The organism is Fodinibius halophilus (assembly GCF_011059105.1).
Classification (GTDB): Bacteria; Bacteroidota; Rhodothermia; order Balneolales; family Balneolaceae; genus Fodinibius; species Fodinibius halophilus.
In genome coordinates this window covers 173,014-228,648 of sequence record NZ_JAALLS010000003.1, presented here as the reverse complement: position 1 = coordinate 228,648, position 55,635 = coordinate 173,014, and the positions used below count along the sequence as shown (strand labels likewise).

Here is a 55,635-nt window from a genome sequence, read left to right as displayed (position 1 = left end):
GGCCAGCGCGTAGCGATCGATGGGACGAAGCTTAAAGCATATACGGGCTGGGATACCCCGGATGAGGAATCCCTGGATAAACGACTAGATCGCCGGCGGGAGCAATTACGGGAGTGGATGGACAAACTGGATCGTAATGACGCCCTTGAGGATGCCCGGCAGCTGTTAGAGGGGCAGTCCGAGGCAATGGGAGAACCGGAAATCATGGAAAAGATCGCCGGGTTACATGAGCAGATCGAAACCCTGGAAGCCGCCAAAGCGCGCCTGAAGGCAAGCAAGGCCAAGCGCCTGTCACTGTCCGATCCCGGGGCTCGCTTGATGCGTGCCCCCCGTAGCGGAAAGCAGCCATCCTATAACCTGCAAGCGGCCGTAGACAACAAATACAAGATGATTGTCGCCGCCCGGATGACCAACGATCCGACGGATTTCGAGCAGCTTATTCCCATGCACAAGGCCATCCGGGGCCAATTGGGCCACGTCCCGGATGAGTTGTTGGCTGACACCGGTTACGCCGACTTAGGCGACGTAAAACTGATTCAAACCGAAACCTCCACGCGTTGCTACATCCCCGAAAATGATGCGCCCGTAACGAACCGCTCGGTCCAGTTTACCTACCACCCCGAGGAGGATCGCTACCGCTGCTCGGCCGGCCGCTGGCTGGAGGCTAAAAGCAAAGGGCGCTATCGCAAAAGCAAAGACGCCTACGTGGATACCTACCGCGGGACGAGTTGCCGGGAATGTCCGATGCAATCGGAGTGCACCAGCGCGGCCGATGGGGTGCGCAATCTGACCGTGTTCCATGGGGCCCGGTGGCGGGCTGGCTATGCCCGGCAAATAGGCAGTCGGTACGGGCAGGCGCGCATTAAAGAGCGAAAGAGCATTGTCGAGCATGTCTTTGGCACCTTAAAACACTGGATGGGGAAGATTCCGCTGAAGTTGCGAGGCCTCAGGAAGGTACAAACCGAAATTAACCTGTATGCTGCCGCCTATAATATGAAACGATATGCAAGCCTGGGGCCCATCGGAGAAGGTATCGAAGAGGTTGCCAGTTGGAATCCGAGGAGAACAGCAACAACCGCCTAAAGCGAACGCAGATAACGATAGATTTTGCTCATTGATGAAATCCCTGTTGAAACGATATTTTCTCACAGCCTCTCCAAAGGGGGTTAGGGGGATTTGCCAGAATGTTGCTATAACCTCCCCAATTTTCCGGGCTGACGCCGGACTTAATCTGTAACCACGACTCGTACAGCGTTCAGTTGATACAGTCGGGAGCTATTGTGCAGCAGTAATCCATTTTAACCCTATTGTGTCATCCCATTTTTCACCGGTGTAATAATGGTTTTGGGAAAAGTTGATATCGTTTTATCAGTTTCATCAACCGGTACGGGCAACGAAATTGAAAACTGTGTCCCTTTTTCCCGGTCGACCGTTACCGAGGTGGTTCCACCTGCTTGGGTGGTCATCTGTTTGACATATTTAAGACCTACACCAAAGCTCCGCTCGCCATTGGTTCCGGCCGATCTTGGAACAGGTCTATCATTGTTAAAAGCATCGACCTGCTCAGTCGTCATATTGCACCCACTATCGGTAACAGTGATGTTAAGGTTACTGTTGTTCATATCGGTTTCTTGGGTTATTGTAACAGCAACAGTTCCGTTCTCCGGAGTAAACTTAATAGCATTCGATACAAGGTTACTGGTAGCACGCATCAATTTAATAGAAAAAGAATGGGATATCTTAAGGCTGGTATCCACCTTGTTAGTAAAGGTAAAGGTGAGTCCCTTTACTTTCGCCGGTGGGATATATAGACGCTGTAACTGTTTAATAATGTTGGTGAAGCAATTTTTCTCTCTCTCTTCTTGCCCGTTGCTGTTGGTGTTTAGGTTTTCCAGGACATCATCAATTATTTCGAGGATCGTTTCAGCCGATTCTTTGATCAATGTGAGCTCTTGAATAGGTTCCTTAAAGGATTCCTTTTCTTGATTTAAAAGGTCGGCAAGGCCTACAATTCCGGTTATAGGAGTGCGCACATCGTGATTGAGTTTATGGAAGCTGTCATCCCAAGAATCTAATTTATTAATAGCGTTGTTGTACCTGTATTCAGATTCAATGGTATTCATAACCAAAAGGGCAAGCTGTCTGAGTTGTTCCTTCTGTTCGTCTGTTGCCCGTTTTTCATCGGGATCCAGCACACAGATTGAACCGATATCCGCACCGTCAGAAGTGGTTAGCTTGGTTCCGCAGTAATATTCGAAATGTGGAGGGTCCTTCACATATGAATGATCCTTATAACGGCTATTATTACTTAGGTTTTCTACCTCGTATATCCCGTTTTGCCTGATTGTATCGAAGCAGAGGTTGTCTTTATAAGCAGTTTCATCTACCGTGCACGCTACGGCATGTTGATAATAAGAGTCAATGATATTGATTTTGCAAGCAGCTGAATCCATTGCGTGTTTAGCCAATGCAATACAGGGATGCAGGCTCAGATATTGTTTACCTACTTCGATAACGAGAGAACTCGGGTGCGGAAGTTGATTCAGCTCTTTATTCATCTTGTTAAGAAGTTTATACAGCAATTATAATGGACAGCAGTCCAATTAACACATTAGTTCATATCGTATCTCAGAAATGAGAGCGTAAATGAACCGCTCTTCGTTTTAAAAGTTGAACTTTTTAATAATCAGATATTCAATTAAAAAACAGGATACGTAGGGTTAGGCTTCCAACTTTAGTTGGTCTTTTGGCTCTTCATTTTTCGTACCCTTGCTGCTGAACCCTTTGGATGATGAGTATTTCTTCTTTTACTATCTCTGTTATTATGATCCATTTTAGCTCTATTTGTTCAGCTGACTCAACTTAAAGATACCATTTAGACCATTGTTTTTATTACATAAATCCGGTAAAAAGTTACAGATATCTCATATCTGTGTTTCAGAATAGGTGAATTCCGGGTCTCCGAATTTTTTGAGGGTGCGATAATGAGAAGCTACGGCCTCAAAGAAAGTATCGTGTTGATTATAGGGGATGCCATACTCTTTGGCCGTTTTCTCAACAATAGGGCTAATGGCCGGATAGTGAACACTGCATACCCTGGGGAAAAGGTGATGTTCAATCTGGAAATTTAGTCCGCCCAGGAACCAGCATAACGCCTTATTGTCGCGGGCAAAATTATTGGTGGTTACCATTTCGTGAATCATCCAGTGTTCATCAATCATATTTTCTTCGTCGGGCACGGGGTGGTCAGTTCCCTCAACCACGTGGGCCAGCTGAAAAACAATGCCCAGTATCAGTCCTGCTGTCAGGTGAAGCGTTGCGAATCCAATTAGCAGCTGTACCCAGGTAATATCGAGCAGAAGCATCGGCAGCACCAGCATATACGTATAATAGATGCTCTTGCTTACAAATAGGATGATCCATTCTTTTGTGGGATGACTTTTGTTTTCGTACGGGCCGATGTTTGTTTTAAGGAAATTCTTGTAATCTTTGACGAACACCCAGAAAAACATCGCCAGGCTGTAGGCAAAAAAAGCCAGAATATGTTGTATGCGATGGATCGGCTTATGTTCTGAATGTGGGGAGAGCCGGATAAATTCGGCAACTTCCAGGTCTTCGTCGTGCCCGTGAATATTGGTATAGGTGTGGTGAATAATGTTATGGGTTATTTTCCAGATATAACCGTTTGCCCCCAGTAGGTCAAAGGTAAAGCCCAGGGCACGATTGATATGCTTATTGGAGGAGTAAGCGCCATGCAGGGCATCGTGCGATATCGAGAAGCCGACACCGGCCATCCCAATACCCATCAAAAAGGTTAAAAACCACATTGTCATAAGGGAAAACTGTCCCGATATAATCAATGCATAACTGCCCAGGTAAAAGGTGAGCAGTACCACAGTTTTAACCACCATCTGCAGGTTGGCATGTTTTGAGAGATCGTGCTCTTCAAAATATTGGTCAACCCGTTTCTTTACAGTTTTGCTAAATCCACGGCTGGTACTATTATTAAAGGTTACTTTATCGACTGCAGACATATCAATGTTGGTTTTATTGCAAGCTTCTTATTAAAGATGACAAAACTTTGCCAAGAGTGTTTTGTAGATGTTTTAGGTTTTGTTACACATTTTTCAGACTTAGGGCTATCGGATCTATAAAGATTCATCCCGGCTGAAACTATTTATAGAGTGGTTTCGCAATACCCTTGTTGCAAGTTAGCATGATCCCGCCCGTTGTCGGCAGACTATCGCTGTAGATGTACATACCATTATGATTGTAGATGAGCAGTGTAAGCAACGTCTGTTGTAAGCCCCTTTCCTGTGATTTTTTAGCATGGTTAGTGCTTAAATAGGTCACACCCTGAAACCCGTAATTTATGCAACGTTTTCTTGCTAAGTGTGTAACGTTCTTTCCCCAAAGTTTACTGATATTCGTTATACAAGATTAACAGATGAGAAGAGCACATTGTAAAGAATAAGTATGCAACAACAAAAAAATCTTTAATTCTTGGCAATCAGTTAAAACCCCTCTAAGAAAATGGAATATTCAGAGCTCGAAAAATCAAAAGCAATGATTGTCGTCGAAATTATCGAATATGTCCCCGATTCGGTGGTGATTAAAACGATTATAAAGAAATCGACCGGGAATATTAATGCAGTTTCTTTTGATACCGGAGAGAAGCTGGCAGAAAAGTCCTCCCCCTTCGATACTTTTATACAGATTATAGACGGAAAAGCGGAAGTCATTATTGATGGAGACTCCAAACTTCTTGAAACCGGCCAGTCTATTATTATACCGGCCCATGCACGCAATTCATTCAAAGCGAACAACCGGTTTAAAATGATATCTACGGTAATTAAAAGTGGCTATAAGGAGATGGGCTTATGAATTACGGTAAGATTATTGATAAGCTTCAACGCAATGGTTTTGGAAAAGTAATGGCCGGCAGCTAAGCATTGCCTTTGCCCACGGACTCGGAAAGGATAGTACAACGTTAGCTCTCAAAATAAGGATGTAAGTATAAAGAGAGAAGGCAGTGTTGTACGACCTGCCTGGGATAGCGTAATGGGGAGACAGGATTGCGAGAGCCTGTCTCCCCTTTTTTATTTAAGAAGTATGGCAATCTCTAGAGCAGAAATAACATCCATTTACGGGAGAGTATCCATTGTTTCCAGCTTCCTCAACAGCATTTTCACAATTATTATAATAGCCTAAATAATCACGATGAGTTGGTTTAGGTAAAAAATCACATTCATCCGTATGAATTTCATGATCCCCATCATCATCCGTATATATGTGAACATAATAATGATCCATAACTGATATAGTTTAAAAATTAATATTCAGTTATTGGTAAGACTGTTGAGTAGTACAATCCTTACAAAAGAGATAGTCCAATAAAATAAATTACTGAAAGACTATGTTTTCTCGCTTAATAATATCGATAAATCTGATCCATGGAATTTCTTCCTCAAGGCATACATCAGGTATCTTAGGGCCATTTAAATCTCCGGATCTTCTTTCATTAGTAACTACGATACAATTATGAGCTTTTGCAACGGCAACAACGAAAGGGTCTGCTTCATTTTTGCCAGTAATTATACCAAAATTGTTGTAGGTATTGACAAGATATGAGACTTCTGAATTAATAGTATCAGAGGTAGGAATAACTAAATCAGTTTCTCGAGTTTTAGCCCAATCATAAAGTTCATCTCCTCCCCTTTGAAGTTCAGCAAGGATAAGTTCAGACATGCCAAGAGTATTATTGGCTCCCAGTTCCCCTAGTTTTTCCCAAACAGGAGGAAAGTTTTCAATGGGGTAATCTCTCCAAGCCTGTATTAACACGTCTGAGTCAAGTGAATAGGTCAAATGTATTTACCCTCCTCTGGCCAATCAAATGTTTTAGCTGCCAACTCATTTAAGTTTGGTACTTTCCAGGAGGTAATTTCAGTTAATTCAGGTAATGAAATGTTATCATTGAAATAAGCGTCAAACGCTGTTCTGACCAGTAGTTTGCCTTTGCGTGCTATTTGATTGTAATACGCATTTCCACCTGAACTACCTGATCTACTGGTATCACTAAAGCTAACTTCAGGTTTAATTCGATTAAATTCCTGAGTAGAAATTAGTGACAAATTTTTGAGTCTAATCAGTATTACATAACTAGATACTTTAAACTTACTTCTTAATCTATTTACCTCTCTGAGTTCATTATTTTGACTATTAAATAGTTCTTGTATGATTTCCGAGGGAACTAATATCTCAGCTGTTAATTTGTTGGAGAGCCTTTCCATCTCCTGATTGCCGGAACTGAAATAATTTTGAAGATCATCATTTACAAGTACTGAATCTTTTAATAGTATATGGCATAGTTCATGTATTAGTGTGAAAATCCTACCATTGTAAGAGTCTTGAGAATTTATACCAATTATCGGAATCTCAGATTCTGCTAATGCAAAGCCTCGGGCCTCATCGATATCGACCCGTGGATATTGAATAACATAAATATCCTTATTCTCGAGAATATTTTTCCATTCTGTAAGTGCATTGGATGATCCTCGCCAACTATTTTGTTTCTCAAAAGTTACTCCAAGCCAATTTCTTACCTCTTTTGCTACTCTTTCAATGCGATTCGAGATATTTGTGTATGAGGGAATACTTTCTGGCTCTTCATTTTGGAGTTGATATAATTCAAGTAAGGTTTTTCTATTCCTTTTTGCCTCTCTAATAGCTTGAATCAGTTTTGGAGAAGCATTTTCTAAAGGAATGTTATTTATAGTCCTGAATTCTGAAAGTGCTGGTTCCTCCTCTGGGGGGTTATTCAAATAGAAAAAAGCGGGAGACCTGTCTAATTTTGAGGCAATTTTTATTAGTTGTTTTGCGGTAGGTTTGATTTCCCCTTCTTCCCATTTTAGCCATCTCTCCTCATTTACCTGCAACTTTTTAGCTATCTCAGGTATAACATACCCAGAACGTTCCCTAGCGAATGATAATACTTCTGGATTTATATTTACCCTCGACGATGGCATATCCTATTATTATAAATTATATCTGTAATAGAAAATTTATTTTAATCTTCCATTAAGTAAAACCGATTTACAATTAGTCGGCGTTCACTATACACTATTTTAGATATATATAAACAATTTATTTAGCCTTTAATCTTATACTTCGTTACCCTGAGAAGAATTATAATCACTATATGAAAGGTATCTAATAAAATATAATTAGCCCATGACTCTTTACGAGTCATGGGCTAATAAGAGTGTACGCCCGAAAGGATTCGAACCCTTAGCCTTCTGATCCGAAGTCAGACGCTCTATCCAGTTGAGCTACGGGCGCATGTCAGTTGCATTTCAAAAGGAGCCATTTACTGTACCAAGGACAGTGCAGATCTATTTTTGTATACACTGCAGGCCCCATTTGAAAGGACTCTAAATATCTAGCTTCACAGGCTAAATAACAACCCGTTTTTTTAGGCTTCTTTCAGTATCCACATGAGGTTGTCGGATGTTTTTAGACCGTCTCAGCCGGTTCGGCGCCCTGTTCTTCCAGGTTATCCACTTCATCCACCCCTTCCAGTTTGAGGTAGTCGGTGAGTTCTTCGCGCATATCTTCGCGAATACGGTCGGGATGGGTAATCTTGGTATAAAAGACGGTAAAATAGGTTACTTTGACCCCGGTCACCGTTCGTTCGAAGAGGTTATTGAAGAGCTTTCCGAGCCAGAGCGCAAGAATAATGGGCAGCCAGCTGAAGGTAACCGGCTGTCCGTCTACGTCGATGGTCGAGGTGGGCAGAAAGTCGGTGCCAAAGTAGCCGGCGGCAGCAGAAAGGATGAAAAGTACAACATAGGTGGGGATGGTAACCTGACGGACCACCTTGCCCAGGAAGTCAATGCCAAAGACACCCACCAGCGATTCGGGAATGCGGTCTTTAAGTTTCTTCATCTCTTTAAAAGCCGGGGTGAGCTCCATCTTGTCCACGGCCACCGACGGTATCAGGTAGTGGTTGGCCAGGTCCCAGACTTCTTCTAGTCCCGACACAAAGAGACGCATCAACATTTTGACAATGCCGCCGCCTGCGAATTTACCTCTGTTCACAAAGGCCATCGCAATATCGATCCATGCAATTTTGCGCCTTTGTGATTTTAGTTCCTTATCTGCGGTAACGGCGCCCTTATACGATGGATCGTTGCCGATGAGTGTTTCATAGACGATCCAGCTCATCCGCATCTCCTGCTTGTTGTTGTAGAAGTGTTTGTATAGGAAGAGAAAGAACCCTAAGCAAAAGGATAAGATCCCATATCCATATTGTTCAAATTGCCAGCAAAGCAGTCCGCCAAAGAAAAAGCTGACCATAAAGGTGTGATAGATCGCCATCCGTATCCACGGCTTAATGATGTCAGCGTCTTTGCCTACAATTGATAGTGTGCTCTTTACGAGCTCCAGTACCGATTTAATGCGTTCCCGGTAAGGTAGTGAGTCAAACGATTGTGATGCTTTCTTGAAGTCCAAGTCCATGCTGATCCCCTTTTATTACTATTAATTTTACTAGCCTATGCGTAATGTACTTACCAAAAAGCCCAAATTGGTCGTTCGGAAAAGCTTTAGGCTTTGGTTTTAGGTCGCTCTCTATGAAAAATTTTATAAATAAATACACATTAATTTACTGTCTTGTGACAAAATATCAAGTGACATTAACTGCAGGCAATATATAGTTCCGGTCAACAATAAAAAGTCTCTTTTGAGGATGTGGTTGATTACTGCGGTAAGAGGGTTTGCTAAGTTCAATGAACTCGTCAACAGGTGGGGCAGCTGGAGGGAGGTTGCCACTGTTTATACCTTGTTCATACTGACTTGTGAGCCAATGCTAAAGATTATAAGTTCCTTTTCAGGTAGCGTTTCTTATAATAGAGATATGTTGTATTTAACAGTTGCGTATTATTTGGTCAACCATAATTAGGAATTCATTGTTATGTCACGATTAGTAATCCTCTTCTTGTCCTTCTTTGCCTTTGTATCATTTTCTTGTACGGCACAAAGTTCAGATCCGCCGACCTATACCGTTCAAACAGTGACTACAGAGATATCGGTGCCTTGGGGTATGGCGTGGCTGCCCGATGGAGATATGCTGATTACCGAGCGCGATGGAGCAATTTGGCGCTATAGTGACGGACAGCTGCTTAACGAACCACTTGATGGAGTGCCCGAGGTGTGGGCCCGCAGCCAGGGCGGCCTGCTCGATATTGCAGTTCATCCCAACTACAGCCAAAATGGTTGGGTCTATATTACCTATTCCAGTCCTAAAGGGGGCGGGGGCGCTAATACGGCCCTGATGCGTGCGAAGCTAAATGAGGATCGAACAAAACTTATTGATAAGGAACTGCTATACAAGGCAGAGCCCAATACGCAGCGCGGACAACATTTTGGGAGCCGTATCGAATTTGATGGTGAGGGCTATGTCTACTTTGGGATCGGGGATCGTGGTAACCGCGATGTAAATCCCCAGGATATAACGCGAGATGCCGGTAAAATATATCGCCTGTATGATGATGGGGGTATTCCCGAAGATAATCCATTTGTTGATATGGAAGAGGCTAAGAAAGCAATTTTTGCCTATGGCATTCGAAATCCGCAGGGCATGGATATGCACCCGCAAACAGGAGAGCTCTGGGAGCATGAACACGGTCCGCGCGGGGGCGATGAGGTTAATATTATTCGGGCGGGTAATAATTATGGCTGGCCGATTATCAGTTATGGAATCAATTACAGCGGTACAGAGTTTGCAGAAGATACAGCGCGGGCCGGTATGGAGCAGCCCGAGTGGTATTGGGATCCGTCTATCGCCCCGTCAGGGATGACCTTTGTTACCAGTGAGAAGTACCCCGATTGGCAGGGCGATCTTTTGGTGGGTTCGCTTAAGTTCGGTTATATCGTGCGCTGTATTGTGGAAAATAATACTATTACAAGAGAGGAGATCTTGTTTCGGGATATCGGACGTACCCGAAATATTAAACAGGGGCCGGATGGCTATATCTATATAGCAACGGAGGGTGATAATGGTATTGTTCGATTGGTACCTAAAGAATAATACAATGTTAACTAAATCCGGAAATCATGAAAAATATAGGATTGATCGTAATTGCGATGAGTTTGGCAGTTGTTATGGCGGCCTGTGGCTCATCAGAGGAAGAGGGTAGTTATGTAGATAGAATGTTAATAGAACATGAGGAGGATAAACCTGTAGAGAATGCATCTACAGAGTTAAAGCAAGCCTCTGGTGTACAGGGAGAAGAGGTGGTCTATGCTACCGTCAATGGCAAAGAAATAACGGGATATCTTGCCCGGCCCGAGGGTGCGAATGCCGATGCACCCGGACTTATTGTGATTCACGAGTGGTGGGGACTTAATGATAATATTCGCATGATGACCCAAAAGCTGGCGGGTGAAGGCTATACTGCTCTTGCAGTGGATCTGTATAAAGGGAAAGTAACGGAAAAACCTGACAGTGCCGGTACCTATGCTCGATCGGTAAATGAAAATGAGGCTATTGATAATTTGACCCAGGCATATAATTACCTGAAAGATCAGCATGAGGCTACGGCAATCGGAACCATAGGCTGGTGTTTTGGGGGCGGATGGTCGTTGCGTACGGCATTGACACACCCTAAAAAGATAGATGCTACGGTTATTTATTATGGTCGTTTGGTGACGGATACAGCGCAGCTTTCAAAACTCCAGATGCCCATTCTCGGAATTTTTGGCAGCGAAGATCAGGGGATCCCACCTAAAAAAGTAAAGGAGTTTGAGTCGGCCCTAAACGAAGTAGGAGTAGATAATTCCATTCATATTTATGAGGGAGCCCGACATGCTTTTGCCAGTCCCTCGGGGGGACGTTACCAAAAGAAGGCTGCTGAGGATGCCTGGAAAAAGACAATAACATTTCTTGCAAAACATTTGAAGTAAAGTAAGTATCTCACTGGTTGAGCCGGCATTATTTGTGGCCGGCTTTACTTTTGATTCTCCCTTTAAAGGAATTCAATTATTGATTGACAGTAGAGGTAATATGTGATATCCCGTCCTTTTTGGGCATGATATTCCTACTCCAATAATTGTTTTAATACTCTTGTTATATAAGGAAAAGTTATTATTTTATCGAAACGTCGATATCAAATTAAAGCATTAGTTTGCGCTATGCCTACTATCATTTCAAGAGTTACATACATTACTTTTATCGCTGCCTCTATAATTGTTTTGGGGTGTTCGCAAGAAAAAGAGTCGCATCAAAATGAAGTTTCGGAAAAGAAGATTGCTTTTGAGGAGCTAGAGCCTTTTTTAACGTTTGAAGAGGACAGTTTGGCCCAGCCTATAGATATTGACATACTAGATGATAATAAGATTGCAGTGTTAGATAATAAGCTGGCCTCAGTCTTTTTTTATGATAAACAGGGAGAACCCATTACAAAAGTGGGCCAAAAGGGAAAGGGGCCCGGTGAGTTTGGGCGACCTTTGGGATTGCAGGTGGCAAACAACAAGGTGTATGTACTGGATTTTGCGACTGTTACTATTAGTATAATCAGTAAAGAGGGAGAGTTCCTCGAAAGGTATCCATACAAAGGAGAGATGATGAGCTTTGCCCAACTTGCAGTAGAGGGAAAGGATAAATATTTAGTTCCTGCAAATGGAACCGAAGGGGCATTAATCCGTTATCAGCACTCGGCGGACAGTAGTTTGTACTTTGGAGATGCGCCGGGAGAAAAGGGTGAGACCTTTAACTTGCAAGAGATTAAAAAGACGATCAAAAACCGCGAGGTGCCGGATGTGTTTAAGAATACGGCACTTACAGCGTATGATGATGAAAGCTTTTATGCCTTTTTACAATCGTATGGAAAGGTACAGCGGTACAGCCGAGAAGGGGCACTATTGTGGGAAACTACTATCGATCTGCCCGTTAAAGAAGATATTTTTGATTACTATATCGAACGTAATAAAAATCAGCCTAATAATGCTGTTTATCCTTTGGCCTATGCGACAGATATGAAGGTGACCCCTCAAGGGATATTTATCTTGATGAATGTTCCCAACGGAAAAGAACAGGTTCTGCTTAAAATGGATGAGAAGGGACAGTTACAGACCATTTATCGCGTTGGCAGCGGCGATGGAGGGTTTAATGCTTTCTCCCTGATGCCTTCATCAGCTAAGCTTTTCTTGATGGACGCAAGTATGGGTAGTGTCTATGAAGTGACAATTTAACTCTGTGTTCTGTGTGCTAAAGTTTCTTAGGACTTGGCTGTGGAAATCGCATCCCGAAAGCCTTCGAGACCAGTCTCTCATTTTTAGAATCCACAAAAAGCAACGTCATCCCGAGCCCGGCGAGGGATCTCCCGGGATAGGTCCGGGTAGAATCTAAAGAGCAATAAAGAGTCCTTTTTTGGCACTATAGTTGAAAAGGTTGTCAGTGTAAACTGAAGGAGGTGCAGCTATGCGCCTCGAAGTTTTAACGTAGTGGCAGAGGATGGTTACTTCCTATTTTTACATATAAGCGTCCCGCTCGTGCTATGTTGATACCGCCAGGCCTTGCTCAACGTCATACGGTCAGGGATGACCGTGCTACAGTCGGCATCGTTTCTTTTGTGATATATGCTACGGCATCACCTAATGAAAAACATAAAAAGAGAATCTCCTTAAGAGGTTCGCGAAGTAGCACTAATACTCGAACTACTAATTGTGTATTGGGGGAGCGAGCAATAAATAAGCCATAAGTCATTTCTTACCACCGATAGGTGGTGAGAAATATCATCTGTTTACAGGAGAAGCGGATGTATTACCGAGCAATCCAGGCTTATCTTGTTTCGGTACCTTATTCACCGAAGTAATTGGTGTAGCAGAGCTACCTCGGTGTTGGGATGAACTTGCTATTGAGTGTATGTTCATTTTTTCAGTGACGATCCGCCGGTAGGCGGACCAGCAGAACTGGAAAGAACCAAAAAATTGACCGGCTGAGAATTCTGAAATTGGTTCTGAGCATTCAATTGGAGTGTTTATTACGGGTATTCATCTCCCTTTGAAGGGAGCGCCGCGAAGCGGGAGGGATGTTTACGGCTTATTTTGTTACTTCAAGTTGAATATGGAATAGAGTTACTATGTTTTGGGGGGGTTATCGGTTTCTGAGAAAGTAAGATGTTATCACCCTTTGTAAGCCTTACTCAATGGGTATAGGGTCAGGGATGACCGTGATACAGTTGGTATTGCTTTTTTTATATATGCCAGAAATCATATGTTGAGAAAAATATAAAAAGCAATTTCCGTGAATAGGTTCGCGAAATAGCACTAATACTCGAACCACTAATTTCGTATTGGAGAGCGAGCAATAAATATGCCATAAGTCATTTCGAACTGCCGAGAGGTGGTAAGAAATCTCATCTGCCTGCCTGAAACTCTCTCAACCCTAATGCAGAGATTAGTTTCAAAAGATTATTAAAAGCAACGTCATCCCGAGCCCGGCGAGGGATCTCCCGGGATAGGTCCGCGTAGGATCTAATGGGCTATAAAGAGTCCTCCTTTTGGAACTATAGTTGAAAGGGTTGTCAGTGTAAACCGAAGGAGGTGCAGCTATGCATCTCGAAGTTTTAACGTAGTGGCAGAGGATAATCAGCAATAACTCTATAATTCTTCTGTTCCTTTTTTACCCCCAAAATACCCTACTGTGCTAAAGCTTCGCAGACCAATAAAATATTGGCAGAATTTACCTTAGGTGCGTAGCAACTAAAGAGGTAACCTATAATAAAAAAGGAGTTGCCCGGAGATTAATCCGTCGGGCAGCTCCTTAATATGTAGGTCAGGTTTGCATTAACTTGTATAAAGAGTAACCGTTTCCGCAAGTGGTTTTCGTTTGTTGGGGGCTTGCTCCTGTTCTTGGAGATCATCATCAAGTTGCTCCGGTTCTCCACTGTAGCCTATGGCAAACATCGTCATGGGTTCAACATCTTCCGGGATATCATAAAGTTCACGCGCTTTGTCCGGATGAATTCCGGCCATCTGGTGCACGTAGAGATCATGGCGGGTTGCCTCAAAGGTGAGATGTGCAATGGCTTGTCCGAGGTCGTGCCCGGCATGGGGATTGGGGTTGCCATTCATGGCAAAGGTGTTTTGGGTGAGCCCCAACACCAGTACCGGGGCTTTCGATGCCCAGTTGCGGTTAAAGTCATTCATCACCTGCGATAGCTTTTCAAAAGCTTCTTCATCCTCTTTGCGAGCGGCAATGAAGTGCCAGGGTTGCTCATTATAGGAAGATGGGGCCCAGCGTGCCGCCTCAAAAAGTTGTTTGAGCAGTTCGGGTTTTACTGAGTCATTGGAAAATGCACGCGGACTCCACCGCTGTTGCAGTAAATTGTGAATGGGGTAATTCGTATCGTTTGTAATCTTTAATTTTTCTTGGGGTGCTGGCATAAAAGTAAAGTTGGTCTGGTGTTTTATTTAATTCAATGTTAAACTATTCAATATTTATTAAAAATCCAATATCGTTGACTATTATTGTTATGGAACAAATATTCGGGGTCACACATTTAAACACTGTTTTAATTGATTAATGGCTATATAAACGATATCCTTCGATGCGTTGTTCAATACGTGAAGTAATACTAAAACAAATAAAGATTTGATATGAAGTTAGTTGATCCTAATGGCAATGAAGTGACAAGCAAAGAAAATACTGATGCCAAGGAGCTCGAAAAGCAGATGTCTAAGAAGATTGAAAAACTGCTTGAGCCGGTTATGAATAAAGTGAAGCTTTCCGGCGCGCAGATTCCACAAGAGCAGTTAATGCAGCTAAGTTCTGCGGCTCAACAGATGCTGTTCAACCGCATGATCTATAACCTGTTGAAAAAGATTGGTATTGAAGATATTGATGAAGTGCTTGATGAAGATGATATAGAAGAGTTGTCAACATCGCTCAAGAATCAGATTAAGATGGTAGACGGTAGCCAGATGCAACAGCAAATGAAGCAACAGCAGAAAGATAACCCTGATAAGTAAAGTTATTTGGTAGCTGGTTATTGGGTGTATAGGGGGATAGTCCCCTTCCCAATAACTAGGTTCTAAAGAATCAGCATGGCATCGCCAAAGGAGTAGAATCGGTATTCTTTATCTATGGCATGCTGATATATTTTCTGCATCTCTTCGTACCCGGTAAACGCAGCAACCAACATCAGTAGCGTGCTTTTGGGCAGGTGAAAGTTGGTGATGAGTGCATCGGTGGCCTGGAATTCAAATCCGGGACGAATAAAAATATCTGTATCCATTTCTATGGCACAGAACTGCTCATTTTCTCTGAGGCACGATTCCAATACACGTACACTGGTTGTTCCTACGGCAGTGATATGATTGGCTTTGTTTAGCTGGTGTGCGGTGTCTTTAGTGATTTCAAACCATTCCGAATGCATGGTATGCTCTTCAATGGTCTCCGTTTTTACGGGGGCAAAAGTACCTAGGCCCACATGCAGGGTTACCTCTGCCTCTGTTATCCCCTTCTTTTCTATTTTTTCCAGTAGTTCATCGGTGAAATGAAGTCCCGCTGTTGGGGCTGCTTTACTGCCAAGATCTTGTGCATAAACAGTCTGATATTCTTCTGAAAGGGACTCATTTTGTTCAATATAGGGCGGAAAGGGTGTATGTTTGTGCTTATTGTAAACGGAATCGCCAAGAGCAGGACTGAGCTTTAATGTTCGTAATCCCTCATCATCAATATCCATAACTTCCGCTGATATATCCTTCGTAAGTTCAACAGAACGTCCCTTCTTGAATTTTTTTCCGGGACGAACCATGGCGCGTACCGTAGTATCATTAATGGCATCAAGCACAAAAATTTCTTTTTTCCCGTTATCGAAAAGTAGCCGACATTTTTCAACTTTGCTGTTATTGAGCACGAGAGTAGTATCATCGGGAAGGTATTGCGGCAGATTATAGAAACGATCATCAGTAATGCTATCTGTACTCCGGTCGTAAACCAGCAGCTTTGCATGGTCGCGAGGCTGTGCCGGTTCCTGGGCGATCATTTCATCGGGCAGTTCAAAGTCGAAATCTGAAAGTTGGTAACTCATGTAGAAAAAAGATGTCGGTTGTAAAAAGCGGTGGAAGTTAAGCACACAGATCTACAGAGGAAACTATTGATTAAAAAAAATTAGCCTGTTTTTGTACGCGAAGTTTCGTGAAATGGAATCTCCAGCTGCCTAAAACGCCCCTTTTCACTGAGGTTTAGGTTGGATAGGGTAATGCCCAGTAGCCGTACTTTTCGGTCACCAACTTCTGTTTCCTCAAGTAGTGAGATAGCAGTATTCGCTATATCGTCGGTTGTATTGATATAATGACTGTAAGAGTTGCTTCGGGTGATTGTTTCGAAATCATCATACCGTACCTTCAGGGTCACTGTTTTTCCGGCCGTTCGCTTCTCTTTCATGCGTTTGGATATTTTTGAAGATAGTTCGCGCAGAAAGTTCTTTATCCATCCCATATCTTCAATATCTTCCGAAAAAGTGCGCTCTTTACCAATAGACTTTCGAATACGGTCGGTTTTAACCTCTCTGGAGTCTATACCACGAACAATGCGATAATAGTAGCGCCCGGTTTTACCGAAGGTGTTGACCAGCTCGATTTCGGACCATTCTTTCAGGTCGCTTCCGTTGTAGATGCCCAACGATTTCATTTTTGATTCAGTAGCATCCCCTATTCCATGGAATTCTCCTATTTCTAACTTTTCTAAAAAGTCTTCGGCATCTTGCGGTAAGATCACGGCAAGGCCGTCCGGTTTTTCAAGATCTGATGCTATTTTTGCCAAAAACTTATTGGGGGCTACGCCTGCCGAGGCTGTGAGTCTGGTTTTTTCTTTGATCTGTTTGCGGATCCTTTTTGCTATAAGAGTAGCTGAAGGAAGGTTAATGTGATTCTCAGTGACATCAAGGTAAGCTTCATCCAGTGAGAGCGGTTCTACAAGGTCGGTATACTCAAAGAAAATCTCTCTAATTTTCTGTGATACTTTTCGATATACTTCGAATCTCGGCTTTACAAATATCGCCTGTGGGCACAGTCGTACGGCCTTGGCGGCCGGCATGGCAGAATGAACACCAAACTTACGAACCTCATAACTCGCTGCCGCAACAACCCCACGCCCTTCTGGTGAGCCCCCCACAATAACAGGTTTGCCACGATATTCAGGGAAATCACGCTGTTCAACAGATGCATAGAACGCATCCATATCGATATGTATGATTTTCCGGATATCCGCTTGTTCCATCAGTACTTTTTGTGAGTTAACTTCATATTAAAATACAGAAGATTTCCTTTTTATGAGAGAAGGAGAATTTCAATTCCAAAATCAGCTAAAAAAAGTTATTTTTGGGTCAATCAATTTTAAAATCCAAACAATATTTGACGAATGGAAGTTTTAGACGGTACTACAATTTTTTGGCTTATTGCGCTGGGTATGGTCGTAGGAGCTTTAGCGAAGCTTGCTATGTGGGACACTACCATTGATATGGTGCCTAATCTCGCAGCAGGTGTGGCAGGTTCGTTAGTAATGGGGGGTGTTACGGTATCGCTGCAACTACCGGGTGGCTTCTTATTTGCGATGCTGGGCAGTTTGTCAATTCTATTTATTCTTAATGTTTTTCACCAGCAGAGCGAAGAGGTCCATTAAGGCGAAAGGTTAATTTCTTTTGTGGATAAAAGACCTACTCTGCAACCTGTTAAGGGGTTTTAAATCTATTAAGATTTTTTATTGGGGATCAATATGAAAAGTTGGTTCCTTTTAATTACATTTCACTAGGGATTGTGATGAGATGTATGGGGTTCCGGTTTCTGCCGGGATCCCATTCTTATTTTGTAACTATACTGTTGTTTCATCGTGAAAAAGAACAGACATTCTTTTTTTGAAGCAACAACGTATTATGGCAGCAACAGATCCAAAGAAAAAATTATCCTCCCGGGAACTAAGCAATCTCAATAAAAAGCTTGATCAGCAGCTCGCAGATCTTAACGAAGGTGAAGAGAGTAGTTCGGCCGAGTCATCGGTATCCTCCTCTTCGAACATTTTTGCGAAAGCGCTCTTCTACATTGTGCTTTTAATATCCGGTTTAATTGCCCCTTTCTTTTTATTGGTGCGGACCTCTGTCTATATCTACAGTGAATATGATTTACACGGATGGCTGGCGTTGGGGGCCGGGGTATTGGCAACCATACTATTACTGTTGTGTTATGCTCTTTTTGTAAGAATTCGTTTTAGTAAAAGTTGGTTTTTAAACAGATATGTCCGTAGTGGTATTGCGGTACTGGTTGCTGCTTATACTCTTTATGGAGCATTTTACTTCTCAGAACTAAATGCCAAATCGGAAGAGATAAGCAGTTATTACCGGTCATTGCATCCCATTATGCGAGTGGCTCTTTCAACGGCGACATTGGCCGACAGCGATATCATAGTAACGGATATCCGGCGAAGTCCAGAAGACTATGAAAAGATGGGGTTGGCACAAAAGCAGCACTCCCTGCATTTTGTACAAGAGGATGGTTATGTGCATGCGGTAGACCTTCGTACAAAAGGGCGGGCAGAATGGAAAAATTGGTTGTTGGCTATAACTTTTGAAGGAGTGGGACTAGAAACAATCCGCCATGTGGGAACGGCTGACCATCTACATTTGTATCTGTCATTGAATGATTAATAAAACTCTCTTAGCTTCTCCATAGAGAGCAGTATATTCATTTTAATGAAATGGAGCGTATGATGACAGATTCAGCAAAATACTCATTATGGTTTGAGCCCACAGGAGATACCGCTTATAAGTTACAAGAACGCATAAAGAAGCTGAGTAAAAAACATGATACGCCTGTCTTTTCTCCCCATGTGACATTGCTTGGCAGTATTAAGTTGTCAGAGACAGAGTCGATAACTTTAACGAATACGTTAGCATCTTCGGTGCATCCCTTTGAATTAGAGCTTACAAGAGCCGGTTATCAAAATAAATTTTATCAATCGTTATTTGTGCATGTAAAGAAAACAGAACAGCTGGTTGATGCACGAAAAAAAGCACAGCGCCTGTTTAACATGAACAGTGAGGATTATATGCCTCATCTGAGTTTGTTATATGGTGATCTCACAAAAGAGGAAAAAGAGCGTCTATTAAACCTGGTGGGAAGAACATTTTACATACAGTTTTCCGTTAAAAGTATTGTGCTGATGCAAACCGATGGACTGCCAAAAGATTGGAAGCGTATTCATTCATCTGTTTTGAAGTAGTTGATTTGTACTAAATCTATTTGATACTCTGCAAGAATATTACGATTGTCTTTCATTCTAAATTCATTAAATAAGCGACAGTGAATAGCATATTCATTGTCCAACGAGGAACTTCACATATGTCTGATTATAAGTTTTTTGCCCAAGTCAACCGAGCCTTCGATATCGCAGCACAGTATTCAGATTATAAACAGGGCCTGTTGGACCAAATAAAAATCTGCAATAATATATATCACATTACTTTTCCTTTAGAACGTGATGACGGTTCTATTGAAGTAATTCATGGTTGGCGGGTTGAGCACAGCCACCATAAACTGCCGACCAAGGGCGGAATCCGGTTTAGTATGACTGTAAATGAAGATGAAACAATGGCCCTTGCTGCGCTGATGACCTATAAGTGTGCGGTTGTAGATGTTCCTTTCGGGGGTGCCAAGGGTGGAATAAAGATTGACAAGTCGCGTTTTTCTGATGAAGAAATTGAGCGCATCACCCGCCGATACACATACGAGCTTATTAAAAAGGATTTTCTTGGCCCCGGCACTGATGTTCCTGCGCCCGATTATGGAACAGGGGCTCGTGAGATGGGGTGGGTGCTGGATACCTATCGCCAACTCAAATCAGATATTAATGCTGAGGCTTGTGTGACGGGTAAGCCGATACCACAGGGAGGCGTTCGGGGTCGTACAGAAGCAACGGGTCGTGGGGTCTATTTCGGTGTTCGCGAGGCCTGCCGAAACGAGGAGGATATGAAAGAGCTTGGTCTTGAGACCGGTCTCGAAGATAAAACGTTTGTTGTCCAGGGGCTTGGCAATGTAGGGTACTATGCTGCCAAGTATATGATTGAAGGCGGTGCTAAGATGGTAGGCGTAGCAGAGATCGAAGGTTCCATTTATGACGAGAACGGGATAGACCTGGAAGAGTTGATGGCATTTCGTGAAGATACCGGTTCTATTATTGGGTTTGCGAATACAACAGAGCTGGAGAATAACACTTCGGTACTTAAGGCTAAGTGTGATATTCTTATACCAGCAGCACTGGAAAATCAACTTAATGAAGAGAATGCCTCAAAGATACAGGCTAAGATTATTGCCGAAGCTGCCAACGGTCCCACAACGGCTGAGGCCCACCAAACGCTAAAAGAGAAAGGAGCACTTATTATCCCCGATAACTATTTAAACGCAGGAGGTGTTACAGTCTCATACTTTGAATGGCTTAAAAACTTATCCCACGTTCGGTTTGGTCGTATGGAGAAACGTTTTGAGGAGAGTAGTTTTCGCAAGATTTTAAATGAGATTGAAAATATCTCAGACCGGACTTTTACTGAAGCTGAAATGGGGCAACTTGCTCGAGGGGCTGATGAATATGACCTGGTAGATTCCGGACTTGAGGAAACAATGATCAATGCGTATATAGAACTGAACGAGCTAAGAAAAGAGCATGATATCGATCTGCGTACAGCGGCCTTTTTGAGCGCTATCAATAAGGTAGGCATTATGTATGAGCAGATGGGTATTTTCCCATAGCGAAAAAAAGCCCCGATGGGTGTCGGGGCCTCACTTTAGGATATTTAGCTACAGGAATGTAAGTGTAGCTGTTGAGCCAGGTATCGCAGGAATAATCGTCTTTTGTGAGCCCTTTGATACCTGACCAGAAAAAGAATACGCTTCTAATTAAGTAAATGTTACATGTTTGGATTTTACTTGATGATGTTTGGTGTTCCTGTTACAATCCTCGCCCTGGTGATTGTGCTTTCCTATCGAATAAAGTTCAGGGATAATGGATGAGACCCAGGTTATCTCCATTGCTGCTAATGAGTATGCCATCGGAGCTTTTATCGGATATCTGGTACTGCTTCTTGGTATCGGGATATACTCCTCACGCTTTTCTTCTGAGGGTATTAGCGAATTCTTTATCGGTGGACGAAAAATAAATCGCTTTGTTATTGCCCTTTCTGCGGTGGTATCGGGGCGCAGTGCATGGCTGCTGGTGGGCGTTACAGGGATGGCTTATTCGCAGGGGGCTTCCGCAGTTTGGGCCGTAATTGGGTATGTAACTGTTGAGTTATTTCTTTTCTTGTACTATGCGCGGAGGTTACGCAACTATTCAGAAACGTATAATTGTATTACAGTCCCTGACTTTTTTGCTGAGCGATTTAATGATAAAAATGGAACGCTGCGTATCGCTTTGGTTGCCGTATTCTTGATTTTTATGGTCAGTTATGTATCGGCACAGTTCGTGGCCGGCGGCAAGGCTTTTGCTTCTAGTTTTGGCATTACGCAGACTTCGGGGATTTATATCTCGGCAGCAATAATAATGCTTTATACCGTATTGGGCGGCTTTCTTGCTGTAAGTTTAACGGATATGTTTCAGGCTATTTTTATGATCTTTGCTTTGGTGGTTCTGCCGTTTATTGCGGTATGGGAAGCCGGGGGATTGCCGAGGGTGTTATCAGAGCTTACAACAATTGAGAAGGGCCTGGCCGACCCTTTTGCCATTACTATAGGCGGTTTGTTTGGCTTTCTTGGGATAGGCTTGGGGTCGCCCGGAAATCCGCATATACTGTCGCGCTATATGGCTATTGACGACGCAAAACAGCTGCGGTGGTCGGCTATCGTGGGTACTGGTTGGAATGTGGTAATGGGATGGGGGGCATTGTTTATCGGTTTGGCGGGGCGTGTTTACTTTCCGGAAGTTGAGGTATTACCTGCAGCTGATACCGAAAATTTATATCCGGCATTAGCACAAGAACACCTCTCACCGGTAATTTTCGGGGTTGTCATAGCTTCTATTTTTGCCGCTATTATGTCTACAGCAGATTCTCAGTTGCTGGTGGCTGCTTCTGCGATTGTACGGGATATCTATGATCGCATTATCAAAAAGGGCAAGGAGATCCCACAAAAAAAGTTAGTTCTGTATAGTCGTATTATTGTTGTTCTGTTGGTAGGGGTTGCCCTTGGGTTTAGCCTGCTGGCTAAAGAACTGGTTTTCTGGCTTGTACTGTTTGCCTGGGCAGGATTGGGTGCAGCAATAGGACCTACTTCTATTTTAGCCCTTTATTGGAAAGGTACGACCAGAGCCGGGGTGCTCGCAGGCCTGTTTACCGGAACGTTGGTTACAGTAGTATGGTATTATATTCCTGTCTTAAAAAATAATCTTTATGAGTTGATACCTGCATTTTTCCTGAGCTTGCTGGCGACCTGGGCGGTAAGTCGGATTACCGAAAAGCCAAACAATATTGACGAGGCATTTATCGAATTTGAGAAATAATATCTGTTAGAAATTAAATATCTCTGCCGGTGGAGTATTACGATATTTAGACATAATCATCCCAGCATCAGCATTGATATAGGTGGGATCGGTGACGTAGTACTCCTTTCCTTCATAGCTAATTGGAGCATCCACTTTAGGGCCTTTGGGCTGAGTAGTGGGGAAGTGCACGGCTGGAGTCAGATGCCCCGGATACCGAATAACGATATAATCCAGATCGGTCAGATGTTCTATTAAATAAGAAAATAGGATGGTTCGGTCATCACAGTCACTGGCGGGATAATAAAGCGTTTCTGCGGGAAACATTTTTTTCTCAGTATTGAATTGCTGCTGATCGGTTTGGTATTTAAAGGCTTTTTGAACGAAGCTGAGTAGCAGGTTCGCTTTTTCAACAGCGTTTTTGTCTTCCAGTAATGGCCGAAGGGCATTGAGTAGGTTTTTATGAGTTGGGCCATCCATACGACTCTTAAAATAGAGGTCGAGTTTAGCCTTGGGGTAGTTTTTGAAGTAATTAACTACTTGTTTATCAACAGGGAGCTCAAAAGTATAGCTGGTATCTTGGTAGGTAAAACTGAAAGATCGTTGTTCTTGTTGCTCTGGTAATAACGGGCGTTTAGTAAAGAACAGGCTTAGTTCTTTTTCTTTGGACTTTGGATAACTGCCTTCATAGGTATATAGGTTAGATGGTAGATTAGATTGTGAGCCGTTAAGGTTAAGTCCATAATATTTGGAGCCGTCAATCGGAAAATAGGTCGTTTTAAAAACCTCAGGAGTTACCTTTATAAGCAGGTATACCTGTTGTTTGTTGTAGGCGATGCGCGTGCCAAAGCCCGATTGTGTGAGCATAAACCAGCTAAAGAGGGTCGACTCGGGCGTGTTATTACCATAAATCTGATTCCCGATGTTATGAAGAAGCTGGGCATACCCATAGTCATTAAGGGATATACCGGATCGGATCTCTTGCATTTGCTTCAAAAAAGAAGGGTAATCTTTTGTGCTCAAGTGTTTCCAGAAGTCGGAGATCGCTTTTTTGCCTATAGGTCCGTCTATGCGTTTTTTATAAGCTGCATAGTAACTGTACTGAATTGGGATATCAAAAAAGGTGAGTTTGCTTTTTTGTACTTTGGCTTTTTTGACGTTTGGCTCAAAGGAGGGGGTAATGCCCGACTTTGAGACAGCACTGTTTGTAATATTTTGTTCCTTCTGTTTCGAAGATGGTTTCTGCGGATATTCTTCCTCGGGAGCAGGTTTTTCGCTGGTTCTTGAGTTTGCAGGCTCGATTTTTTCCAGGTCAATTGTTGCCTTAGAAGGCTTTGGACTTTCTTCTTCAACGGTGGGAATAATATCGGGTTTGGGCGTTTCGTAGAAATCGGGGCTGTGCTCGGCAGAAAACTCTTTCCATTCCTGCTGTAGCATTTTGTGGAATTGTTTGTCGTATTTGTTTTGAAACTCTTTAAATTCTTCCAGATAGTTTTGTTTCCACTCCTCAAAGGTTTCTTGTGCCCTTGCATTATTCGTCAGTATTGATGAGAAGAGCAGGATGAAGAATAGAAGTCCTAAAAAACTATTATTGCTTGTCAATCTTCTCATGAAAGTAACCCCTGTATTATTTGGTGATTATTTTACTCCCTGGATGCTGCACCTATCATTAAATACGAGATAAGATGTATTCAGTTAACCACTGAAAAGTTCTATAAAGTGGAGATATTATTCAAATGAAAGTTTTAAAGCATAGGGTGATCTGTTTTGATCGTTGTAAATGATTTGTATTATTATTTGAAAAAAAGGTAGTTCTTGTGTTATTTTCTGAACGGGGTGAACATAAAATCTTAAATTCAAGAGTGTTTTATGAAAAATATAAAAATAGTAGCAATTCTGGCTTTTACTTTATTTGCCGTTAGTTGTAGTACTTCTAACAAGGTAACGAGGGTTGAAACCGATACCCAAACAGACCTTTCCGGGAAATGGAACGACACCGATGCCCGTCGGGTTGCAGATAAAATGACTAGCAATATCCTTTCTGCAGGTTGGCTGCAAAATGCAGGTGAGCAGCCGGTTCTTATCGTTGGAAATATCAGCAATAATACCATGGAGCATATCCAAACCGGTCTTTTTATCAAAGAAATTGAAAAGGTTATTGTTAACAGCCCCAAGGTTGGAATGGTTGCTGATGCTGAACAGCGAAAACAGATTCGGAATGAGCGTATGGATCAGCAAAAGCATGCTTCTTTTGAGTCAGCGGCTTCTTTAGCCAAAGAATTGGGGGCTGACTATATGCTGGTAGGTAGTATCGATGCAAATGTTGATAAGAGCATGGATGGGACCAAAGCAGCTAAGTTTTATAGAGTTACATTAGAGCTTATTGATGTAGAGAAGAATCAAAAAGTTTGGATCGAAGACAAAGAGATTAAGAAGTTGGTCCAGAGAGATAAAGTTAACTGGTAATATAGCAGTGGTTTAGGTTGGTACTCTGGGGGTACAGCCGTTAAACGCAGTATGGCATTTTTTCGTAATGTCTTCATGTAGTATGCTGCGGATTTTTTGGGGTTTGGCATTTAATGAATGCACAACCTGCTACTCGCAATATTGTCACTGATAATTGTCAGGTTTACAAACATTTAGGTTTATGAGGGGATTAAGCTTTTTAAGGGCGCTACTACTTTTATCTTGTATTGCCATTTTAATAACGAGTTGCACTTCGCAAAAGCTGGTAAGTGGACAAAAGCAGATGCGAAGTTACTTTACTGCGGGTGATTATGAGCGCGCAGAATTTATTGCAGATTCACTGAAAAATAATGAGATCTATAAAGACAAGGATAGAGTAGTATATGCTCTTGAGGCCGGTACTATAGATTACTTTCAGGGAGAATATGAAGAGAGTATAAAATCTTTTTCAAATGCAGAAGAGTATATTGACCAATTCTTTACAAAAAGTATGAAGATGGGGCTTAAGGCCTTCTTGCTTAATGATAATGAATTGGCTTATAATGGAGAGGTTTATGAAGATGTTTACCTAAATAGTTTTAAGAGTTTGAGCTATTTGGAGATGGATGAGCATGAGAGTGCTCTTATCGAAGCACGACGCATTGTTCATAAGCTTGAGCAAGCAGAAAGTAAATATGGTAACCTTGCCAGTTCAATGAGTAAGGCTGATACGACTGATAAAGAGATTGAGTGGAAGGCCGGTACTTCGCAGATCCATGATAGTCCCTTTGGGCGTTACCTTTCAGGGGTTTTATATGCCAAGTCAGGTAAAACGGATGATGCCCGCATCGAATTGGAAAAGTTAAGAAGGACTATAAAAAATCATCAGTTACTACCTGATTCGCGGGTTCACTACGATTCGACCTTTAATAAGGTTGATAATCCTGACTCTTATAATATGTTGCTCACCGCTTTTTGTGGGAGTGGACCAGATAAGGTGGATAATAGCATAGTTATCCCGTCTGTTGGCGACAAAACCGGGTTAAAAATTGCAATTCCCAAACTGGTTATGCAGCCTTCGCAGGTTAGCAGGGTCGAAGCAGTAATTAATGATACCGCCAGTGTATTGGTCCCGATTATTGAAGAAATGGATAAGGTGGCTCGCGAGACTTTTAAAATTAAAAAACCTATTATTATTGCTCGAGCTACTGTGCGCGGAATCCTAAAATCAGTAGGTGAGGATGTAGTATCTGATAAGGCTGAAGAGGAAGGAGGAGAATTGCTGGGAGATGCCGTTGGCTTTTTGGCAGGCCAGGTGCGCGAGGCGACCGAGCAAGCTGATCTGCGAGGATGGCAAACAATGCCCGGCAGAGTACATTCTACTCTGATTAAGTTGCCGCCTGGAAAACACCAGATAGTATTTAATTATTATGGTACAAGTGGACAACTGCTTTTTTCAGAGAAGAAAACAGTTGATATGGCTGAGAGTGATCGCCTGGAGCCGCTAACATCAATTTATTCTAATTAATGTCACAGATTTATGATTAAAGCTGTTCAAATATTTAGTTCGCGATTACTACTATCATTTATTCCATTATTGGTAATGGCAATGGTCGGTAGTTCTTGTGCCACAATGGCCCAAAGTGAAAGCAGTAATGAACTGCCCAGCTGGGTTAATAATCCGGAAGAACAATTTAGTGACCAACAATATTTGATGGCGGTAGGGTCTGCCCCGTCTCGGCAGGAAGCTAAGAATCAGGCACATGCTAACCTGGCTAAAATCTTTGTCTCTAAGGTAGAAGTAGATGAGAATACGGTGCAGGAATTCGAGGAGACCAATAGCTCAGACGGAGAAACCACAATCAAAGAGCGAACGTATCTGATTACTGATTCTAATATCCAGTCTGACCAGCAGATGAAGAATGTGCAGATTGAGGAGGTATATGAGGCTGATAATGGGACATTCTATGCGTTGGCTGTGATGGATAGAATGAAAACCTCTCAAATGTATACCGAAGAGATTAACAGAAGACAAAATGCTATAAAATCATATCAGAAAAAGGCAGAACAAACAGGCAGTAAACTGGAACAGCTGATTTATATGAAGCAAGCCCTTATGCATGCCCGGATGAATAAAATGTTGGCTAACCAGCGAGCCATATTAGTAGGGACTACAACGCAGGGTATTAGTGAGGATACTTCAGTGCCGGCAATATCCCAGGCATATCGTATGGCCAAGAAAGAATGCACCATTCGTATAAAAGGGGAAGAAATTCCCCGGGAGGTCAAGTTGACATTAGCGCGAGAGTTGCAAAATGAAGGGTTTACTATTTCGCAGTCAGGAGACAATGTTGTAGTTGATATTGCACTAAACCTAACGATGAAGCCGATAGATATGGGCCGTGAAAATGCTAAATTCTTCCAGTGGGCGTTGCAGGTAGAAAGCCAAAATAAAGAGACGGGCAGTTATTTTAGTACCTATTCGGTAAGAGGCCGCGAGGGGGGTATGAATAAAGCTAATGCTAAAGAACGTACTACACAGGCAATCCAAAAAAAGATATCTTCAGAATTTTATGACTTTATTAACGAAGAATTACTTTCGATAAAATAACATTGCTATTCTTCTTATTTAGTAATGTGTTGTTTTAATATTAGATTTGTTAAAATAATTTTCAAAGATCGCTTACTTAAGAACAACCTCAATCATCAATCAAACAAGGGACCATTATTATGAAGTTAAAAATAATACTAGCAGTTTTTATGTCGGGAATGCTACTTCTAGGATGTAGCAGCTCTAAAGAAGTATCTGATGATACAGAAATGGAGAGTAACTTGCCTAACTGGTACATGAATCCACCAAGCAGTGATAATGAGTATATGTATGCTATTGGAGAAGCTACATCGTCGAGACGGCGTATCGCGCGTACCTCGGCTATGAATAACGGTGATGCTGCTATAGCACAGAAAATTCAAGCAGAAGTGAGTACCATGCAAAAGAACTTTGCTGAGGAAACAACAGCTGGGGAAAACAGTAATTACCGTCAGGTTTTTACCGATGTTTCAAAGTCTGTGGCGCAACAGAAGCTTAGCGGTGTAGAAGTGTATAAGAGTCACTTCACAAAAACGGATAGCGGAACCAAGTATGAGGTGATTCTTTTAATGCGAATGCCTATTGGAGAGGCCGCAAATGCACTTGATCAGGCTCTGAAGAATACGCTTTCCAGAGACGAAGAGCTTTATACCAAGTTCAAGGCTTCTAAAGCTTTTGAGGATATGAAGAAGTCTATTGAAGAGATGGAGCAAGGAAGTATGCCATCAGAGAATTGATCATTTTGAGATAAGTACTTTAAAGTATCTCGGCCCGGAGGTTACCTTTCCGGGTGGAGTTACTTTTTTTAGGTTTCAACAGTTATTGCAAGAGAGTTCTAAATAAGAAGGTGTGCATTTCAGGAAAATAAAAAATACCATGATACAACTAGACTATAGCTATCGTTCAATAAGATTTATTCTAATAGCCTGTATGCTTACGGTATTTGGGTCTCCTACCCTTGTTGAGGCTCAGCAGGGTTTTCATGATTGGGCTGAGAAGTATGAGGAAGGATATGCAGAATATAGAGAGAACTTTGAAAATGGTGTGGCTAATTCTGAAGAGGCCTATGAAGAATACCGAGAAGCCTATGAAGAAGAGTTCCAGAAGTTCAAAGAAGAGATGCAAAAAAAATGGGGCGACTTTAGGGAACGCACTAAAAAAAAGTGGGTAGAATATAAGGAGAATGGAAAGTTATGTGTTTCTGCAGATTTCGAGAAAGGGTCGGCAAAAGTAGAAGTATTGGCAGATAGCAAGGAAGAAGCCGAGCGGATTAAGAAAGAGATGCCAGAAAAAACAGCGGAGGCTCTTAAGTCGAAGGGGACGCGTGAAGGTTTTGAAACAAAAAAATTGCCTAATAAAGAAGTTACCGAAGAGCCGGTCTTAGACGACCAGCTACCCAAGTCGGAGGATGAAACCGTCGATGAATACGCTAAAAAGGTTGCTGAAAAGGAAACAAAAACCAAAGAAGTAAAAGGTGATGATGGTAAGACTCGCTATGTTGTGTATGTAGATTTAAAACTAGCAAATAACCATGTGCAAAAGCGGGCTCAAAAAGTGGAAGACGATGTGTATAAATTTGCTGAAGAGTATAATATAGACCCGGCATTGGTTTTTGCTATTATACATGTTGAATCATATTTCAATCCAACAGCTGCATCCCATGCCAACGCCTATGGCTTAATGCAGTTGGTGCCCAGTACGGGAGGCCGAGATGCTTACCGTAGAATATTCAAAAAAGATGGTATTCCAACAAAAGAGTTTCTTTTTAAACCCGGTAATAATATACAGATGGGGTGTACTTTTATTGATATTCTTACATCAAATTACTTTTCGCGAGCTAAGGACAGTAAAACACGGCAATATTTGATGATTAGTGCATATAATACGGGGGCTGGGAATGTAGCTGTTGCTTATACTGGAGATACAAGTTTGTCAACTGCTTTCCCAAAAATAAATAAGATGAGCCCTGAAGAGAATTATGACTTCTTGAGAAAAAACTTAGAATATGCGGAGGCCCGAAATTATCTAAAAAAGGTTACAAGCCGTCGTAAACAGTACAACGAGTGGAAGGTAAAAGCTAAGGAGTAATATTTTCAAAGCGAGGTTGTAGATTGTAACATTACCTTGTGAAAAGTATCATATTTTTATTTCATCAGCCATTTTATTTCGTGGGGATGAACAGCAACAGTTACTTTTACTGAATCTGAATTAAATGATCTGTTCAACACACGAATTCGTTGAAAGGCAAAGATGGTAGAGAAATTGAAATAACGTCGTTGGGTATCGCCCTTTGAGTATGTTTCAGTTGTTATTTTAACTGATAGCTTCCGGGCCAACCGACGCAAGGCATCTTGTTTGGCTTTGGTAATACTCATAAACCAGTTGCTGTCAATTTTGGGGGTGGACCCAGTTGTGGTAAGCCAGTGCTGGCCAGATTCCTGCGATACGGCGGTATCTTTGCGAGTTTCTTTCAGGCGGTTAAGTTTATTGTCGGTATATATTATTGAGTCAGGGACTACTTCTTTGGGTTTGATCAGTACAAAGGCATGTCCCTTCCAACGTGCCGAGTCAATAACGGTAACTTGGGTAGAGTCCAACAGGTTACGAATGGCATATTTTGATCGGGTGCGAAAAGGGCCTCTACCTATTTGTTTTCCCCAATAATAGACAAGCATCGAGAGATTTGCATTAAGATCGTTAATGCTGTTCTCCAGAGCTTTTTGCCAGGCTTTTTCAGGATTATACGAGGAGTATCGGGCAATACCAATCCCGCTAATAGTATCTATGGTATTGCCTGCAATCCACTTTTTGGGAGTAGTATCTTTCTCTGTACGAGGTGCTTGCCCCCGTCCGCAAAGAGGCAATGAAACAAATAAAAATACAGTAAAGAGATATGAAAATAGTTGATTCGTATTCATTATTATGGTGCTATAAACAGATTGCCCCCTGTTATTTTGCTCTTAATGTTGTTTTATAATGTAGGGATTTGGGATAGAATGTAAAACTATGTGTGACTGCAGGGAAAATTGTCAGAATACAACGACTTATTTCTTTAATTTAGTCAGTATGTCTTAATTTTCTGTACAATCGATTAAAACGGACGAACAAAGTATGGATGCAATATATGCCGAAATGGATAAAGAGGATTGGCAAGCCGGCCAGTTGGATACAGCATATAGGTTTTTGGGAGCTCATTTAATGGATGCCGGCACACACTTTGCCGTTTGGGCCCCGGCTGCATATAGTGTAAGTGTTGTTGGACCATTTAATGATTGGGATGGCCGCGACCATCGCATGAAAAAACATGAAGGAACCGGAATTTGGACTGTTTTTGTTCCGAAAGTTGATGAACGGACATTATATAAATATGAGTTGAAGACGGCTAAGGATGCCACTCCGTTCCTCAAAACAGATCCTTATGCCCGTGCTATGGAGTTGCGCCCCAAGACTGCTTCACTGGTATACGATTTGGATAGATATAGCTGGAGCGATGAGCAGTGGATGGCAGAAAGAGATAAACGCCAATCTTTCCGTAATCCTATATCAATATACGAAGTGCATCTTCCATCATGGAAAAGAAAGGAGGATAATGAATATCTGACATATCGTGAGTTGGCGAACGAACTCATCCCATATGTGAAAGAAATGGCTTTTACTCATATAGAGCTGATGCCGATTACTGAATATCCGCACGACCCTTCCTGGGGGTACCAGGTGATGGGGTACTTTACCCCTACCAGTCGGCTGGGAACTCCCAAAGACTTTATGTATTTCATTGATCAATGCCACAAGCATGGTATTGGGGTGATTATGGATTGGGTACCGGGCCATTTCCCCAAAGATGAACACGGGCTGCAAATGTTTGATGGTACGCCACTTTATGAGTATGCCGACCCCAAAAAACGAGAACAAAAAGAGTGGGGCACAAATATCTTTGACTATGGTAAGCCGGGGGTACAGAATTTTCTACTCTCCAATGCCCGATTTTGGTGCGAGAAATTTCATATTGATGGCTTCCGGGTAGATGCAGTAGCTTCAATGCTATATTTGGACTATTCCAAAAACGCAGGGGAGTGGTCACCCAATAAGCATGGCGGAAATGAACATTTGGAAGCAATACAGTTTTTAAAGGATTTTAATACCATCATCCATCGTGAATTTCCGGGTATTCTAACTTTTGCCGAAGAGTCGACATCTTGGCCGGGAATGACAACCCCTGTACATCACGGGGGAATAGGATTTGATTACAAGTGGAATATGGGGTGGATGAATGATACCCTCGCGTATTTTAAAAAGGGGGCGCGAGAGCGTGCCGAAGCCCCCAATAAGATTACCTTCCCAATGATGTATAACTATTCCGAAAATTTTGTGTTACCATTGTCACATGATGAGGTGGTGCACTTAAAAAAACCACTGGTTCGGAAAGGGACCGGCAGTGAAAGCCAGCAGTTTGCTAATCTGCGGCTGTTATTCACTTATATGTATGGGCATCCCGGCAAAAAATTATTGTTTATGGGCGGAGAGTTTGCTGAAACCAGTGAATGGTCTGAGGACCGAGAGTTACATTGGTCGCTGATGGACCAAGAGCGTCATCAGGGCATACAGCAGTTGGTCAAGCAATTGAATGTTTTATATCGATACGAACCGGCTATGCACCAGTTTGATCGCTCGGCCGATGGGTTTGAATGGATCGAGTTGGGAGAGAAAACGCCCTCTGTGTTTGCTTTTTTGAGGAAAGCAGAAGACCCGTCGGACCATCTGCTATTTGTGTTCAATTTTTCTGACCGTAAGATAGCTGATTATTCATTAGGCCCGTTTTTGGGGGTTCAGTATCGCACAATTTTCAATAGTGATTCTCATTTTTATGGCGGAGAGAACGGAGGAGGCCATTATGGGAATATGGAAGAGCAGTATATTTGGCTATCTTCCTTCTCTGCTCTTATATTAAAACCAGAGCGTAAAATGTCGGGTAATGAGAATTATTTATAACTCCTTTTTCTTTTATAACTATATCATTTTGAATTAAGATGCGTCTGTGCTTTATTAACAGCCTTCGTTTTAGTATCTTTGTTCGTTTAATTTGTCAAAATTATAATGCTCAATGGCTTTTAAGCTAAACCATCTCCCAAAGCGTACAGAAAAACCTCGAGAAAAAGGAATGGCGTTGGTCCTGGATAAGGGACTCAGCGTTCGAGAAGTTGAGGATTTTTGCAGATCTTGTTCCAATTATATCGATATTGTTAAGCTCGGATGGGGAACCAGCTATGTAACACAGAATTTAGAAGAAAAGCTGGCCGTCTACTCCAATGCTAATATTCCGGTATATTTTGGCGGTACACTATTTGAGGCCTATGTTTTACGAGATCAGCTCGATGCCTATATGGAGCTACTCGATAGATTTAATATTGAACATGCTGAAGTCTCAAACGGAACTATCTGGTTGTCTGATCAGCGTAAGGTTGAGATCATTCAAAAAATGAGTAAGCATTTTACGATTTTATCAGAGATCGGAAGTAAGAATCCAAATGATATTATCCCGCCCTATAAATGGGTGAAGATGATTGAGCGTGAGCTTGATGCGGGGGCTTGGAAAATTATTTGTGAAGCCCGTGAAAGTGGCACTGTAGGCGTATTTCGTCCTAATGGTGAGGTTCGCTCTGGTCTTATTGATGAGATCGCTGATCAGGTGCCGGTAGAAAATCTTATTTTTGAAGCCCCTCAAAAAGCCCAACAAGTTTGGTTTATTCGGAAATTCGGAAGCAATGTAAACTTAGGGAATGTCCAGCCTTCGGAAGTTATTCCTGTAGAAACATTGCGCCTTGGTCTTCGAAGCGATACGCTTTTCGACTTTTATTCGCTTGATGATGAAGAAATGAGCCAACTTTATGCCGACTCGGAAGACAGCGAGTCAAAAGAGTAAACAATAAAATACCAACGAATTCATTAGTACTTATCTATGAAAGTTTTATACGCTGCTGCTGAGATATCTCCTTTTGCCCGCATGACGCATACAGCCGACCTGTTGCGTTTTTTACCGGCATCCTTGCAAGATAAAGGATATGAAATCCGAATATTGCTGCCTAAGTATGGTACCATTAACGATCGCAGAAATCGTCTCCACGAAGTAATTCGCCTTTCCGGTATTGAGGTAGAAGTAGGAGAAAAGATCGAAAGTATGCGCATTAAAGTGGCTAGTATCCCGAATGCCAAGCTACAGGTATATTTTTTGGATAATGATACCTACTTTAACCGTAAGGCGATGTTTATGGACCCTGACAGTAATGAGCACTATGACGATAATGATGAGCGTATTGTCTTTTATAGCAAAGGGGTACTTGAAACAGTGGCAAAATTGGGTTGGGAACCTGACATTATTCATTGCCATGATTGGGCAGCAGGTCTGATACCATTGTTGGCTAAAGAGAAGTATAACGATCTTGATCTTTTTAAGGATACCGAAGTCATTTATAATATCCACCACCCCGAAAATAACGGAGTGTTTAATAAGAAGTTGCTCGACTTGGTTGGCTTGCCTGATTCAGTTGATCAAGACAATCTTACTGAGGGTGAAAACGTTGATCTGCGTACACTTGGATTGCAATATGCCGACCACGTGGTGACAGGCAATCATATTACAGATGAGCTCGATGACTTATTGGGAGAATTAGAAATTGAAGCCAAGAAGATTCAGGGGTCCCCTGAAGATGTCTCTGATAAGTTTGCAGCTTATTATGATGAGATCGCAGGTGTTGAAGAAGAAACTGAAGAATCATAAATAAACTTTTAGACGTATTTCGTTGCAGAACTTAATGACTAGTGCCTTTCGAAACGCAAGCAGGTATAGCCTTGTAGTTGTATTGATAATGTTCTTAGGATTGTCCGGATGTGAAAATCCGGGATCGCTGGATAGAAATATTGGTGACAACAGAGCCGAGGTTGTTGTCGATACCCTTGCTATAGGTGATGTTTCAACCCACAGTTTTAATTTCTATTCCGGTGGGTTTCAGTTTATCTCTGCCGGTGAGTTCGAGGATCCTTTGCTGGGTACATTGAAAGCTACAGGTCTGATTAAACCTGCCTTACCTTCCGGTAGTGAAGATACCCTGACTAATGATTCTGAAATGATGTTGCGGTTCAAGTTGGATGGGGGTATGGCCTATGGTGATTCGCTTGCAGAGCAAAGGTTTGATGTTTATGAAATTGATGAGGTGTGGCGTACTGAATCGATCAAATTACAAGATGATATTGTTCTTGATACTGAGGGTGGCCCGCTCACATCGTTTCCAATTGGTAGTACTGATTCGTTAGATGTTCCTTTGCCAGGTGAGTGGGTCGAAAAATACAGAGCTTTTGCCGATACTGCTGATGCAGATTCTGTATATGCCCGAAGTGCCTTTGGGTTGGCGTTGGTTCCAAGCAATAGTAAAAAGATTATAGCGCCAAATGTAGTTAATACAAAGTTTGTCATTCAAAATCCTGTTGAAGAGGATACATTTGCGGTAGGTCTGAATGAATGGGCATATTTGTTAGAAAGGAATGAAAAGAGTTTACCATCAGGGCTTGCAGCATGGCATAGTACTAAAGAGCAGATTTTGAGTTTTGATTTTGATTTTTCATCCCTAGATGTGGAAGGTACAGATATTTCAAGGGCAGAATTGGTTTTTTATCAAGATACAGAGTTAATGGACCAGTCCTTAGAATCTCAGTCGTCTGGAGTAAAGCGGCCCAAGGCAAAAGTTGCACAGCTTCACTTGGTTGACCCGGATCAACTTCCGGCTAATATTGCACCCGGTGATCCTCTCGCAAATGGTTTTTATTCAACTGATGATGATGCATTTCATTTTGAGGTTACTCCCCAGGTTCAGAGGATATTGGCCGGAGATTTGGCTGAGAATAAGAAATTTGTAATTACCTTAAATAATACCGGATTGATAAAAACCAGTATTATACACACTAGCACAGCTTCAACAGATAAGCAGCCGAAGCTTATCATAACTTCTTTAAAAAATAATAACAAGTAGTATTGAGAAAACTAGTATTAATAGCGGTTGTCTTTTGTTTCACAAGTTCTGTTTCATGGGCTCAGTCTGCCATTGGCAGTGAGGCAAGTAATGGCTCTATATATTCTAAACTGGGAGTTGGTTATCCTGTAAGCATAGCCAATACCTCTTCTAGTTCTTCAGGGCTCTTAGGCGTTTCTTTTAATGAGTCTTCAGTCGGTAATCTGGCAAATCCGGCGCATTGGGGTAGCACAGTCTATGGTTTAGGTGCAGGTGGGCTTGATATTACCTCTTATACCGCTTCATCGAATAATGCTGAAGTAACCAATGTAGAGTTTGGGGTTAAGCAATTTCAGTTGCAACTGCCCATTATTAGGGGAAAACTGGGGCTCTCCGGTTCTTTTGCTCCTCTTACAAATACCAGTTATCAAAATTTTGACTTGCGGCAGCAGATTATTGATCGCGGGGCTGCGCAGGATACCTTACAGTATGTCATCCAGAACGAAGGTACCGGAGGTGTAAATAGTGCAGAACTAGGTCTTGGGTGGAAGATAAATGAGAATATTTCTATCGGTTACGCTGCTTCTGCTGTATTTATCTCACATGAAGATGAATACACGAGTAACTTTATTAATTCCGAATACAATACTGTCAGCTATACCTATAAAACAAATGGTGTAGCTCTTGGAAACCGATTTGGTACACATATTCGATTGCCAAGTATTTTTACCAAGGATGATCAATTGGGGTTGGGACTTGCTCTGAAACTTCCTGTTTCAATTGATGCAAGTCAGGAAAAGGTATCGGAGCAATTTGTACAAACGCTGGATCCTGTGAAGCTAGGTGGCGGTACTGTTAAGATGCCTATGAAAATAAGTGGAGGGTTGAGTTATCGGCCAAATAATTTATTAATATTAGCAGCCGAGGGTCTTTATGAGGGATGGTCTGATTATGAGAATGATTTTGAGGACCTTTCTCAGACAGGTGCTGCATATACAGATCGTTATAAAATGGGTATGGGAGTGCAATATTTTCCTTATCTTTCTGGATCTGATAAATTTCTTTCAAATTTTAAGTACCGGTTAGGAGCCTCGTATGACACCGGCCATCTGGAGATTGATAGCAAAAATATTAGTACGTTAATGTTTTCGTTTGGGCTCGGAATTCGTTCTCCCAAATCAGGCTCATCTATCGATATGAGTTTTGAATACGGAATCCGGGGAACAAATTCCATGAATTTGATCAAAGAACAGATATGGGGCATTAAGCTATCAGTTAATCTGGCTGAGATCATGTTCTATCGACCCAAGTTGAAATAGTATAATAAAAGTTGCCCCAAATCAGTTTATAACCTGAACTACATGTATTAAACCCACAGTCTTATGAAGAAGTTACTACCCTTATTGGCTTTTCTTATATTTGCCAGTAGTGCAACAATGGCACAAGTTAAGCCACCTAATGGCATGAAAGAGCTCGGAGCTTATTCACTTTTCTACGAGAATTATAAAAATGAAGCTTATGAAAGGGCAGCTGAATTCGGTCGCTGGATTTGGAAAGGAATGCCTGAAAAAATTGAGGGTTATTCCCGATTTGAGCTTAAAAAGAATTTAAAACGACTTGCCAAGGTATATAGTGGCATTGCAGAAAAGAAACAAGATCCTTCTGTAAAAGAGGCATATATGGATACGGCACTGACCATCTATAACAAGATGTTTGAGAAGTATCCTGATGCCAAAGATGATCATTACAATTGGTATATCAGTCGAGGACGCTTATACCAAAAGCATGCCAGTGTTATCGAGAATGCTTCTGTTAAAGCTGCTGAAAATTATGAAAAGGCATTTGAGATGAAGCCGGAAGAGTTTACTAATTATGGAAATGGTTATTATATACGGGTAATGCTCCAGGAAATGATTGGTCAAGATAAAAAGGACCAGGCATTGGCTGTTATGAAAAAAGCCGAACCATATGCCTCTGAAAAAATTAAAAGTGCCTTCAATGATATGCGGAATCAGCTTTTTGATTCTCCCAAGGAGCGGATAACATTTTTAGAAGGGCAATTGAAAGATAATCCTGAAAATATTGAAGTCTTAAAAGCTCTACAAGATCTGTACAGCGAGCAGGAAATGGTTGATAAGGCTCGTAAAACGAGTCAAAAGTTATATGAGCTAAATCCCAATTATGAGAATACGTTAGCGCTTGCTGAATTTGCCATGAGCAATGCTAAGAATAAGATGGCAATTAAATATCTGAAAGAGGCGATGGGAAAAGCTAAAAAAGATAAACAGAAAGCAGAAATTTCTCTGGATATTTCTGGTGCATATTTGAATATGGAGAAGCTGCGTGATGCCCGTAAGTATGCGCGTTCAGCTAGTAAATATGATAATGATTGGGGCAAGCCATATATCCAGATTGCAGATGTGTATGCGCAAGCTGTTGGTAAATGTACCAGTGGCCGGGAAATGGATAGCAAAGATAAGGCAGTGTACTGGATAGTCCTTGATTATCTGAATAAAGCAAAACGGGTTGATCCTAATACTGCGAGTGAGGTTCAAAGAAAGGCAAAGTCTTACGAACCAGTTACACCAACAAATGCAGAGAAACACTTTTGGAAACCACCGCTTAAAAATGGTGAAGAATTTAAAATTGATTCATCCTTAAGAAAGTGCTATGGGTGGATTAACGAGACTACAAAAGTCCGATAAATTTTAAATATCGGCAAAGATTCTTATCTTACCTTATAGAATTCGACAGTGCAACAGATTTTTTGTTGCACTGTTTCTTTCTTCTCTTCTCAATGCAGAAAATTAACTACAACTCCTGCCTTCTGCGTGCAATGAATTTGTTATAAATTGCAACCAGAATGTGAGGTATCAAGCAAAATTTACGGATGTCATGGGACGTTCACGAAATAATAATCGGGGCCGAAAGAATAAGAAAAATGTTTTTGTCCCGAGGTTTAACGAAAATAATAATGTCGAAGTCGCCGGTCGCTATGAGGGCGTGGTTGAAATTAACGCCAAAGGGTACGGCTTTGCACGTGAAAAGGATCATGAGTTCAGTTATGAGCCTAAGGATCCTTTTTTAAAACCTGATGAGGTGAAGAAGAATAATCTCCGTCCGGGTCTTGAAATTGAAGGAGAGTACGAAGAGGATGGGCATGGTAATCGCCATATCTATTCTATTGAAAAAATTAATGGACGTGATCCGATGGAGTGGCAGCGTTCTACACGATTTGAGCTGCAAACACCCATTATGCCGGTCGATCATATTAAGCTCGGTGTTGATTCCGAGAATATTGAAATGCGGGTAATGGACCTTGTAGCTCCTGTCGGAAAGGGGCAGCGTGCGCTGATTGTAGCTCCACCTCGTACAGGTAAAACGGTATTGCTCAAGAAGATCGCAGAATCATTAACTGAAAATCATCCCGATATTAAAACGGGTGTATTGTTGGTTGATGAACGCCCTGAGGAAGTGACTGACTTTCTGCGCACTACGGATGCTGAAGTCTTCGCCTCCTCCAATGATAAGCCCACAGAAAGCCATATTCGGGTCACAGAGCTCGCACTGGGTTATGTGAAGCGTAAGGCTGAGATGGGAGATGATGCCGTACTGTTGATTGATTCTATTACCCGCCTGGGACGTGCATATAATAATGTGCAGGAAAGCAGCGGACGTACATTGTCTGGTGGTCTTGATATTCGGGCCCTGGAAATTCCCAAGAAAATTTTCGGTTCTGCACGTAAGATTGAAGGTGGCGGTTCGCTGACTATCATTTCTACTTGCCTTATTGAGACCAATTCTCGAATGGATGATCTTATCTTTGAGGAATTTAAGGGGACCGGTAATATGGAATTGGTACTCGACCGAGAGCTGGCTAATGATCGTATTTATCCCGCGATTAATATTAGTGCTTCCGGTACGCGTAATGAGGATAAATTTATTGGTGATTCCATGGAAGAGCGAAATATGGTACGTCGCTATTTATTAAAGAAATCACCTAAAGAATCGATGCAGAGTCTACTCAAAGTATTGAAGAATACGGACAGCAACGAAGAGCTGCTGAACCAGATTGCAGCAATGGTATAGAACGTGGATAGTCGATTAACGACCGAAATAGTCGCTTATAATATCGAATCAGCATTAAATGCCCAGGCTGGTGGTGCCGATCGAATTGAGCTGTGTGATAATCCTTCTGGTGGAGGAACTACGCCCTCAGTTGGAACGGTCGAGTTATTGAGAGAGAAGTTAGATATCCCGATCTTTGTGATGATTCGTCCAAGGGAGGGAGACTTTTGTTATAGTGACCTGGAGTTTGAGGCAATGAAAAGAGATATCAGCCACTGTAAAGACCGTGGTGCTGATGGCGTTGTATTCGGTATCCTCTCCCCTGATGGCAGTTTGGATTTTGATCGTTGTAAAGAGCTGATAGAGTTAGCCCGCCCCTTACAAGTAACCTGTCATCGAGCGTTTGATATGACGTCGGATCCTTTTGAAGCACTGGAAAGCTGTATTGAAGCTGGTTTCGATCGCATTCTCACTTCGGGCCAACAAACCTGTGCTCATGAAGGTATCGCTACAATAGCAGAACTGGTAGAAAGGGCCGGCAATCGTATATCAATGATGGCCGGCTGTGGAGTTAATGAAGATACCGTTCAAAAGATTATAGAGGAAACCGACGTACGAGAAATACACTTTTCAGCAAAAGATGATCGCCCGAGCAAAATGAAATATCGCAATAAGGCTATAAATGGTATGGGTGACAAATCTGGGAAAGAATATTCCATTCGTATAGCCAGCCAGAACCGAGTTGCCAGAATTTGCCAAATGGCGTTAGCGGCAGATTCATCAGTTTCTTCTTAATATACTGGCAGGCTGGTATCGATTTTTTTTGCCCATTCGTTAATGCCACCTTTGAGATTTTTGACGTTTTCGAATCCTTCTTTTTCAAGTAGTTTGCAGGCATCAGCACTGCGCCCGCCACTTCTGCACATACAGACTATTTCGCTATTTTTATGATCTTTGATTTCGTCAAGACGACCTTCGAGCTCCCCGACAGGAATAAGAGTAGAATTGTCATATGAGATTTTTGACTGGTATTGCTCAAAGGGTTCGCGAACATCCAGTAAAAAAACAGAACTGTTATCCGAATCTATCTCCTCTTTAAGCTCTTTTACGCTAATTTCTTCCATGGTTCATTAAAAAGTTTATTCTTCTTGTTCTTGTGATTTATAACGATCCAAACGGAACTGGCTGCCCAGGTACAAGCGCCGGGCTTCCTCATCGTCAGCTAACTCATCAGCGGAACCTTCTTTAAGAATATTCCCTTCAAACATCAGATAGGCCCGGTCGGTAATAGCCAATGTTTCGTGCACATTATGGTCGGTAATAAAAATACCAATATTACGATACTGCAGTTCTGATACGATTTCCTGAATATCTTCAACAGCAATGGGATCAACGCCGGCAAAGGGTTCATCCAATAAGATGAAATCCGGATCAGTAACCAGTGCCCGAGCAATTTCGGTTCTGCGGCGCTCACCACCCGACAGACTGTGCCCTTTATTATGGGCAACGCGCTCCAGCCCGAACTCCTCGATAAGCTGGTCTACACGCTGTTGTATCTCTTTGTCGGGCATGTTAAAGAACTCAAGAATAGATTCCAGGTTTTCCCGTACCGTAAGGTTTCGAAATACGCTAGCTTCTTGAGATAGGTATCCAACCCCCAGCCTGGCCCGTTTATACATCGGCATACCGGTAAGATTTGTGTCATCTAAGAATATCTGCCCGCTGTTAGGGGTTACCAATCCCACAAACATATAAAACGTGGTTGTTTTGCCAGCGCCATTAGGCCCCAAGAGCCCCACAATTTCTCCTTGGCTTACATTGATAGATACATCCGAAACGACCGTACGCTTTTTATAGCTCTTGGTTAGGCCTTTGCTAAAAAGCGTTTTATTCTGTTTGTGTTCGGGCATCTAATGAAGGTTTGTTAAAGCTTACGCCACAGCCAGCTCATTTAAGACAGATTCAAAGATCTTTTTCCCGTCATCAGACCCTATCAATTTTTCTACTGCACGTTCCGGGTGTGGCATCATGCCCAGTACGTTTCTGTTTTTATTACAGATACCGGCAATATTATCGACTGAGCCATTGAAGTTTGCTTCTTCAGTGACGTTACCATCAGCATCACTGTAACGGAAAACAACCTGGTCGTTATCTTGTAGAGCTTTCAGCTGATCCTCATCAGTAAAGTAGTTGCCTTCGCCATGTGCCACAGGAACTTGAAGTACTTCGCCTTCTTCAATATTGCGTGTGAAGAGGGTATCAGAAGTTTCGCAACGCAGGTGGGTTTGTTTGCACACAAAACGGAGTTCTTCGTTGTGTAGCATAGCTCCCGGCAGTAGTCCGGCTTCCAGTAAGATTTGGAATCCATTACAAATACCCAATACGGGACGTCCCTGTTCTACAAAATCTACGACTGATTGCATGATGGGTGAGAAACGGGCAATAGCTCCGGATCTCAGGTAGTCTCCATAAGAGAACCCACCCGGTACCAGTAAAAAATCGATGTCAGAAAGATCGGTATCTTTATGCCAAAGAAATTTAGTATTGGCATTCATCACATGAGCCAGTGCATGGTAGGCATCATGATCACAGTTTGAGCCCGGAAATACAATTACTCCAAAGTTAGCAGACACGGTTTATCCTTTTATTTCGGTGATAAGTTGAATTTCTTTAAGCACGCCGTTGACTTGAAAGCAATCTTCAAAAGAGCCTTCATAGACATTGGCTTTACCTTCGTTATGTACTTTATAGGTTAAGCTTTCAGCGTGCGATTTATTGCATTTTAGTGCTTTGATGAGTTGTGTAATAACCTCATCAAAGGTATGGATGTCGTCGTCATAAAGGATGACTCTCCACGGGGTGTTTTCTTTTTCATCTTCTTGTTCTTCTTCAAGAACATCGACCTCAATACCCGGCTTACTTTCTTCTTCGAGGTCGGGATCGGATCCCCAAATGCTAAAAAGCAGATCGTCCATAACAATATGCTTATTAGTTTTCGCTGATCGTTATTTCAAAGTCTTCCATTACTTCGTTAGCCAGCAATTTTTCACAAGCCGTTTCGGCGACTTCATGCGCTTTGTCTTTATCATCAGCATCAATATCGAGCTCAATAAGTTTGCCGATTCGAACACTGTTGATGTCGGTAAGTCCGAGATCTTCAAGCGCGTGATGAGCGGCTTTTCCTTTAGGGTCCAAAATAGATTTTCGAAGCGTAACGTTTACTGTTGCTTTATACATTCTGTGCAAAAATTATGCAGTTTTAAATGAGGGTAAAGTTAATCTTTATTTGACTTAGCTGCTAACTGTTGGCAGATAAATTTCTGTGCCCCGCTTTGGGTGGTTTCATCAAGGTCTATCCAGTTGATGAAATCCCAGCGGCGAAACCATGAAAGCTGTCTTTTGGCATATCGGCGGGTTTTGGTTTTGATATCTTTGATCATCTGTTCGCGACTGATCTCGTCATTCAGGTATGCAATGGCCTGTTTGTATCCCACGGTATTAAGTCCGGGATCGTCTAATGAGTAACCCTGCTGGAGAATAGAGCGCACTTCATCGAGAAATCCTTCTTCAAACATCTGGTCGACACGACGATTAATACGGTCATAAAGATTTTGTCGATCTCGTTGTAATCCAAATACCACAAGGTCATCTGGTACTGTAATGGTATTATCGTCAGAGTGGAATGAACTAAAAGGGCGATCGGTTTGCATCCACACGTCAAGTGCCCGAATGATACGCTGGGTGTTCATGCCATCCATTTTTTGTGCGTAGTCGGGATCAATAGATTCCAGTTTTTGATACAGTGTTTCAATACCTTCTGCTTCAATCTGTGCTTCGAGTTGTGCTATATTTTTTTCATTGGCTGCAGGCACATCATCCAAAGGTTGAATAACGCACTGCACATGCAGGGTGCTTCCGCCAACATAAAGCACATTCTTGCCGCGCGATTGAATCTCTTGTTGCCATTGCATGGCTCGTTCATAGAAATTAACGACACTGTCTTTCTTAGTGGGATCAATAATCGATAGATTATAGTGAGGTACTTCACCCTGTTCTTGTTTCGCAGGGGTGGCTGTGCCGATGTTCATATGTTGGTAACACTGACGGGAATCGGTAGAAATGATTTCGGCATCGAGTTCTTTAGCCAGATCTACAGAGAGTGCTGTTTTACCCACAGCTGTGGGGCCAAGTAAAAGTATTCTCACAAAAAGTTTGTTCGATTATTCTGAACGCTTATAAGGGCTAAACATAAGGAAATATCAGCTTTTTATGGGAATTCATTTGCAGAATATAACTTCTTTTGCGGATGCCTTGAGATCCCCAAATTTAGTTACAGAAAGCAGGGGTTATATGGTTGCTAAGAGAGCGAGTATTTATTAGTATATGGTACTTATTATTCGGACTAAAAATCGATGTCTGACGAACGTTTAGCTTAAAAAGGTTTATCTATGAAATTTAATGTCTCAAGTAACGAACTTGTTAATGCATTATCAGCGGTTTCGGGGGCTGTTCCCAATAAAGCCACACTGCCCATTTTGGAAACAATTTTATTTGAAAGTGATGGCAATCAACTTCGTCTGACAGCTACCGATCTTGAAATTTCGATTATTGAATCGATGGATGCTGATATCGATGATGGCGGGGCTGTGGCAATACCGGCACGACGACTGATAGAAACACTGCGTCAGTTGCCCGATATCCCCGTAGCCTTTGAGGTTGATGAGAAATTTAATATTAAGTTTCGTACCGATAAGGGTACGTATAAGCTGGTGGGTGAAGATCCCGATGAGTTTCCTGAGGTGCCGAATTTAAATGATGGGCAAAAGCTTGAGACGAGTAAAGATGTTATTCTCAACGCTATCGATAAAACGCTCTTTGCAGTATCAAATGATGATCTTCGTCCGGCAATGATGGGGGTTTATTTTGATATCGGTGCCGAGGAGAGCAAATTTGTTGCTACCGATGGTCACCGTTTAGTGAAGTATATCAAACACGACCTTACCAGTGATACCGAGGTCGACTTTATTGTGCCGGAAAAGGCATTAAACTTGGTCAAGAAAGCGCTCCACGACGAGGAGTGTGTGATGACTATTACGGAAGATCACGTGCGCTTTAAGAGCGGAAATACTATTGTTATTACACGACTCATTAATGAGCAGTATCCCAATTATGAATCAGTAATTCCTAAGGACAACGAAAAGGAACTGTTCATTAACAAAGAACAGATGCTGGCCACAGTAAAGCGTGTGGCTATATTCTCTAGCTCTACTACACGACAGATCCGCCTGCAGCTCAATCCCGATAACTTAACAATTCGGGCCGAAGACATCGATATGAGCAGTGAGGCGAAAGAAACCATTGCTTGTGAGTACAGTAATGATGAGATGGAGATCGGTTTTAACGCTAAATATCTGGCTGATGTATTAGGTAATGTTGACGGTGATGAAGTATATTTCGAATTTTCCACTCCCAATAGAGCTGGTATCGTAAAACCTTCCGAGGAGGAAGAGGATGAGGAGATTCTCATGCTCGTGATGCCGGTTATGCTCAATACATATGCGTAATGTAATTACTTTAACGACTGATTTTGGTCTGAAGGATTACTATGTGAGTGCCATGAAAGGGGTTATTCTGGGCATTGCGCCTGATGTGCGGATGATCGATATCTCACATGATATTCCTTCTCAGGATATTATGGCAGGATCATGGATCCTGCAAAACTCTGCTATGCTTTTTCCAAGCGGTACGGTTCATAACGTAGTGGTAGATCCCGGGGTTGGTACAGATCGAAATGCAGTAGCCCTGAAAATAGAAGACCAATATTTTGTTGGTCCCGATAACGGTATCTTTTCTCTGCTCACCCAAGAGCGTGATTATAAGGCTGTACGATTGACCAACGAAAAATATTGGAGGGATAACCCTTCGGAGACTTTTCACGGCCGCGATATTTTTGCCCCTGCAGCTGCTCATCTTAGCGAAGGGGTGCCGTTAGAAGAGCTGGGGGAGCCCCTCGATGAGCTTGTTACCTATCGGTGGACGGTACCTATTGCCGATAAGGATGGGCTGGAAGGTATGGTGATCCATATTGATAAGTTTGGCAATTTAATTACCAATATAACGGCTTCCCAGATCGAAGATGTTATTGGGGATAAGAGCGTAAAAATCTATGTGGGCAACACTATTCTTGATGAGATCGTCAGTACGTTTGGGGCCGTACCGGAAGGCGAACCAATGGCATTTATTGGGAGCTCAGGCATGTTGGAGATCGGCATAAATAAAGGAAATGCCGAAGAGATGTTAAGTGTTCAAAAGGGTGCACAAATCTCTTTGATTCTACAAAAAGAGAGTCAGATTTAGAGTGCAACACCGATAGGTACAATCCCGTACCATTGCACGTCGGCTGTGAATTTGTTGTGCCTTTTTTGGGCTATGATACTGAATATTTAAAAAAAGAAAGTTATGTCTCTTGAACTGCGTTCCCCAAAGAATGATCGGGCGTCTATTTCGGTACCCCGGGAAGTTGCAAATCTACAAAAGAGTTTCAATGGTACGGTCTGTTCTAACAAAGGAGACGAGTATGCTATCACCAATAACATTATTGACCTGTTGGCGGATGATCCGGTGAGCATGTCATGGGCACAAAGTTCTAATCACTGGAAGGTGACGGCAGCATTGTATGAGGATATCTGGCGTAAACGTTCTCTTTCAATCCTGACAGGAGAGACCTTCCCTATCGAAAAAGAACGGGAACTACTCATTGAGTGGTTAAATCCCCAGCCCGATAAATTGTATTTGGATATTGGTTGCTCAACGGGGTTGTACAGTCGCTTGGTTCAAGGCAAACAGCCGGAGGCAAAGGTGGTGGCACTGGACTTTTCAAAACAGATGTTAGAGGAGGCACGACTGAAATCAGAAGCAGAGCAGGCCAACCTATATCTTCTGCGTGCCGATGGTCGTAGGTTGCCGTTTTTTGGTGCTACTTTTGATGGGGCGATGATGGGAGGGACACTTAATGAACTGTCAGATCCGTTAAAAGTGCTTTATGAAGCTCGTCGCGTTATTAAGAAAGACGGCATCTTTTTTATGATGCACCTGGTAAATGCTGATGCCTGGTATATGCGCCTGCTCCAGGATTCAGCGGAGTTTGGCGGCATCAAATTTTGGACTATCGATGAGAGTAATACCATGTTTGAACGGGCCGGTTTTCAAATCGCAGAACAGTTTTCAAAAGGGATTGTTTGCTTTAGTAAGCTTATTCCGGCCTAAGTAATGCTACATGTTGCGGAACTGTTTTAAATAGGTTTTTGCAAATATAGAAAACAGTAGTATTTAGATTTTCGCCACTCGAATAAATTTAGTTACATTCCCACTTCTATAGTTCAAATATGCTATATCATAATACTAACTTTTAAAAGCAGCATTGTTAAAAAACTAGAACAATGACTAAAAAGCTATCGTATCCGAAGGATAAAATTAATGTTTTGCTACTCGAAGGCGTCCATAAAGATGCCGTAAAACTTTTCGAAAATGAAGGGTATAATGTGACCTATCAAACCTCGTCCATGTCGGAAGAGGAACTGCACGATGCCCTGAAAGGTACCCAAATTATTGGCATTCGCTCCAAAACCGATATGACGGAGTCGATCATCAATAACGCCCCCAACCTGTTGTGTATCGGTGCTTTTTGTATTGGCACCAATCAGATCGATTTAAATGCAGCAAGTAAAAACGGTGTTGCTGTTTTTAATGCACCCTACAGTAATACAAGGAGTGTAGTAGAGTTGGCTGTTGCTGAAATGATACTTCTGATCCGTAATTTGCCAGACAAAATAATGGCTATGCATCAAAGCCGTTGGCAAAAGTCAGCCAAGTACAGCCATGAGTTTCGCGGTAAAAAGCTGGGTATTGTAGGATATGGTAATATTGGCAGCCAGCTGAGTGTGTTGGGAGAAGCTATGGGGCTGGACGTGTATTATTATGATTTGGAAGATAAACTGCCCCTAGGCAATGCCACCCGTACTGCTTCTATGGAAGAGCTATTTAAAACAGTTGATATAGTGAGCGTTCATGTGGATGGTCGCCCCGCTAATAAAGGCCTTATTGGCAAAGAAGAGCTGGATTGGCTGCACGATGGAGCTATTTTCTTAAATCTGGCGCGAGGCAAAGTAGTAGATACAGATGCTCTGCGCGATGCTATTGATGCCAAACGTATTTTAGGGGCTGGTATAGACGTATACCCCCCAAGAACCCAAAAGCAATGACGAACCTTTTGAAGATGTGATGGCCGGTGCCCGAAATACCATTCTTACCCCACATATTGGCGGTAGTACGATGGAGGCCCAGGAGCATATTGGCAATTTTGTGCCCCACAAAATTATGGATTTTATTAATACCGGAAATACTTCGGGCAGCGTAAATCTGCCTAATTTAAAACTGCCTAGTTTTGAGGATTCCCATCGCTTTTTACACATTCACGCCAATAAGCCTAACATAATGGCTACTATCAATAATATTCTGGCTAAATACGACATCAATATCGACGGGCAGTATCTCAAAACAAATGAATCGGTAGGGTATGTTATTACTGATATTAACACCGATTACAACGAAGAGATAAAGGAAGAGTTAAAAAATGTAGATGATACTATTCGTTTTCGGGTGCTGTATTAAGGTAACGGCCCGGTGTAAACACCAGGTAGGATTCAGCCGAATTTTCCGACATATAATTTTTGACGGTTGAGGAGAGCAATCAACTGTTTGAGTGCGCCAGATTTATCGTATTAGATTAACTTTCAAAAGGGATTGTGTGTTTTGCGAAGTTTCGCCGGCATGAGAGTTACAGTATTTAAGATATAGGATATAAGTGGGTAACGTCTTGAACTTCTATCTTATTTGTATTTACATCAGTGCTTTGATGTTCAAAACTCGTTTCCTATTCTATTGTTTACACTAGCCTAAGTCCTTAACTATATTCTCCTGACTTACTTCCTGATCTATAAAAAAATATTTGACTATTTCTTTTTTTTTTTTTGAAATTAAAAAAGTTATAATCTATTTAATCAAAAGAGATGCAAGGTGTCATATCTAAATTTATCGAACTTATCATATCTAGGATTAGTTTTAATATCATTCATTTTATTTTCATCATGTAATGATACTGTTGGAACTGAAGAAGCTCAGAAAAATTATGATTTAAAAGAGAATTTAACAATTGAAAATAATCAGGACCTATTCTCTCAAGAGTTCGTTTCTCTTGGTGTTGTAAAAGCAGAAGTTAAAAAAAGAAAGAGCAGAACAGATATTAATTTCTTACAGCATAACGTAATTTCTGGGGATAAACATAATTCTAGGGAACAAAGTTTTTCTTTCTATATTAAGGATGAGGTTTTGCATCTAGATGGAAAACCTAGTTTAGGTGTAAGCCTAGTAAATAATTCCCCTTATATTATTACGGAAAACTATCAGGGACCATTAGAAGACTTTAGTAAAAATAACTTAAATAAAGATTTAACGTTATTATTATTTGCACTAGATGAAATAACTTCTAATTCGCAAAATAAAATTAAAGCTAATATGTTCCATAGGTCTACACTAAGTGGTTGTAGTTTCTGGAATACTTATTATTTAAATTCAGTCGGTTTTACAAGATCAGTTGCTGTGAGCACCATAAAAAGTGAGGGTGCCTCCAGAAAGGTTAAGGACCATGAGGAAGCAACCGGAGAGACATGTAGTAAAATTGGTGGAGTGGATACTTCTTGTGTTGGTGAAAATCATGGATGTTTATCAACACAAGCTTATTGTTGCAAATAAATAATTATTTATTATGATATTTTTTATAAGTGAACCAATGTTATTTTTGGTAATTATACTTTATTTCGTGATTACTATCTCAGCAATATTTTTAGTTGGAAAAGAACAAAGATATTCAACATTTGTTAAAATTTTCTTGGGGTTTATTTTCTTCTTTATTCCTTTTTCAGGGTTAGTTTATTTAATCTTGAATTATAAGAAAATGCCAGAACTTGTAAACTGATGTTGTAGGTTTCCTTGGAAGTGATTGTCGTATGGCTATAAATATACATGTGAGCAGCAGCTTTAATCTAAGTTAAGTTCTCAGTCAGTGTCATTGAGGATTATAGTGCCTGATTATTATTTTCGGTGTGTCGGGGTTGCTTATCTGGGAGTAATGAAAGGATGACTAATCCGATGAAGTTAAATAACAAGCCGAAGATAGCTCCTAAAGCAAAGCTGGCACCCTTTTTTCGGGCGGTAAATCCAGATAGCAAAATTATGACGACACTAGCAATGAAGGTTAGGATTAACTCAAGGTGTTCTAATAAAAATTCCATATCTCGGTTATATATTTTTTCTTTTAAAGAGAAAAAATGAGATTCCCAATAATATGACAATGTAGGGAATTCCTAAGGTGTTAATGGAAAGCTGGTATGGTTGCTGGGCAAATATATTTCCGGAAAACATAAGAAGGTCACCAAAATTTGGTAGAAAAAGATCTATAAAGTCTATAAGTCCTCTGTAGATATTATTATCCGCTAACGGATATAAAAACTTTTCTTTTTCTCCGAAGATAAAGGGAAAAATAAAGCAATATACTATTGTTGGAAAGACACCACTGCCCGAAATAAATGAAAAGAACGAAATCGAACTAACAATTAATAGGCAGGGAGCTAATAATCCAAGTAAGCTAAGCCATATATATGGTGACCATACTTGATCGAGGATCCCAAAATTAATCCAAAAACTAAGATGTAAAAGTACAAATGGGATCATTATTAAGAGCGTGGTACCAGAAATTAGATACAAAAAGAATTTTTCTCTTGATATCGGTTTTGAAAATAAAAGAGACGTGAATTCACCGGTTTTGTTTAGCATAAGGATAGCTCCACTTGTATAGCATAAACAAAATAAGATTACAAAATATCCAAAGGCCCATTGAGATATAAATAGATTCGGTTCAGACGTTGTAATATAATCTACTGCCACCAGTTGGTACGCATTCCATTGCAGGTCCATGAAAATACCGGTATAAATAAAAAGCGGTATCCCTAGTGCAAGCGCAGTATAAAATGACCGCGCTTGTTTTAACTCACGCCATTGAATTGATAAAACATTCAGTAGAGTACTCATAGTTACTTCAAATTATTTAGAAATACCTTTTCCAGATTTGCACTACCTGTTTGTATATTTTTCACGGCGATACCATTGTCGTTTAATACTGCTAAGAGCTCTTGAAGATTATCTTGTTTAACAGAAATAGTGATTCTCCCATGTTCTTCTGAACAATGATATTTTGTTGATATTTTTTGGGGTAACTCATTGATATCGTTGATTGCTAGTTGTACTTCCGGGTTGCTTTGAAAGCTATCCAGGCTGTCAAGGTTTTCGGTAAGGATAATTTGACCATCTTTTATAAGAAAAATAGCATCACAGATCATTTGGATTTCAGGAAGTTCATGGCTGCTAATTAGTATGCCGGTACCCTGGTCCTTATACTGGGTGAAGAGGCTTCTCATTTGATTTCTTTGTTTGGGATCCAGGCCTGCCATCGGTTCATCTAAAAAAAGCATATGAGGATTACATAAAAGGGCTTGGGCAATTAACAGCCTTTTTTTCATTCCTTTGGAATAAGCATTAATACTTTTTTCTTTTTCTGATTCCAGTCCTACTAATTGAAAAAGATCTTTTACCCGTTGGGTGAGATCTTTTTTGTTGATAGGATATAAGTTTCCCATTAATTTTAGAAAATTTCTACCTGTAATATTTTGTGAGAACGTTACTTCTTCGGGTACAAAGCCTACTCTCTGGAGCCATTTTACGCGGCTTACTTTTTTACCTTCGTTATAATAACTGATTGTACCGTCATGTTTTCTAAGTAAGCCGAGTAATGTTTTAATTAATGTGGTTTTCCCGGCGCCGTTAGGGCCTAGCAGGCCATATATTTTCCCTTTCTGTAATTTTAGGTCAATATTCCTCAGTACCTTGGTCTTCTGGAATATTGATTTCTTGTAGTATGTAGAAATGTTTGTGAGTTCAATCGATTTCATGACTTGAAACTTGTTTCGGATCTATTTTCCATTTTTTTATATGGTATCCGCCGGCCCCAAGAGTATAAAGTGACTGATTATTATAGGTTAAGGCTTGGGCCTTTTCCGGCAGTACAAATGTATGGATGTACTCTCCTTTTTTATTGAAAACATATATATCTTGAGCCGGATTTTTACTGAAGCTGCGGCCTACAACCCAAACTCTTCCATTTGGTAATGTCGTAATTCCCTGGATGACTGGTCCTTTAGGTAATCCGTCGTTGGTACGGCTGAACTTTGGAATCGAGGGGAGCCTGAATTCATCCAAAAGACCCTGTGAGATAGAAAACTTCTGGATTAAATTTTTAAATGGAAATGACACATAAAAAATATCGTCATTATAGAATTTAATATATTTGACCAGATCATAGATTTTCTTTTTATCAGTAATATCTACTTCTTCAATTGTTTTATGGTACGTGCCATCCAAGTCAAGGAGGTCAAGATTACCTGTTGCAAAATTGCTAACTAAAATATCCCCGTTGTTATTAGCTGCAAAGGTGGAGACTATTCCGTTATTAAGCAACACATCTTGGTGCTCTAAGGTGGATGAAAAGAGCTGTATTGAGACCTCTTTGACACTTGCGGACCCTACAGGATTTGGAAGTTTACTAACAGTGTAGTAATGTTTTTTAAATTCTCCCGGCCCGTCTCCTTTTCTTCCAGTTTTAGCAATTAACTCTCCATTTGGGTTGAACTTTTTTAACTGAAAATCACTGATATCAAGTGCGTAGATATTTCCTAGAGAGTCGAGGGTAAAATCAGTAATGTAGTTGGCGCTATTTGTACTATCGATAGTGAGTACATTTTCTATATCGTAATCAACAAACTGTACCGCTTTACCTGTTCTTTTATTAGGCTCTTTTTCACAGCTTACTAACTGAAAGATTAGTAGAGAAATTAAGGTGTAAAAAAAACAACTTTTCTTAGGGAACATTGAGAATAGAGTATTAAAGTAATAGGGATACAATATGGTATTGTACCCCTACTATGTTTAGTATTTAATTGTGTTATTCGATGGCAATTTCACAGGCTGCATAACCTGCACCACATCCTGTGTAACATGCTCCTTTTGCCCAGTCAGCATTCCAATTTTCATCACAATCATTCTTGCATTTTGCGAGCTCATCTTCACAAAGGTCTTCTCGTACTTTGGCAGATGCTGGAGATATTACACTTCCCATGAACAATAACATTAGACTGGCTATCATAATCTTAACTTTCATAATGAATAGATTTTTGATTACGAAGTTAGTTTATGTTATGTCTTGATGATAACTCAAGATGAATGCACATGTTAGAAAAAAATTTTTTTGTTTCAAGTGTGACAAGGAGGTGAGGCTGCCAAGTATGAAAAGTCCCCAGTAAATAAGTGAAGACAGTTTATTTAATAGTCTGTTATGGGTATACTATTTGGAAACTATGACCTTTTCTCGCATGTTACATCTCTTCCGGTGCAGAAATACCCAAAATACCCAATCCATTCGCCAGCACTTGTGCGGTGGCTTTGGCCAGTGCCGAACGTGCTTGTACTAATTCTTTTTCTTCGCCTAGAATACGGCAATCGTGATAGAATGAAGTAAAGGCGGAGGCCAGGTCATCCAGGTAGTTTATTAGCCGATGGGGTTCATGGCTGCGGGCTGCACTTTGGATCATCTCAGGAAAGCGGATAAGGCTTTTCATTAATTCTGTTTCTGACTCATGGGTAAGCAGGCTAAGCTTTGCTTTGGCATCAAAAGAATATTCTTGCTCTACCTTTCGCAGGATACTGTGGATGCGGGCATGCGCATATTGCAGGTAAAATACCGGGTTTTTGTCCCCGGCTTCTTTAGCTTCGGCGATATCAAATTCCAGGTGCGTATTGGGATCACGCATCTCAAAGAAAAAACGTGTGACATCAGAACCAACTTCATCCATGAGATCGTCAAGGGTTACAAAGTTGGCTTTGCGCGTACTCATCTTAAAGGGCTTACCCTCTTTGACAATAGTCACAAACTGGTAAACCACCACATCAACCTTTGATTTGTCATAGCCCATTGCGTCGAGCCCGGAAAGTACGTCGGGGTAGGTATCTATGTGGTCGGCTCCAAAGACGTCAATGCACTGGTCATAGCCCCGTTCAAGTTTGTTAACGTGGTAAGCAATGTCGGGCAGGCGATAGGTGGGTTCTCCACTGCTTTTGATCAGTACGGTATCTTTATCTTTGCCAAATTCAGTTGTTTTGAACCAGGTTGCCCCGTCTTCGTCGTAAGCTAGATCTTTTTCGCGCAGTGTTTCTACGACTTTGTCGATGGATCCGTCATCATATACTTCCTGCTCATTGAAAAAGGCGTCCATTTCAATATCCATACGCTGTAGAGTCTCCTGGATATCCTCAAAAATAACCTGTTCAGCTTTTTCTTTGAACGGGGTAATGTTATCACTATCAATGAGCTCTTCGCCGTGTTCGTCAATTAATGCTTTGGCAATGTCACGAATATATTCTCCTTCGTATCCATCATCGGGAAGGTCAACTTCTTGTCCCAACTCTTGCAGGTATCGGGCTTTGACACTCTGCCCCAATACCCGCATTTGGCGACCGGCGTTGTTAAAGTAATACTCGCGGTCTACTTCGGCCCCGGTCCATTCCAACAGGTTGGCAATGGTGTCGCCCAGTACGGCGTTACGGCCGTGGCCTACGGTTAGTGGTCCTGTAGGATTAGCACTAACATATTCGACAAGGATGCGCTGGCCGTCGAGCGCAGAAGATTTCCCAAATCTTTCTCCTTCTTCGAGGATATTATTGAGTTCATCAAAGAGGTAGTTTTCGGCATATCGAAAGTTGATAAAACCGGGTCCTGCAATTTCAACAGTATCAATTTTATTAGCTTCATATTCCAGGCTCTCTACAATCTGGTCAGCAATTTTGCGCGGACTGTTTTTTAGAATACTTGCGAGGTTCAGGGCAATATTGGAGGCCGCATCGCCATGCTCTGGCTGGTTGGGCTTTTCAATCTGGATTTCAGGGATATCCTCTTCATTGATATCAAACTGCGCCAGTGAGGTGCTAATAACTTTTCGTAGATAATCCTTCATTATATAATACCGTTGCATTTGCAGGAAATTAATAACCGCTAAATATAAGGAGTTGAATTAGGAATTGAGAATTAGGAATGAGGATTTTTTAGAGTTTTTATGATCGAGCCGAGTATTTTTAATAATTCATCACAATTTTCAATTAGGGAATTGGCAAGTTCAGGCTTTATAAGTTTAGAATCTCTTATCAATCTGAGCCAGTAATGCGTTTCCCTGGCTTCTTTGTAAGAAATTGAAAGTTTGGCTTTAAAGTCTCTTCTGGATTGAGCACCGATTGCTTCTTCAATGTTAGCGCCAATAGAGGTCCCGCTTTTTAGAATTTGTTTGGATATAACATATTCGTGCTCGTTTTTAATTAATGTTCGACTAAGTTGAATAACACGCAGTGAGAACTGATAACTTTTGTCTCTAACAATATTTTCCTTTTTCATAATCTTAATTCTCAATTCCTAATTCTTAACTCTTAATTCCTAATTTCCAATTCTTAATTAATAATCCCTTGAGCGCGGAAGCTGGTGTAGCCGTCGCCGGCGATGATGATATGGTCATCAACGGGAATGCCCAGCAGTTTGCCGGATTTTGAAATACGTTCGGTCAGTTGGATATCGGCTTTTGAAGCTTTGTTATTGCCACTGGGATGGTTGTGTAATAGTAGTATGCTGTTGGCCTCATTCATTACCGCCTGCCGCATTACCTCGGCTGGATCTACAATAGTAGCTGTTGAACCGCCGGAGCTTACTTTTTTATATCCCATTACGATTTTGGCATTATTGAGAAAGGCCACCATGAATACCTCTTTAGTGAGGTCTCGCAGCTTTGGTCCAAAATAGG

General features: G+C 41.5%; 56 protein-coding genes and 1 tRNA gene (1 of these 57 only partly in view). 30 read left to right on the top strand and 27 right to left on the bottom strand.

The window, feature by feature from the left end; translation table 11 throughout:
• On the top strand, positions 1-1,083 hold a 1,083-nt coding region (locus G3569_RS04260; protein ID WP_205720025.1), incomplete at its 5' end, for a transposase.
• Positions 1,084-1,304: 221 nt separating this feature from the next.
• On the opposite strand, the gene G3569_RS04255 is transcribed toward G3569_RS04260, so the two are convergent.
• Together G3569_RS04255 and G3569_RS04250 are read right to left on the bottom strand one after the other, a co-directional pair.
• Positions 1,305-2,558, bottom strand: a complete 1,254-nt coding sequence (locus tag G3569_RS04255; RefSeq protein ID WP_165266416.1) for a sensor histidine kinase — start codon at positions 2,556-2,558, stop codon at positions 1,305-1,307.
• A 366-nt stretch (positions 2,559-2,924) separates the two neighbouring features.
• On the bottom strand, positions 2,925-4,034 hold the full coding sequence (locus G3569_RS04250; protein WP_165266414.1) for a fatty acid desaturase family protein: 1,110 nt from the start codon (positions 4,032-4,034) through the stop codon (positions 2,925-2,927).
• A 499-nt stretch (positions 4,035-4,533) separates the two neighbouring features.
• Between G3569_RS04250 and G3569_RS04245 the strand changes: the two genes are divergently transcribed.
• The gene (locus G3569_RS04245) at positions 4,534-4,884 is read left to right on the top strand and encodes a cupin domain-containing protein (RefSeq protein WP_165266412.1); all 351 of its coding nucleotides are present in this window, start codon (positions 4,534-4,536) and stop codon (positions 4,882-4,884) included.
• A gap of 219 nt (positions 4,885-5,103) precedes the next feature.
• On the opposite strand, the gene G3569_RS04240 is transcribed toward G3569_RS04245, so the two are convergent.
• From G3569_RS04240 to G3569_RS04220, 5 genes are all read right to left on the bottom strand, one after another.
• Complete coding sequence (locus G3569_RS04240) at positions 5,104-5,313, bottom strand: hypothetical protein (protein WP_165266410.1); 210 nt, start codon at positions 5,311-5,313, stop codon at positions 5,104-5,106.
• 90 nt (positions 5,314-5,403) lie between these two features.
• The gene (locus G3569_RS04235) at positions 5,404-5,865 is read right to left on the bottom strand and encodes a DUF4411 family protein (RefSeq protein WP_165266408.1); all 462 of its coding nucleotides are present in this window, start codon (positions 5,863-5,865) and stop codon (positions 5,404-5,406) included.
• A complete protein-coding gene (locus G3569_RS04230) occupies positions 5,862-7,025 on the bottom strand; it encodes an XRE family transcriptional regulator (RefSeq protein ID WP_165266406.1) in 1,164 nt (387 codons plus the stop codon). Before G3569_RS04230 ends, G3569_RS04235 begins: the two co-directional genes overlap by 4 nt.
• 239 nt (positions 7,026-7,264) lie before the next feature.
• Positions 7,265-7,338, bottom strand: a tRNA-Arg gene (locus tag G3569_RS04225).
• A 174-nt stretch (positions 7,339-7,512) separates the two neighbouring features.
• Positions 7,513-8,517 (bottom strand): hypothetical protein, encoded by a 1,005-nt coding sequence (locus G3569_RS04220; protein ID WP_165266404.1) that lies wholly within the window; start codon positions 8,515-8,517, stop codon positions 7,513-7,515.
• 454 nt (positions 8,518-8,971) lie between these two features.
• Here G3569_RS04220 and G3569_RS04215 point away from each other — a divergent pair, with 454 nt between their 5' ends.
• The 3 genes from G3569_RS04215 to G3569_RS04205 all read left to right on the top strand — a co-directional run bounded on the left by G3569_RS04215 (position 8,972) and on the right by G3569_RS04205 (position 12,249).
• Positions 8,972-10,087: a PQQ-dependent sugar dehydrogenase gene (locus tag G3569_RS04215; RefSeq protein WP_165266402.1), complete on the top strand. Its 1,116-nt coding sequence runs from the start codon at positions 8,972-8,974 to the stop codon at positions 10,085-10,087.
• Positions 10,088-10,113: 26 nt separating this feature from the next.
• Entirely contained in the window at positions 10,114-10,962 is an 849-nt protein-coding gene (locus tag G3569_RS04210; RefSeq protein WP_165266400.1) for a dienelactone hydrolase family protein, read from the top strand.
• Between the two features lie 228 nt (positions 10,963-11,190).
• Entirely contained in the window at positions 11,191-12,249 is a 1,059-nt protein-coding gene (locus G3569_RS04205) for a 6-bladed beta-propeller (protein ID WP_165266398.1), read from the top strand.
• 334 nt (positions 12,250-12,583) lie between these two features.
• On the opposite strand, the gene G3569_RS18325 is transcribed toward G3569_RS04205, so the two are convergent.
• Complete coding sequence (locus tag G3569_RS18325; protein ID WP_205720024.1) at positions 12,584-12,763, bottom strand: hypothetical protein; 180 nt, start codon at positions 12,761-12,763, stop codon at positions 12,584-12,586.
• A 1,082-nt stretch (positions 12,764-13,845) separates the two neighbouring features.
• The gene (locus G3569_RS04200) at positions 13,846-14,445 is read right to left on the bottom strand and encodes a nitroreductase family protein (RefSeq protein ID WP_165266396.1); all 600 of its coding nucleotides are present in this window, start codon (positions 14,443-14,445) and stop codon (positions 13,846-13,848) included.
• 213 nt (positions 14,446-14,658) lie between these two features.
• Here G3569_RS04200 and G3569_RS04195 point away from each other — a divergent pair, with 213 nt between their 5' ends.
• Positions 14,659-15,030 carry a hypothetical protein gene (locus G3569_RS04195; protein WP_165266394.1) on the top strand — a complete coding sequence of 124 codons (372 nt, stop codon included), beginning with the start codon at positions 14,659-14,661 and terminating at the stop codon, positions 15,028-15,030.
• Positions 15,031-15,092: 62 nt separating this feature from the next.
• Here G3569_RS04195 and queA read toward each other — a convergent pair whose 3' ends face one another.
• Both queA and dinB read right to left on the bottom strand, forming a co-directional pair.
• On the bottom strand, positions 15,093-16,094 hold the full coding sequence (gene queA / locus G3569_RS04190) for a tRNA preQ1(34) S-adenosylmethionine ribosyltransferase-isomerase QueA (RefSeq protein WP_165266392.1): 1,002 nt from the start codon (positions 16,092-16,094) through the stop codon (positions 15,093-15,095).
• A gap of 80 nt (positions 16,095-16,174) precedes the next feature.
• Positions 16,175-17,284, bottom strand: coding sequence for a DNA polymerase IV (gene dinB / locus G3569_RS04185; RefSeq protein WP_165266391.1), 1,110 nt, complete (start codon positions 17,282-17,284; stop codon positions 16,175-16,177).
• Positions 17,285-17,425: 141 nt separating this feature from the next.
• Between dinB and G3569_RS04180 the strand changes: the two genes are divergently transcribed.
• The 5 genes from G3569_RS04180 (at position 17,426) to G3569_RS04160 (ending at position 22,546) form a co-directional block, all read left to right on the top strand.
• A complete protein-coding gene (locus G3569_RS04180) occupies positions 17,426-17,686 on the top strand; it encodes a hypothetical protein (protein ID WP_165266389.1) in 261 nt (86 codons plus the stop codon).
• A gap of 250 nt (positions 17,687-17,936) precedes the next feature.
• The gene (locus G3569_RS04175) at positions 17,937-18,704 is read left to right on the top strand and encodes a hypothetical protein (RefSeq protein WP_165266387.1); all 768 of its coding nucleotides are present in this window, start codon (positions 17,937-17,939) and stop codon (positions 18,702-18,704) included.
• A 59-nt stretch (positions 18,705-18,763) separates the two neighbouring features.
• On the top strand, positions 18,764-19,279 hold the full coding sequence (locus G3569_RS04170) for a 2'-5' RNA ligase family protein (protein WP_165266385.1): 516 nt from the start codon (positions 18,764-18,766) through the stop codon (positions 19,277-19,279).
• Between the two features lie 119 nt (positions 19,280-19,398).
• Entirely contained in the window at positions 19,399-20,802 is a 1,404-nt protein-coding gene (locus tag G3569_RS04165; protein WP_165266383.1) for a Glu/Leu/Phe/Val family dehydrogenase, read from the top strand.
• A gap of 253 nt (positions 20,803-21,055) precedes the next feature.
• A complete protein-coding gene (locus G3569_RS04160; RefSeq protein ID WP_165266381.1) occupies positions 21,056-22,546 on the top strand; it encodes a sodium/proline symporter in 1,491 nt (496 codons plus the stop codon).
• 6 nt (positions 22,547-22,552) lie between these two features.
• On the opposite strand, the gene G3569_RS04155 is transcribed toward G3569_RS04160, so the two are convergent.
• Positions 22,553-24,136 carry a hypothetical protein gene (locus tag G3569_RS04155; protein ID WP_165266379.1) on the bottom strand — a complete coding sequence of 528 codons (1,584 nt, stop codon included), beginning with the start codon at positions 24,134-24,136 and terminating at the stop codon, positions 22,553-22,555.
• Positions 24,137-24,394: 258 nt separating this feature from the next.
• On the opposite strand from G3569_RS04155, the gene G3569_RS04150 reads away from it, so the two are divergent.
• The 5 genes from G3569_RS04150 (at position 24,395) to G3569_RS04130 (ending at position 29,648) form a co-directional block, all read left to right on the top strand.
• Positions 24,395-24,991 (top strand): penicillin-binding protein activator LpoB, encoded by a 597-nt coding sequence (locus G3569_RS04150; protein WP_165266377.1) that lies wholly within the window; start codon positions 24,395-24,397, stop codon positions 24,989-24,991.
• 283 nt (positions 24,992-25,274) lie between these two features.
• Positions 25,275-26,498, top strand: coding sequence for a COG3014 family protein (locus tag G3569_RS04145; RefSeq protein WP_165266375.1), 1,224 nt, complete (start codon positions 25,275-25,277; stop codon positions 26,496-26,498).
• Between the two features lie 12 nt (positions 26,499-26,510).
• On the top strand, positions 26,511-27,581 hold the full coding sequence (locus G3569_RS04140; protein WP_165266373.1) for an LPP20 family lipoprotein: 1,071 nt from the start codon (positions 26,511-26,513) through the stop codon (positions 27,579-27,581).
• 119 nt (positions 27,582-27,700) lie between these two features.
• Positions 27,701-28,297: an LPP20 family lipoprotein gene (locus G3569_RS04135; protein WP_165266371.1), complete on the top strand. Its 597-nt coding sequence runs from the start codon at positions 27,701-27,703 to the stop codon at positions 28,295-28,297.
• Positions 28,298-28,436: 139 nt separating this feature from the next.
• Positions 28,437-29,648, top strand: a complete 1,212-nt coding sequence (locus G3569_RS04130) for a transglycosylase SLT domain-containing protein (RefSeq protein ID WP_165266369.1) — start codon at positions 28,437-28,439, stop codon at positions 29,646-29,648.
• A gap of 56 nt (positions 29,649-29,704) precedes the next feature.
• On the opposite strand, the gene G3569_RS04125 is transcribed toward G3569_RS04130, so the two are convergent.
• Positions 29,705-30,478: a hypothetical protein gene (locus G3569_RS04125; protein ID WP_165266367.1), complete on the bottom strand. Its 774-nt coding sequence runs from the start codon at positions 30,476-30,478 to the stop codon at positions 29,705-29,707.
• 193 nt (positions 30,479-30,671) lie between these two features.
• Here G3569_RS04125 and glgB point away from each other — a divergent pair, with 193 nt between their 5' ends.
• The 8 genes from glgB (at position 30,672) to G3569_RS04085 (ending at position 40,423) form a co-directional block, all read left to right on the top strand.
• A complete protein-coding gene (gene glgB / locus G3569_RS04120) occupies positions 30,672-32,549 on the top strand; it encodes a 1,4-alpha-glucan branching protein GlgB (RefSeq protein ID WP_165266365.1) in 1,878 nt (625 codons plus the stop codon).
• Positions 32,550-32,661: 112 nt separating this feature from the next.
• Complete coding sequence (locus G3569_RS04115) at positions 32,662-33,480, top strand: phosphosulfolactate synthase (protein ID WP_165266363.1); 819 nt, start codon at positions 32,662-32,664, stop codon at positions 33,478-33,480.
• A 36-nt stretch (positions 33,481-33,516) separates the two neighbouring features.
• A complete protein-coding gene (locus G3569_RS04110; RefSeq protein WP_165266361.1) occupies positions 33,517-34,335 on the top strand; it encodes a glycogen/starch synthase in 819 nt (272 codons plus the stop codon).
• A 34-nt stretch (positions 34,336-34,369) separates the two neighbouring features.
• Positions 34,370-35,581: a hypothetical protein gene (locus G3569_RS04105; protein ID WP_205720023.1), complete on the top strand. Its 1,212-nt coding sequence runs from the start codon at positions 34,370-34,372 to the stop codon at positions 35,579-35,581.
• A 2-nt stretch (positions 35,582-35,583) separates the two neighbouring features.
• Entirely contained in the window at positions 35,584-36,879 is a 1,296-nt protein-coding gene (locus G3569_RS04100) for a hypothetical protein (RefSeq protein WP_165266357.1), read from the top strand.
• A gap of 63 nt (positions 36,880-36,942) precedes the next feature.
• The gene (locus G3569_RS04095; protein ID WP_165266355.1) at positions 36,943-38,265 is read left to right on the top strand and encodes a tetratricopeptide repeat protein; all 1,323 of its coding nucleotides are present in this window, start codon (positions 36,943-36,945) and stop codon (positions 38,263-38,265) included.
• Between the two features lie 190 nt (positions 38,266-38,455).
• A complete protein-coding gene (gene rho, locus G3569_RS04090) occupies positions 38,456-39,649 on the top strand; it encodes a transcription termination factor Rho (RefSeq protein ID WP_165266353.1) in 1,194 nt (397 codons plus the stop codon).
• Between the two features lie 3 nt (positions 39,650-39,652).
• A complete protein-coding gene (locus G3569_RS04085; protein WP_165266351.1) occupies positions 39,653-40,423 on the top strand; it encodes a copper homeostasis protein CutC in 771 nt (256 codons plus the stop codon).
• On the opposite strand, the gene G3569_RS04080 is transcribed toward G3569_RS04085, so the two are convergent.
• Genes G3569_RS04080 through miaA form a run of 6 tightly spaced genes read right to left on the bottom strand, consistent with a single transcriptional unit; the run spans position 40,420 to position 43,833 of the window.
• Positions 40,420-40,752 carry a rhodanese-like domain-containing protein gene (locus G3569_RS04080; protein ID WP_165266349.1) on the bottom strand — a complete coding sequence of 111 codons (333 nt, stop codon included), beginning with the start codon at positions 40,750-40,752 and terminating at the stop codon, positions 40,420-40,422. The two genes, G3569_RS04085 and G3569_RS04080, sit on opposite strands and share 4 nt — an antisense overlap.
• 15 nt (positions 40,753-40,767) lie before the next feature.
• Complete coding sequence (lptB, locus tag G3569_RS04075; protein ID WP_165266347.1) at positions 40,768-41,538, bottom strand: LPS export ABC transporter ATP-binding protein; 771 nt, start codon at positions 41,536-41,538, stop codon at positions 40,768-40,770.
• Between the two features lie 21 nt (positions 41,539-41,559).
• Positions 41,560-42,261, bottom strand: coding sequence for a phosphoribosylformylglycinamidine synthase subunit PurQ (gene purQ, locus G3569_RS04070; RefSeq protein ID WP_165266345.1), 702 nt, complete (start codon positions 42,259-42,261; stop codon positions 41,560-41,562).
• A gap of 3 nt (positions 42,262-42,264) precedes the next feature.
• Entirely contained in the window at positions 42,265-42,603 is a 339-nt protein-coding gene (locus G3569_RS04065) for an ATP-dependent Clp protease adaptor ClpS (RefSeq protein WP_165266343.1), read from the bottom strand.
• Positions 42,604-42,616: 13 nt separating this feature from the next.
• Positions 42,617-42,865: a phosphoribosylformylglycinamidine synthase subunit PurS gene (gene purS, locus G3569_RS04060; RefSeq protein WP_165266341.1), complete on the bottom strand. Its 249-nt coding sequence runs from the start codon at positions 42,863-42,865 to the stop codon at positions 42,617-42,619.
• A gap of 38 nt (positions 42,866-42,903) precedes the next feature.
• On the bottom strand, positions 42,904-43,833 hold the full coding sequence (gene miaA / locus G3569_RS04055) for a tRNA (adenosine(37)-N6)-dimethylallyltransferase MiaA (protein ID WP_165266339.1): 930 nt from the start codon (positions 43,831-43,833) through the stop codon (positions 42,904-42,906).
• Between the two features lie 243 nt (positions 43,834-44,076).
• Between miaA and dnaN the strand changes: the two genes are divergently transcribed.
• From dnaN to G3569_RS04030, 6 genes are all read left to right on the top strand, one after another.
• On the top strand, positions 44,077-45,192 hold the full coding sequence (gene dnaN / locus G3569_RS04050) for a DNA polymerase III subunit beta (protein ID WP_165266337.1): 1,116 nt from the start codon (positions 44,077-44,079) through the stop codon (positions 45,190-45,192).
• Positions 45,185-45,985 (top strand): SAM hydrolase/SAM-dependent halogenase family protein, encoded by an 801-nt coding sequence (locus tag G3569_RS04045; protein WP_165266335.1) that lies wholly within the window; start codon positions 45,185-45,187, stop codon positions 45,983-45,985. The genes dnaN and G3569_RS04045 overlap by 8 nt, the downstream gene beginning before the upstream one ends.
• A 102-nt stretch (positions 45,986-46,087) precedes the next feature.
• Entirely contained in the window at positions 46,088-46,894 is an 807-nt protein-coding gene (locus G3569_RS04040; RefSeq protein WP_165266333.1) for a class I SAM-dependent methyltransferase, read from the top strand.
• A 173-nt stretch (positions 46,895-47,067) separates the two neighbouring features.
• The gene (locus tag G3569_RS04035) at positions 47,068-47,889 is read left to right on the top strand and encodes an NAD(P)-dependent oxidoreductase (protein WP_205720022.1); all 822 of its coding nucleotides are present in this window, start codon (positions 47,068-47,070) and stop codon (positions 47,887-47,889) included.
• A gap of 19 nt (positions 47,890-47,908) precedes the next feature.
• A complete protein-coding gene (locus tag G3569_RS18320) occupies positions 47,909-48,298 on the top strand; it encodes a Rossmann-fold NAD(P)-binding domain-containing protein (protein WP_205720021.1) in 390 nt (129 codons plus the stop codon).
• Between the two features lie 405 nt (positions 48,299-48,703).
• Positions 48,704-49,438: a hypothetical protein gene (locus G3569_RS04030; RefSeq protein ID WP_165266331.1), complete on the top strand. Its 735-nt coding sequence runs from the start codon at positions 48,704-48,706 to the stop codon at positions 49,436-49,438.
• 323 nt (positions 49,439-49,761) lie between these two features.
• Here the strand turns inward: G3569_RS04030 and G3569_RS04025 are convergent, their stop codons facing one another.
• From G3569_RS04025 to radC, 8 genes are all read right to left on the bottom strand, one after another.
• On the bottom strand, positions 49,762-49,977 hold the full coding sequence (locus tag G3569_RS04025) for a hypothetical protein (protein WP_165266329.1): 216 nt from the start codon (positions 49,975-49,977) through the stop codon (positions 49,762-49,764).
• Positions 49,978-49,984: 7 nt separating this feature from the next.
• Positions 49,985-50,773 carry a hypothetical protein gene (locus G3569_RS04020; protein ID WP_165266327.1) on the bottom strand — a complete coding sequence of 263 codons (789 nt, stop codon included), beginning with the start codon at positions 50,771-50,773 and terminating at the stop codon, positions 49,985-49,987.
• A gap of 2 nt (positions 50,774-50,775) precedes the next feature.
• Entirely contained in the window at positions 50,776-51,690 is a 915-nt protein-coding gene (locus tag G3569_RS04015) for an ABC transporter ATP-binding protein (RefSeq protein ID WP_165266325.1), read from the bottom strand.
• Positions 51,677-52,666, bottom strand: a complete 990-nt coding sequence (locus G3569_RS04010; protein WP_165266323.1) for an NHL repeat-containing protein — start codon at positions 52,664-52,666, stop codon at positions 51,677-51,679. The genes G3569_RS04015 and G3569_RS04010 overlap by 14 nt, the downstream gene beginning before the upstream one ends.
• A 73-nt stretch (positions 52,667-52,739) precedes the next feature.
• The gene (locus G3569_RS04005; protein ID WP_165266321.1) at positions 52,740-52,955 is read right to left on the bottom strand and encodes a hypothetical protein; all 216 of its coding nucleotides are present in this window, start codon (positions 52,953-52,955) and stop codon (positions 52,740-52,742) included.
• A 214-nt stretch (positions 52,956-53,169) separates the two neighbouring features.
• Positions 53,170-54,804, bottom strand: a complete 1,635-nt coding sequence (gene argS / locus G3569_RS04000) for an arginine--tRNA ligase (RefSeq protein WP_165266319.1) — start codon at positions 54,802-54,804, stop codon at positions 53,170-53,172.
• Positions 54,805-54,875: 71 nt separating this feature from the next.
• Complete coding sequence (locus tag G3569_RS03995) at positions 54,876-55,235, bottom strand: four helix bundle protein (RefSeq protein ID WP_165266317.1); 360 nt, start codon at positions 55,233-55,235, stop codon at positions 54,876-54,878.
• Positions 55,236-55,288: 53 nt separating this feature from the next.
• Positions 55,289-55,635: the end of a RadC family protein gene (gene radC / locus G3569_RS03990; protein WP_165266315.1), read on the bottom strand. 373 nt of this gene lie beyond the right edge of the window; 347 of the gene's 720 nt are visible here — the last part of the coding sequence; its start codon lies beyond the right edge, outside the window; its stop codon occupies positions 55,289-55,291.

Excerpts from the sequence above, each read along its gene's own strand:
- G3569_RS04255 (WP_165266416.1), bottom strand. The coding sequence starts at position 2,558 with ATGAATAAAGAGCTGAATCAACTTCCGCACCCGAGTTCTCTCGTTATC.
- G3569_RS04250 (WP_165266414.1), bottom strand. The coding sequence starts at position 4,034 with ATGTCTGCAGTCGATAAAGTAACCTTTAATAATAGTACCAGCCGTGGA.
- G3569_RS04245 (WP_165266412.1), top strand. The coding sequence starts at position 4,534 with ATGGAATATTCAGAGCTCGAAAAATCAAAAGCAATGATTGTCGTCGAA.
- G3569_RS04240 (WP_165266410.1), bottom strand. The coding sequence starts at position 5,313 with ATGGATCATTATTATGTTCACATATATACGGATGATGATGGGGATCAT.
- G3569_RS04230 (WP_165266406.1), bottom strand. The coding sequence starts at position 7,025 with ATGCCATCGTCGAGGGTAAATATAAATCCAGAAGTATTATCATTCGCT.
- G3569_RS04220 (WP_165266404.1), bottom strand. The coding sequence starts at position 8,517 with ATGGACTTGGACTTCAAGAAAGCATCACAATCGTTTGACTCACTACCT.
- G3569_RS04215 (WP_165266402.1), top strand. The coding sequence starts at position 8,972 with ATGTCACGATTAGTAATCCTCTTCTTGTCCTTCTTTGCCTTTGTATCA.
- G3569_RS04210 (WP_165266400.1), top strand. The coding sequence starts at position 10,114 with ATGAAAAATATAGGATTGATCGTAATTGCGATGAGTTTGGCAGTTGTT.
- G3569_RS04205 (WP_165266398.1), top strand. The coding sequence starts at position 11,191 with ATGCCTACTATCATTTCAAGAGTTACATACATTACTTTTATCGCTGCC.
- G3569_RS18325 (WP_205720024.1), bottom strand. The coding sequence starts at position 12,763 with ATGACTTATGGCTTATTTATTGCTCGCTCCCCCAATACACAATTAGTA.
- G3569_RS04200 (WP_165266396.1), bottom strand. The coding sequence starts at position 14,445 with ATGCCAGCACCCCAAGAAAAATTAAAGATTACAAACGATACGAATTAC.
- G3569_RS04195 (WP_165266394.1), top strand. The coding sequence starts at position 14,659 with ATGAAGTTAGTTGATCCTAATGGCAATGAAGTGACAAGCAAAGAAAAT.
- queA (WP_165266392.1), bottom strand. The coding sequence starts at position 16,094 with ATGAGTTACCAACTTTCAGATTTCGACTTTGAACTGCCCGATGAAATG.
- dinB (WP_165266391.1), bottom strand. The coding sequence starts at position 17,284 with ATGGAACAAGCGGATATCCGGAAAATCATACATATCGATATGGATGCG.
- G3569_RS04180 (WP_165266389.1), top strand. The coding sequence starts at position 17,426 with ATGGAAGTTTTAGACGGTACTACAATTTTTTGGCTTATTGCGCTGGGT.
- G3569_RS04175 (WP_165266387.1), top strand. The coding sequence starts at position 17,937 with ATGGCAGCAACAGATCCAAAGAAAAAATTATCCTCCCGGGAACTAAGC.
- G3569_RS04170 (WP_165266385.1), top strand. The coding sequence starts at position 18,764 with ATGATGACAGATTCAGCAAAATACTCATTATGGTTTGAGCCCACAGGA.
- G3569_RS04165 (WP_165266383.1), top strand. The coding sequence starts at position 19,399 with ATGTCTGATTATAAGTTTTTTGCCCAAGTCAACCGAGCCTTCGATATC.
- G3569_RS04160 (WP_165266381.1), top strand. The coding sequence starts at position 21,056 with ATGGATGAGACCCAGGTTATCTCCATTGCTGCTAATGAGTATGCCATC.
- G3569_RS04155 (WP_165266379.1), bottom strand. The coding sequence starts at position 24,136 with ATGAGAAGATTGACAAGCAATAATAGTTTTTTAGGACTTCTATTCTTC.
- G3569_RS04150 (WP_165266377.1), top strand. The coding sequence starts at position 24,395 with ATGAAAAATATAAAAATAGTAGCAATTCTGGCTTTTACTTTATTTGCC.
- G3569_RS04145 (WP_165266375.1), top strand. The coding sequence starts at position 25,275 with ATGCGAAGTTACTTTACTGCGGGTGATTATGAGCGCGCAGAATTTATT.
- G3569_RS04140 (WP_165266373.1), top strand. The coding sequence starts at position 26,511 with ATGATTAAAGCTGTTCAAATATTTAGTTCGCGATTACTACTATCATTT.
- G3569_RS04135 (WP_165266371.1), top strand. The coding sequence starts at position 27,701 with ATGAAGTTAAAAATAATACTAGCAGTTTTTATGTCGGGAATGCTACTT.
- G3569_RS04130 (WP_165266369.1), top strand. The coding sequence starts at position 28,437 with ATGATACAACTAGACTATAGCTATCGTTCAATAAGATTTATTCTAATA.
- G3569_RS04125 (WP_165266367.1), bottom strand. The coding sequence starts at position 30,478 with ATGAATACGAATCAACTATTTTCATATCTCTTTACTGTATTTTTATTT.
- glgB (WP_165266365.1), top strand. The coding sequence starts at position 30,672 with ATGGATGCAATATATGCCGAAATGGATAAAGAGGATTGGCAAGCCGGC.
- G3569_RS04115 (WP_165266363.1), top strand. The coding sequence starts at position 32,662 with ATGGCTTTTAAGCTAAACCATCTCCCAAAGCGTACAGAAAAACCTCGA.
- G3569_RS04110 (WP_165266361.1), top strand. The coding sequence starts at position 33,517 with ATGAAAGTTTTATACGCTGCTGCTGAGATATCTCCTTTTGCCCGCATG.
- G3569_RS04105 (WP_205720023.1), top strand. The coding sequence starts at position 34,370 with ATGACTAGTGCCTTTCGAAACGCAAGCAGGTATAGCCTTGTAGTTGTA.
- G3569_RS04095 (WP_165266355.1), top strand. The coding sequence starts at position 36,943 with ATGAAGAAGTTACTACCCTTATTGGCTTTTCTTATATTTGCCAGTAGT.
- rho (WP_165266353.1), top strand. The coding sequence starts at position 38,456 with ATGGGACGTTCACGAAATAATAATCGGGGCCGAAAGAATAAGAAAAAT.
- G3569_RS04080 (WP_165266349.1), bottom strand. The coding sequence starts at position 40,752 with ATGGAAGAAATTAGCGTAAAAGAGCTTAAAGAGGAGATAGATTCGGAT.
- lptB (WP_165266347.1), bottom strand. The coding sequence starts at position 41,538 with ATGCCCGAACACAAACAGAATAAAACGCTTTTTAGCAAAGGCCTAACC.
- G3569_RS04065 (WP_165266343.1), bottom strand. The coding sequence starts at position 42,603 with ATGGACGATCTGCTTTTTAGCATTTGGGGATCCGATCCCGACCTCGAA.
- purS (WP_165266341.1), bottom strand. The coding sequence starts at position 42,865 with ATGTATAAAGCAACAGTAAACGTTACGCTTCGAAAATCTATTTTGGAC.
- dnaN (WP_165266337.1), top strand. The coding sequence starts at position 44,077 with ATGAAATTTAATGTCTCAAGTAACGAACTTGTTAATGCATTATCAGCG.
- G3569_RS04045 (WP_165266335.1), top strand. The coding sequence starts at position 45,185 with ATGCGTAATGTAATTACTTTAACGACTGATTTTGGTCTGAAGGATTAC.
- G3569_RS04040 (WP_165266333.1), top strand. The coding sequence starts at position 46,088 with ATGTCTCTTGAACTGCGTTCCCCAAAGAATGATCGGGCGTCTATTTCG.
- G3569_RS04035 (WP_205720022.1), top strand. The coding sequence starts at position 47,068 with ATGACTAAAAAGCTATCGTATCCGAAGGATAAAATTAATGTTTTGCTA.
- G3569_RS18320 (WP_205720021.1), top strand. The coding sequence starts at position 47,909 with ATGGCCGGTGCCCGAAATACCATTCTTACCCCACATATTGGCGGTAGT.
- G3569_RS04025 (WP_165266329.1), bottom strand. The coding sequence starts at position 49,977 with ATGGAATTTTTATTAGAACACCTTGAGTTAATCCTAACCTTCATTGCT.
- G3569_RS04020 (WP_165266327.1), bottom strand. The coding sequence starts at position 50,773 with ATGAGTACTCTACTGAATGTTTTATCAATTCAATGGCGTGAGTTAAAA.
- G3569_RS04015 (WP_165266325.1), bottom strand. The coding sequence starts at position 51,690 with ATGAAATCGATTGAACTCACAAACATTTCTACATACTACAAGAAATCA.
- G3569_RS04010 (WP_165266323.1), bottom strand. The coding sequence starts at position 52,666 with ATGTTCCCTAAGAAAAGTTGTTTTTTTTACACCTTAATTTCTCTACTA.
- G3569_RS04005 (WP_165266321.1), bottom strand. The coding sequence starts at position 52,955 with ATGAAAGTTAAGATTATGATAGCCAGTCTAATGTTATTGTTCATGGGA.
- argS (WP_165266319.1), bottom strand. The coding sequence starts at position 54,804 with ATGAAGGATTATCTACGAAAAGTTATTAGCACCTCACTGGCGCAGTTT.
- G3569_RS03995 (WP_165266317.1), bottom strand. The coding sequence starts at position 55,235 with ATGAAAAAGGAAAATATTGTTAGAGACAAAAGTTATCAGTTCTCACTG.